The 55970-nt window shown below is 68.0% G+C and carries 54 protein-coding genes (2 of these 54 cut by a window edge); 31 read left to right on the forward strand and 23 right to left on the reverse strand.

The features are described from left to right. The 17 genes from flgK to NC595_RS06830 form a co-directional block, all read left to right on the forward strand. Positions 1 to 771, forward strand: partial view of a flagellar hook-associated protein FlgK gene (flgK, locus tag NC595_RS06750; RefSeq protein WP_253565563.1) — the final stretch only. Its footprint begins 1110 nt before the window's first position; the window shows 771 of its 1881 coding nt (coding positions 1111-1881); its start codon lies beyond the left edge, outside the window; the stop codon is at positions 769 to 771. Positions 772 to 776: 5 nt separating this feature from the next. Beyond that, positions 777 to 2000: a flagellar hook-associated protein FlgL gene (gene flgL, locus NC595_RS06755; protein WP_253565565.1), complete on the forward strand. Its 1224-nt coding sequence runs from the start codon at positions 777 to 779 to the stop codon at positions 1998 to 2000. A 307-nt stretch (positions 2001 to 2307) separates the two neighbouring features. Then, positions 2308 to 3756, forward strand: coding sequence for a flagellin N-terminal helical domain-containing protein (locus tag NC595_RS06760; RefSeq protein ID WP_253565567.1), 1449 nt, complete (start codon positions 2308 to 2310; stop codon positions 3754 to 3756). A 163-nt stretch (positions 3757 to 3919) separates the two neighbouring features. Further along, positions 3920 to 5371: a flagellin N-terminal helical domain-containing protein gene (locus NC595_RS06765; protein ID WP_253565569.1), complete on the forward strand. Its 1452-nt coding sequence runs from the start codon at positions 3920 to 3922 to the stop codon at positions 5369 to 5371. A 350-nt stretch (positions 5372 to 5721) separates the two neighbouring features. Then, positions 5722 to 7161 carry a flagellar filament capping protein FliD gene (gene fliD, locus NC595_RS06770; RefSeq protein WP_253565571.1) on the forward strand — a complete coding sequence of 480 codons (1440 nt, stop codon included), beginning with the start codon at positions 5722 to 5724 and terminating at the stop codon, positions 7159 to 7161. 20 nt (positions 7162 to 7181) lie between these two features. Beyond that, the gene (gene fliS, locus NC595_RS06775; protein WP_253565573.1) at positions 7182 to 7604 is read left to right on the forward strand and encodes a flagellar export chaperone FliS; all 423 of its coding nucleotides are present in this window, start codon (positions 7182 to 7184) and stop codon (positions 7602 to 7604) included. Then, positions 7604 to 7906, forward strand: coding sequence for a flagellar protein FliT (gene fliT / locus NC595_RS06780; RefSeq protein WP_253565574.1), 303 nt, complete (start codon positions 7604 to 7606; stop codon positions 7904 to 7906). The genes fliS and fliT overlap by 1 nt, the downstream gene beginning before the upstream one ends. 56 nt (positions 7907 to 7962) lie before the next feature. Then, on the forward strand, positions 7963 to 8514 hold the full coding sequence (locus NC595_RS06785; RefSeq protein ID WP_253565576.1) for a PilZ domain-containing protein: 552 nt from the start codon (positions 7963 to 7965) through the stop codon (positions 8512 to 8514). Between the two features lie 418 nt (positions 8515 to 8932). Continuing rightward, a complete protein-coding gene (locus NC595_RS06790; protein WP_253565578.1) occupies positions 8933 to 10330 on the forward strand; it encodes a sigma-54 dependent transcriptional regulator in 1398 nt (465 codons plus the stop codon). Positions 10331 to 10404: 74 nt separating this feature from the next. After that, positions 10405 to 10752, forward strand: coding sequence for a flagellar hook-basal body complex protein FliE (fliE, locus tag NC595_RS06795; protein ID WP_253565580.1), 348 nt, complete (start codon positions 10405 to 10407; stop codon positions 10750 to 10752). A gap of 44 nt (positions 10753 to 10796) precedes the next feature. Beyond that, the gene (fliF, locus tag NC595_RS06800; RefSeq protein ID WP_253565581.1) at positions 10797 to 12497 is read left to right on the forward strand and encodes a flagellar basal-body MS-ring/collar protein FliF; all 1701 of its coding nucleotides are present in this window, start codon (positions 10797 to 10799) and stop codon (positions 12495 to 12497) included. Then, a complete protein-coding gene (gene fliG, locus NC595_RS06805) occupies positions 12490 to 13494 on the forward strand; it encodes a flagellar motor switch protein FliG (RefSeq protein ID WP_253565582.1) in 1005 nt (334 codons plus the stop codon). Before fliF ends, fliG begins: the two co-directional genes overlap by 8 nt. After that, positions 13494 to 14135, forward strand: a complete 642-nt coding sequence (locus NC595_RS06810) for a flagellar assembly protein FliH (protein WP_253565583.1) — start codon at positions 13494 to 13496, stop codon at positions 14133 to 14135. The genes fliG and NC595_RS06810 overlap by 1 nt, the downstream gene beginning before the upstream one ends. 427 nt (positions 14136 to 14562) lie before the next feature. Continuing rightward, the gene (fliI, locus tag NC595_RS06815) at positions 14563 to 15927 is read left to right on the forward strand and encodes a flagellar protein export ATPase FliI (RefSeq protein WP_343214893.1); all 1365 of its coding nucleotides are present in this window, start codon (positions 14563 to 14565) and stop codon (positions 15925 to 15927) included. After that, on the forward strand, positions 15924 to 16361 hold the full coding sequence (gene fliJ / locus NC595_RS06820) for a flagellar export protein FliJ (RefSeq protein ID WP_253565584.1): 438 nt from the start codon (positions 15924 to 15926) through the stop codon (positions 16359 to 16361). The genes fliI and fliJ overlap by 4 nt, the downstream gene beginning before the upstream one ends. A gap of 79 nt (positions 16362 to 16440) precedes the next feature. After that, positions 16441 to 17679, forward strand: a complete 1239-nt coding sequence (locus NC595_RS06825; protein WP_253565585.1) for a flagellar hook-length control protein FliK — start codon at positions 16441 to 16443, stop codon at positions 17677 to 17679. 94 nt (positions 17680 to 17773) lie between these two features. After that, positions 17774 to 18382: a flavin reductase family protein gene (locus NC595_RS06830; protein WP_253565586.1), complete on the forward strand. Its 609-nt coding sequence runs from the start codon at positions 17774 to 17776 to the stop codon at positions 18380 to 18382. On the opposite strand, the gene NC595_RS06835 is transcribed toward NC595_RS06830, so the two are convergent. Further along, positions 18379 to 18948 (reverse strand): N-acetylmuramoyl-L-alanine amidase, encoded by a 570-nt coding sequence (locus NC595_RS06835; RefSeq protein ID WP_253565587.1) that lies wholly within the window; start codon positions 18946 to 18948, stop codon positions 18379 to 18381. The two genes, NC595_RS06830 and NC595_RS06835, sit on opposite strands and share 4 nt — an antisense overlap. A gap of 61 nt (positions 18949 to 19009) precedes the next feature. On the opposite strand from NC595_RS06835, the gene NC595_RS06840 reads away from it, so the two are divergent. From NC595_RS06840 to NC595_RS06850, 3 genes are all read left to right on the forward strand, one after another. Next, positions 19010 to 19537 carry an alpha/beta hydrolase gene (locus NC595_RS06840; protein ID WP_253565588.1) on the forward strand — a complete coding sequence of 176 codons (528 nt, stop codon included), beginning with the start codon at positions 19010 to 19012 and terminating at the stop codon, positions 19535 to 19537. Further along, positions 19534 to 21720 carry a bifunctional 23S rRNA (guanine(2069)-N(7))-methyltransferase RlmK/23S rRNA (guanine(2445)-N(2))-methyltransferase RlmL gene (gene rlmKL / locus NC595_RS06845; protein WP_253565589.1) on the forward strand — a complete coding sequence of 729 codons (2187 nt, stop codon included), beginning with the start codon at positions 19534 to 19536 and terminating at the stop codon, positions 21718 to 21720. The genes NC595_RS06840 and rlmKL overlap by 4 nt, the downstream gene beginning before the upstream one ends. A 65-nt stretch (positions 21721 to 21785) precedes the next feature. Further along, a complete protein-coding gene (locus tag NC595_RS06850; RefSeq protein ID WP_253565590.1) occupies positions 21786 to 22220 on the forward strand; it encodes a hypothetical protein in 435 nt (144 codons plus the stop codon). Between the two features lie 71 nt (positions 22221 to 22291). Here NC595_RS06850 and NC595_RS06855 read toward each other — a convergent pair whose 3' ends face one another. Continuing rightward, a complete protein-coding gene (locus NC595_RS06855) occupies positions 22292 to 22729 on the reverse strand; it encodes a DUF6491 family protein (RefSeq protein ID WP_253565591.1) in 438 nt (145 codons plus the stop codon). Between the two features lie 204 nt (positions 22730 to 22933). Here NC595_RS06855 and egtB point away from each other — a divergent pair, with 204 nt between their 5' ends. The 3 genes from egtB (at position 22934) to NC595_RS06870 (ending at position 26280) form a co-directional block, all read left to right on the forward strand. Next, positions 22934 to 24184, forward strand: coding sequence for an ergothioneine biosynthesis protein EgtB (egtB, locus tag NC595_RS06860; protein WP_253565592.1), 1251 nt, complete (start codon positions 22934 to 22936; stop codon positions 24182 to 24184). After that, positions 24181 to 25158 carry an L-histidine N(alpha)-methyltransferase gene (gene egtD / locus NC595_RS06865; RefSeq protein WP_253565593.1) on the forward strand — a complete coding sequence of 326 codons (978 nt, stop codon included), beginning with the start codon at positions 24181 to 24183 and terminating at the stop codon, positions 25156 to 25158. The genes egtB and egtD overlap by 4 nt, the downstream gene beginning before the upstream one ends. Before the next feature lie 132 nt (positions 25159 to 25290). Continuing rightward, positions 25291 to 26280, forward strand: a complete 990-nt coding sequence (locus tag NC595_RS06870; protein ID WP_253565594.1) for an NAD(P)/FAD-dependent oxidoreductase — start codon at positions 25291 to 25293, stop codon at positions 26278 to 26280. 4 nt (positions 26281 to 26284) lie between these two features. On the opposite strand, the gene mfd is transcribed toward NC595_RS06870, so the two are convergent. Continuing rightward, positions 26285 to 29911, reverse strand: coding sequence for a transcription-repair coupling factor (gene mfd, locus NC595_RS06875; protein WP_253565595.1), 3627 nt, complete (start codon positions 29909 to 29911; stop codon positions 26285 to 26287). A gap of 192 nt (positions 29912 to 30103) precedes the next feature. Beyond that, a complete protein-coding gene (locus NC595_RS06880; RefSeq protein WP_253565596.1) occupies positions 30104 to 30721 on the reverse strand; it encodes a GNAT family N-acetyltransferase in 618 nt (205 codons plus the stop codon). 172 nt (positions 30722 to 30893) lie between these two features. Here NC595_RS06880 and NC595_RS06885 point away from each other — a divergent pair, with 172 nt between their 5' ends. Beyond that, entirely contained in the window at positions 30894 to 31286 is a 393-nt protein-coding gene (locus NC595_RS06885) for a VOC family protein (RefSeq protein ID WP_253565597.1), read from the forward strand. Between the two features lie 9 nt (positions 31287 to 31295). Here the strand turns inward: NC595_RS06885 and NC595_RS06890 are convergent, their stop codons facing one another. The 6 genes from NC595_RS06890 to NC595_RS06915 form a co-directional block, all read right to left on the reverse strand. Next, positions 31296 to 32204: a cation diffusion facilitator family transporter gene (locus NC595_RS06890; RefSeq protein ID WP_253565598.1), complete on the reverse strand. Its 909-nt coding sequence runs from the start codon at positions 32202 to 32204 to the stop codon at positions 31296 to 31298. Between the two features lie 64 nt (positions 32205 to 32268). Continuing rightward, positions 32269 to 32781, reverse strand: coding sequence for a Slp family lipoprotein (locus tag NC595_RS06895; protein WP_253565599.1), 513 nt, complete (start codon positions 32779 to 32781; stop codon positions 32269 to 32271). 74 nt (positions 32782 to 32855) lie between these two features. Next, complete coding sequence (locus NC595_RS06900) at positions 32856 to 33785, reverse strand: 23S rRNA (adenine(2030)-N(6))-methyltransferase RlmJ (RefSeq protein ID WP_253565600.1); 930 nt, start codon at positions 33783 to 33785, stop codon at positions 32856 to 32858. An 85-nt stretch (positions 33786 to 33870) separates the two neighbouring features. Then, on the reverse strand, positions 33871 to 34728 hold the full coding sequence (locus NC595_RS06905; protein WP_253565601.1) for an alpha/beta fold hydrolase: 858 nt from the start codon (positions 34726 to 34728) through the stop codon (positions 33871 to 33873). A 42-nt stretch (positions 34729 to 34770) separates the two neighbouring features. Then, positions 34771 to 35379: a TMEM175 family protein gene (locus tag NC595_RS06910; RefSeq protein ID WP_253565602.1), complete on the reverse strand. Its 609-nt coding sequence runs from the start codon at positions 35377 to 35379 to the stop codon at positions 34771 to 34773. Between the two features lie 36 nt (positions 35380 to 35415). Then, positions 35416 to 36108, reverse strand: a complete 693-nt coding sequence (locus NC595_RS06915; protein WP_253565603.1) for an alpha/beta fold hydrolase — start codon at positions 36106 to 36108, stop codon at positions 35416 to 35418. A gap of 158 nt (positions 36109 to 36266) precedes the next feature. Between NC595_RS06915 and NC595_RS06920 the strand changes: the two genes are divergently transcribed. Then, positions 36267 to 36887 (forward strand): CGNR zinc finger domain-containing protein, encoded by a 621-nt coding sequence (locus NC595_RS06920; RefSeq protein WP_253565604.1) that lies wholly within the window; start codon positions 36267 to 36269, stop codon positions 36885 to 36887. Between the two features lie 7 nt (positions 36888 to 36894). Here the strand turns inward: NC595_RS06920 and NC595_RS06925 are convergent, their stop codons facing one another. Next, entirely contained in the window at positions 36895 to 37536 is a 642-nt protein-coding gene (locus tag NC595_RS06925) for an NAD(P)-dependent oxidoreductase (protein ID WP_253565605.1), read from the reverse strand. Positions 37537 to 37648: 112 nt separating this feature from the next. Between NC595_RS06925 and NC595_RS06930 the strand changes: the two genes are divergently transcribed. Next, positions 37649 to 38551, forward strand: a complete 903-nt coding sequence (locus tag NC595_RS06930; RefSeq protein WP_253565606.1) for a LysR family transcriptional regulator — start codon at positions 37649 to 37651, stop codon at positions 38549 to 38551. 3 nt (positions 38552 to 38554) lie between these two features. Here NC595_RS06930 and NC595_RS06935 read toward each other — a convergent pair whose 3' ends face one another. The 4 genes from NC595_RS06935 to NC595_RS06950 all read right to left on the reverse strand — a co-directional run bounded on the left by NC595_RS06935 (position 38555) and on the right by NC595_RS06950 (position 43313). Continuing rightward, positions 38555 to 39484 (reverse strand): DMT family transporter, encoded by a 930-nt coding sequence (locus NC595_RS06935; RefSeq protein ID WP_253565607.1) that lies wholly within the window; start codon positions 39482 to 39484, stop codon positions 38555 to 38557. A gap of 52 nt (positions 39485 to 39536) precedes the next feature. Continuing rightward, positions 39537 to 41732: an AsmA family protein gene (locus NC595_RS06940; RefSeq protein ID WP_253565608.1), complete on the reverse strand. Its 2196-nt coding sequence runs from the start codon at positions 41730 to 41732 to the stop codon at positions 39537 to 39539. Between the two features lie 110 nt (positions 41733 to 41842). After that, positions 41843 to 42619: a siderophore-interacting protein gene (locus NC595_RS06945; RefSeq protein ID WP_253565609.1), complete on the reverse strand. Its 777-nt coding sequence runs from the start codon at positions 42617 to 42619 to the stop codon at positions 41843 to 41845. A 10-nt stretch (positions 42620 to 42629) separates the two neighbouring features. Then, the gene (locus NC595_RS06950) at positions 42630 to 43313 is read right to left on the reverse strand and encodes a PadR family transcriptional regulator (RefSeq protein WP_253565610.1); all 684 of its coding nucleotides are present in this window, start codon (positions 43311 to 43313) and stop codon (positions 42630 to 42632) included. 134 nt (positions 43314 to 43447) lie between these two features. Here NC595_RS06950 and NC595_RS06955 point away from each other — a divergent pair, with 134 nt between their 5' ends. Together NC595_RS06955 and NC595_RS06960 are read left to right on the forward strand one after the other, a co-directional pair. Continuing rightward, entirely contained in the window at positions 43448 to 45313 is a 1866-nt protein-coding gene (locus NC595_RS06955) for an ABC transporter ATP-binding protein (protein ID WP_253565713.1), read from the forward strand. 165 nt (positions 45314 to 45478) lie between these two features. Next, entirely contained in the window at positions 45479 to 47092 is a 1614-nt protein-coding gene (locus NC595_RS06960) for a methyl-accepting chemotaxis protein (RefSeq protein ID WP_253565611.1), read from the forward strand. Between the two features lie 120 nt (positions 47093 to 47212). Here the strand turns inward: NC595_RS06960 and NC595_RS06965 are convergent, their stop codons facing one another. Then, positions 47213 to 48157 carry a peptidylprolyl isomerase gene (locus tag NC595_RS06965; protein ID WP_253565612.1) on the reverse strand — a complete coding sequence of 315 codons (945 nt, stop codon included), beginning with the start codon at positions 48155 to 48157 and terminating at the stop codon, positions 47213 to 47215. A 109-nt stretch (positions 48158 to 48266) separates the two neighbouring features. Further along, entirely contained in the window at positions 48267 to 48722 is a 456-nt protein-coding gene (locus NC595_RS06970; protein WP_253565613.1) for a WapI family immunity protein, read from the reverse strand. 293 nt (positions 48723 to 49015) lie between these two features. Between NC595_RS06970 and NC595_RS06975 the strand changes: the two genes are divergently transcribed. Both NC595_RS06975 and NC595_RS06980 read left to right on the forward strand, forming a co-directional pair. Then, positions 49016 to 49993 carry an SDR family oxidoreductase gene (locus NC595_RS06975; RefSeq protein WP_253565614.1) on the forward strand — a complete coding sequence of 326 codons (978 nt, stop codon included), beginning with the start codon at positions 49016 to 49018 and terminating at the stop codon, positions 49991 to 49993. 291 nt (positions 49994 to 50284) lie between these two features. Further along, entirely contained in the window at positions 50285 to 51229 is a 945-nt protein-coding gene (locus tag NC595_RS06980) for an AraC family transcriptional regulator (protein ID WP_253565615.1), read from the forward strand. Between the two features lie 90 nt (positions 51230 to 51319). Here NC595_RS06980 and NC595_RS06985 read toward each other — a convergent pair whose 3' ends face one another. Continuing rightward, the gene (locus tag NC595_RS06985) at positions 51320 to 52030 is read right to left on the reverse strand and encodes a hypothetical protein (protein ID WP_253565616.1); all 711 of its coding nucleotides are present in this window, start codon (positions 52028 to 52030) and stop codon (positions 51320 to 51322) included. Between the two features lie 124 nt (positions 52031 to 52154). Here NC595_RS06985 and NC595_RS06990 point away from each other — a divergent pair, with 124 nt between their 5' ends. Further along, entirely contained in the window at positions 52155 to 52580 is a 426-nt protein-coding gene (locus tag NC595_RS06990; RefSeq protein ID WP_253565617.1) for a hypothetical protein, read from the forward strand. A 74-nt stretch (positions 52581 to 52654) separates the two neighbouring features. Here NC595_RS06990 and NC595_RS06995 read toward each other — a convergent pair whose 3' ends face one another. From NC595_RS06995 to NC595_RS07015, 5 genes are all read right to left on the reverse strand, one after another. Next, positions 52655 to 53083, reverse strand: coding sequence for a hypothetical protein (locus NC595_RS06995; RefSeq protein WP_253565618.1), 429 nt, complete (start codon positions 53081 to 53083; stop codon positions 52655 to 52657). Beyond that, on the reverse strand, positions 53080 to 53550 hold the full coding sequence (locus tag NC595_RS07000) for a GNAT family N-acetyltransferase (protein ID WP_253565619.1): 471 nt from the start codon (positions 53548 to 53550) through the stop codon (positions 53080 to 53082). Before NC595_RS07000 ends, NC595_RS06995 begins: the two co-directional genes overlap by 4 nt. Positions 53551 to 53615: 65 nt before the next feature. After that, on the reverse strand, positions 53616 to 55094 hold the full coding sequence (locus tag NC595_RS07005) for an AAA family ATPase (RefSeq protein ID WP_253565620.1): 1479 nt from the start codon (positions 55092 to 55094) through the stop codon (positions 53616 to 53618). Between the two features lie 161 nt (positions 55095 to 55255). Beyond that, complete coding sequence (locus NC595_RS07010) at positions 55256 to 55795, reverse strand: ankyrin repeat domain-containing protein (RefSeq protein ID WP_253565621.1); 540 nt, start codon at positions 55793 to 55795, stop codon at positions 55256 to 55258. Positions 55796 to 55846: 51 nt separating this feature from the next. Next, a protein-coding gene (locus NC595_RS07015) for a hypothetical protein (protein ID WP_253565622.1) crosses the window boundary here: on the reverse strand, positions 55847 to 55970 show its end. It continues 362 nt past the right edge of the window; the window shows 124 of its 486 coding nt (coding positions 363-486); the start codon falls outside the window, past its right edge; the stop codon is at positions 55847 to 55849.

Here is a 55970-nt window from a genome sequence, read left to right on the forward strand (position 1 = left end):
CCGGTGGCGCTTACCACCAACCCAGACGGCACCCTGAGCGGTGCCGGGCTCACCCTGAGCGTGTCCGGCTCGGCGCAGGCGGGAGACAGTTTCCGCATCGAGCCGACCCGCAACGCTTCCACCGGGCTGGCGGTGGCCATGACCGATCCGTCCGGGATCGCTGCCGCCGCGGCGGTGCAGGCGCAGCCGGCCAGCGGGAATACCGGCAGCTCGGCGGTGGCGTCGCTGCAGGTAACCGATGCCAGCAATGCGGCGCTCTCCAGCAACGTGACCGTGAGCTTCCCGACGGCCGGCACCTATGCCATCACCGATACCGCCAGCGGCACTGTGCTCGGCAGCGGTGCCTACACCCCGGGGCAGGCGCTCGCGGCCAATGGCTGGAGCCTGACCCTCTCCGGCGCACCGGCCGCCGGCGACAGCTACGCGGTGAGCGCCAACAGCAACGGCCTGAACGACAACTCGAACGCGCTTGCCCTCTCCTCGCTGGCCGACAGCAAGGTCCTCGCCGGCGGCAGCCGCTCGGTGATCGGCAACTACACGCTGCTGACCACCGAGATCGGCAACGCCGGTGCGCAAGCGGCCAGCAACGTCACCACCCAGACCAGCCTGCACAGCCAGGCGATGTCGTCGCAGCAGGCCGTCTCCGGCGTCAACCTCGATGAGGAGGCCGCCAACATGGTGAAGTACCAGCAGGCCTACCAGGCCTCCGCGCAGGTCATTTCCACCGCCCAGACCATCTTCAACAGCCTGCTCTCGGCCGTTCACGGGTAATCGCCATGCGCCTCTCGACCAACTGGATGTTCCAGCAATCGCTCGGCACGATGCTCAACCAGCAGAGCGCGCTGGCGGCTGCGCAGAACCAGGTGAGTTCCGGCAAGCGCATCAACGTGGCCTCCGACGACCCGGCCGGCGCCGGCCGCATGGTCAGCCTCGACCACATCATCGCGGCCAATACCCAGTACACCGCCAACATCGATGCGGCCAACACGCGCCTGAATACGTCGCAGTCCACGCTCAACTCGGTCAACGACCTGTACAACAGTGCGCGCGACCTCACGCTGCAGGCGCTCAACGGTTCGTTGTCGGACAGCGACCGCCAGGCGATCGCCGTCCAGCTGGGCCAGATGCGCGACCAGTTGCTGCAGATGGCCAACACCACCGACGCCACCGGCCAGGCGCTGTTTGCCGGCACCAGCAACACCAGTGCGCCATTCGTGAAGAACGCGGACGGCAGCGTGAGCTACACCGGCAACGAGAGTCAGCCGCACGCATCGATCGGCAGCGGCCTGACCGTGCCGGTCGGCGAGTCGGGCAGCAGCCTGTTCATGGGACTTCCCCCCGGCAACGGCCAGTTCGTCGCCTCGGCCGGCGCCGCCAACACGGGTACCCTGGTCGTCGGCTCGAACGAGGTCAGCGATCCGGCGGCCTATGCCGCGGGTATCGCCACCAATGGCGGCTACACGCTCACCTTCGATGGCGCCGGCAACTGGACCGCGACCGATGCTTCGGGCAACCCGGCCGTGGATGCCGGCGGCAATCCGCTCACCGGCACCTATGCGCCGGGCGGCAGCATCAGCTTCAACGGGCTGACCGTGAATCTCTCCGGCACGCCGCAGGCGGGCGACACGGTGGGCATCCAGTCGGGTGGATCGCAGGACGTGTTCACCACGTTCAACAATATGATCTCGGCGCTGCAGTCCGGCGGCAGCAGCCCGCAGATGGTCAACGTGCTGAATCGCCAGCTCGAATCGCTCGACCAGGCGCAGGCGGGCGTCAGCCGCGCGGAGGTGGATATCGGCGGTCGTACCAATGCCCTGACTGCACAGCGCGCCGCTTACCAGGACCTCAACGTCACCTACAAATCCACGCTGTCCGATACGCGCGATGTGGATGTCTATTCGGCGATCAGCCAGTTGTCGATCCAGTCCGCCGCATTGCAGGCATCCCAGCAGGTATTTGCGCAGGTGAAATCCATGAGCCTGTTCAACTACATCAAGTAGCCCTGCTTCGCCGCACTGCCATCGACCGAAAAACGCCGCGCCTTTGCGCGGCGTTTTCCGTTTCAGCAGGATCGGCCGGAAACCCTCAAGTGGCGCGGCTTCCGGCCGATGCAGGCCAAGGTTTCTGTCGCGGTCCGCGTCGTGCGAAACACGTCGCGAAAAAAAAGCAAGTGCAGGTGCTCAAGTAATTTTCACCCGTGACGAAACAGTCCCTGAGGCGGATGGCATCCCATACGGAACCCCGCCGGGAAAACAACCCAAAGCCCATCCGATCCGGCACTAAACGGTTTCCGACAGGAGAGTTCCCATGTCATTCGTGATCAACACCAACGTTTCCTCGCTGAACGCCCAGAACAATCTGGACAAGTCGCGCAATGCGCTCGCCCAGGCCACGCAGCGCCTGTCCTCGGGCCTGAAGATCAACAGCGCCGCGGACAACGCTGCCGGCTTCGCGATCTCGCAGCGCTACACCACGCAGATCGGCGGTCTGGCCCAGGCCAGCGCCAACGCCTCGGACGCGATCAACCTGGCGCAGACCACCGGTTCGGCGCTCGATCAGGTGACCGCCAACCTGCAGGCGATCCGCGACCTGGCCGCGCAGTCGGCCAACGGCACCTACAGCAACGCCGACCGCGCCACGATCGACAACGAAGTGCAGCAGCGTCTGCAGGAAATCACCCGCATCGCGAACCAGACCACGTTCAACGGCAAGAAGGTGCTGGACGGCTCGCTGCAGTCGCAGAGCTTCCAGATCGGCGCCAACGTGGGCCAGACGGTTTCCGTGGCGCTGGGCCAGAGCGTGAAGGCGTCCGACCTGGGCCAGGTGGCCGAGGTCAAGTCCGGCGACATCAGCTCGGTCTTCACCGGCTCCGCCGGCCTGACCCTGAAGGCCGGTGACCTGAGCGTCAACGGCACGGCCGTCACCGGCAACTTCACCACCGCGAGCAGCCTGGCGACCGCCTTGAACGCGGCCTACACCGCCAGCGGCACCGGCTCGGGTGCGACCTTCACGGTCAACGGCAGCAACGAGATCGTCATCAACAATAGCGCCGACAGCACCAACGCTGTCACCATCGCCGGCAGCAACACCCTCGGCCTGGCAACGGTTGCCGCCAGCGGCACCGGTAGCGCATCGACCGGCGTCAGCGCGGCAGTGTCTGCAGCCGCCACCCCGACCAACCTGTCCAGCGAAGGCCTGAAGATCAACGGCACCTCGGTGGACCTGAGCGGCGTGAAGAGCCTGCAGGACCTGTCCGACGCGATCAACGCGGCTGGCGTGGACGGTGTCAGTGCCGCGGTGAGCGCTGACGGCAAGGGCGTGAACTTCTACTCCAACAGCGCGCTGACCATCGCCGACACCGGCGGCAACATCATCGGTACCAACGCAACCGACGCTAATGCCGGTGCAGGCTATACGGCCGGTACGGCGGCAGCGACCGGTGGCTCGCTGGCCAGCGGTTCGGTGGGCACGGTGGACGGTGCCAACGACGTGATCTCCCGCGTCGACGTGGCGCTGAAGTCGGTCAGCGACTTCGCCGCCCAGCTGGGCGCGGTGCAGAACCGCTTCCAGTCGACGATCTCCACGCTGGCGGCGCAGTCGACCAACCTGAAGGCCTCGCAGTCGACCATCCAGGACGCGGACTTCGCGGCCGAGACGGCGAACCTGAGCAAGGCCCAGGTGCTGCAGCAGGCAGGTATCTCGGTGCTGGCCCAGGCCAACTCGCAGCCGCAGCAGGTGCTCAAGCTCCTGCAGTAACCGAGCAAGGCGTGAGGGTGGCCGATAGCGACCCTCACGCCACTCTCGGCAACACACCAAGGCGGTGCCGGCTAACGGCCCGCCTTTTTTAAATGCATCGATGAGGACCCGGTCGGCACGCGGTTGCTGACCGGTACATTTTGACCGGGGCGAGGGAATAGGTATGTCGTTCGTCATCAACACTAACGTTTCGTCGCTGAACGCCCAGAACAATCTGGACAAGTCGCGCAATGCGCTCGCCCAGGCCACGCAGCGCCTGTCCTCGGGCTTGAAGATCAACAGCGCCGCGGACAACGCTGCCGGCTTCGCGATCTCGCAGCGCTACACCACGCAGATCGGCGGTCTGGCCCAGGCCAGCGCCAACGCCTCGGACGCGATCAACCTGGCGCAGACCACCGGTTCGGCGCTCGATCAGGTGACCGCCAACCTGCAGGCGATCCGCGACCTGGCCGCGCAGTCGGCCAACGGCACCTACAGCAACGCCGACCGCGCCACGATCGACAACGAGGTGCAGCAGCGTCTGCAGGAAATCACCCGTATCGCGAACCAGACCACGTTCAACGGCAAGAAGGTGCTGGACGGCTCGCTGCAGTCGCAGAGCTTCCAGATCGGCGCCAACGTGGGCCAGACGGTTTCCGTGGCGCTGGGCCAGAGCGTGAAGGCGTCCGACCTGGGCCAGGTGGCCGAGGTCAAGTCCGGCGACATCGCTGCGGCTTTCACCGGCACCACGGGCCTTACCCTCAAGACGGGCGATCTGACGATCAATGGCCAGAGCGTGGTCGGCAATTTCACCTCGGAGAGCGGTTTCGCTTCCGCGGTGTCCGCGGCATATGCGGCCAGCGGCGCCACGGGAGCGACGTTCGGCTTTGACGCCAGCAACTTCAATATCAACAATTCGGGCGGGTCTGCCGCCATTACCCTCGGCGGCACGCAGGCCGCCAGTTTGGTGGCCAGCGGTACCGTCAATACCGGCACGACATTGATGGTTGGCAAGAGCACGCTCGATACGGCTTTTTCTGCCCCAGCCACGCCGCCCGACCTGTCGACCGAAGGCCTGAAGATCAACGGCACCTCGGTGGACCTGAGCGGCGTGAAGAGCCTGCAGGACCTGTCCGACGCGATCAACGCGGCCGGCGTGGACGGTGTCAGTGCCGCGGTGAGCGCTGACGGCAAGGGCGTGAACTTCTACTCCAACAGCGCGCTGACCATCGCCGACACCGGCGGCAACATCATCGGTACCAACGCAACCGACGCTAATGCCGGTGCGGGCTATACGGCCGGTACGGCAGCAGCGACCGGTGGCTCGCTGGCAAGCGGTTCGGTGGGCACGGTGGACGGTGCCAACGACGTGATCTCCCGCGTCGACGTGGCGCTGAAGTCGGTCAGCGACTTCGCCGCCCAGCTGGGCGCGGTGCAGAACCGCTTCCAGTCGACGATCTCCACGCTGGCGGCGCAGTCGACCAACCTGAAGGCCTCGCAGTCGACCATCCAGGACGCGGACTTCGCGGCCGAGACGGCGAACCTGAGCAAGGCCCAGGTGCTGCAGCAGGCAGGTATCTCGGTGCTGGCCCAGGCCAACTCGCAGCCGCAGCAGGTGCTCAAGCTCCTGCAGTAACCGGCTGAGGGCAGGGGGCCGCCCCGGCGGCTCCGGGTTCCGGTGAAATCCACGGCGGCATCGGCTGGTTCGATGCCGCCGTCGTCTTTTCGTCGCCGGCGTGGCGGTCGATATCCGTACCGGAGCCCCGTAGCGGCCGCGACGCCGCCTCGAAAGGGCTGCGGAAGGGGACGGACCGCTTCAGTATCCGGCGGCCCGGCCGATACCCGAAGCAAGGGACGGTGGCATGTCCGCAGGCGATTTCGGGCCGCATCGGAGATACGTTCCGCGTGGCTGGCGAGGTTCTTGCAGAAAGGCCCCGGTGGACGTGAATTCGTCCGCCAACCGTCAAAATTTCCACGGGTACCGGCATGACCACCATCAGCGGCCTCACGTCCACCAGCACCACGTCGACGAGCTCATCGAGCAGCACGACGCCGACCAGTGGCACCGGAAGCGCCGTGCTGTCATCGGCGGGCATCGGTTCGGGCCTGGACGTCAACAGCATCGTGACCGCGCTGGTCAATGCAAAGAAGGCGGGACCGCAGGCGCAGATCACCGACCGCCAGACCCAGACCAATGCGACCCTGGCCGGCTTGGCTTCGCTGCAGAGTGGGCTGACTTCGCTGCAGTCGGCGCTGTCCAAGCTCACCCTCACCAGCACATTCCAGAGTTTCGGCGCCACCCTTGCCGATACCACGGTCGGCAGCGCCACCACCCTGAGCAGCGCCCAGCCCGGAACCTACTCGCTGGTGGTCAACAACCTGGCGGCGGCGCAGAAGCGCGCGAGCAGCGCCTACGGGTCCACTACCGCGGTGGGCGACGGCACGCTGACCCTGGCGGTGGGCAGCAACAGCGTGAATGTGGCGGTATCGGCCACCGACACGATTTCGGACATCGCCGCGAAGATCAATGGCGCGTCCGGCAATCCCGGCGTCGAGGCGACCGTGGTCAACGGCGCCAGCGGCGCCCAGCTGCTGCTCAGCTCGGCCAAGACCGGCGTGGCCAACGGCTTCACCGTGACCGCCGGTTCGGGCAGCAGCAGCGGCCTGTCCACGTTGGCCACCCAGCTGAACACGGCCGGCTCCAGCGAAGCCAAGGACGCCAGCCTGAGCCTGGACGGCATTGCCATCACCAGCGCCAGCAACAGCGTCAGCGGCGCGATCGACGGCGTCACCCTGAATCTGTCGGCGGCCGGCAGTACCACGTTGACCGTCACCCGCGACAACAGTGCGGCGACCGATGCCATCCAGGGCTTCGTCGATGCGTACAACAGCTACCAGCAGACGGTCGGGACGCTTTCCAGCTACGACAGCACCACCGGCCAGGCCGGCATCCTGCTGGGCGACACCACGCTTAACTCGGTGCAGCGGCAGATTTCCGGCGTGCTCAGCAGCAAGGTCGCCGGCAACAGCATCGGCTCGCTGGCGGTCCTGGGCATCACGCGCCAGGCCGATGGCACGCTGGCGCTGGACAGCAGCAAGCTGAGCGCGGCGCTCGACAGCAATCCGTCGGCGGTGCAGGACCTGTTCTCCGGCACCAACGGCTATGCGACCAAGCTCAACTCTTCCCTGGACGGCTTCACCAGTTCGAGTGGCGTGATCGCCACGCGGCAGCAGAGCCTCAACGACAGCCTGACCAAGCTCGGCACCCAGCAGACCCAGCTCGACCAGCGCATGAGCGTGTACCAGCAGCAGCTGCTGCAGCAGTACAACGCGCTGGACACGCTGATGTCGCAGCTGAACAACACCAGCAGCTACCTCACCAGCCAGCTGGCCGCGCTGGAAGCGACCTACACCAAGACCAAGTAAGTGATTTCACGGAGCACCCCATGACCTACGGACCGATGCGCCACGCCAGCGCCCTCTACCAGCAGAACAGCGTGTCCGGCGGCGTCGAAAGCGCCGACCCGCACCAGCTCGTCGGCATGCTGCTCGACGGCGCGCTGGACCGGATCGCGCAGGCCCGCGGGCACGTCCAGCACGGCAACGTGGCGGCCAAGGGCACCTGTATCTCCAAGGCGGTGGCGATCGTCGGGGAACTGCGCGACAGCCTCGACCACAAGGTGGATCCGTCCTTCAGCCAGCGGCTGGAGTCGCTGTACGAGTACGTCATCCGCCGGCTGCTGTACGCCCAGCTGCACGATGACCTGGCTGCCCTGGACGAAGCTTCGCGCCTGCTCGCACCGGTGCGTGAGGGCTGGCAGGGCATCCGCGGCGCCTATCTGGCGCAGGCGGAGGCGCAGAAGGGCTGATGGAATCCGTCGCTCACCCGGATCTGCAGCGCGCGCTGGAACTCAGCGCCCGGATGCTGTCCAGCGCCCGCGAGGGCGACTGGGCCGCGGCCACGGCACATCAGGCAGAGTGCGACCGGCTGTTGCGGCAGGCTCCGGTCAATGCCGCGGGCTTGATGGCTTTGCGCCGGCTCTACCAGGATCAGCAGGAACTGCTGGGTCTGGCGGCAGCCGCCCGCGAGGCGGTGGAGCAGAAGCGGGCGCACGCCCGCACGGGCCACCGTGCCGTGAGCGCCTACATCACCGCTGCCGGTTCGTCCTGAGCGCGGCGCGCCGTTCATTGCCGCCGGATGCATCGGCGGTTCCGCGGGAGATCGACATGTCCCATGCCCTGTGGCCCGAATTCTCTGAACGCGTCAGCGTGGCCGACGAGCTGCGCGTGGCGGTGACGGCGCGTGACGTGGATGCGGACGCCGCTTCGCTGGCGCGGCTGGCCGAGCGCAACGTGGCCGCGATGGCCAGCATCGCGGCGCTCGAGGAACGACGGCCGGAGCCCGAGGACGACGGCCCGGTCATGCAGGAGCTGGCCCGTCTGGATGCCAAGCTGAACGCGCTGGTCGAACTGGTCGGCCGGGCGCTGCAGCCGGCCGGCAGCCTTCCGCTGCGGCGGGCCGTGCGCTTCAACGTGCTGGGCATCGTGGTGCCGTCCGACCTGCTGCCCGTCGGGCAGGATCTCTGCGTGCGGTGGCATCCTGATATATGTCCCAGCCTGGTGCTGGAGTTGCCCGCCTCGCTCGAATGCTCGTTCGATGACGGTCGCGCGTTTCTCGCCTTCCGCCCCCTCGGCGAGGCCCACGCCGACGCACTGGAACGCCTCGTGTTCCGCACGCATAGGCGCAAAATTGCCGAGACGCGTCAGTCCCTGACCTGAGCTGGATGGACCGAAAGGGTCATCACGATACGGAAAGCCTGCAACCGATTGCAGGTGACGGCCGGCGAGTGTGATCCGATTCACGCTCCGGGGTGTCGGCGCGAAATTTTTTTGGCGGCGCCGGCAACCCGTCGTGCCACATTTGGTCACTGTCCCCGCCATGAAAACGCGTGAATGCCAGAGTTACATGAGCGTTTCGTGATCGACTTCACACGATGCTCCGGCCTCTTCACGCGAGGTGACCAAACGCGTCGCTTCAGGTGACGTTTATCTACTGCGAAACGCCGCATGCGTGGCCTTCTTCTTGCTCCCTGTTCCGGGCAAGGGGCGACGGGAAACCGTCATCCCTGAAAACTGAAAGCGGCTCCCCCACCCCACGCCGCTCCCACCCGAAGCACGAGCAAGAGGCGTTACCACGATGGACAACACGGACTTCCTGGTCTTCGAGTCGAATCCCTCCCGGTCCGACTCTGTCATGGCGGCCTTGCAGTTCCTTGGGTTTCATCCGCGGCGCATCGACGACCAGCCGGTCGCCGGCACCGGTCGCGGCATCTATGTCGGCGAGGTGACGGATGCATGCCTGCTGGATCGGCAGCTCGACCAGCTCGGCGGCGACAGCCAGGCCGTCGTGCTGGTGGCCGACGACGCGCCGCTCGCCTCGCGCCTGCTTTCGCCCGGCGCCGCATTCGCCGGCCGGGTGGTGGCGATCCGCTTTCCGCTGCGCTACGAGCAGTTTGCCGAGGCGGTGCGCCAGGCCTGCAAACCGTTGCAGGGGCTGCGTCGTACCGAGCAGCGCTTCGTCGGCGAGTCCCGCGCGATGGCTCGCGTCAATTCGCTGATCCGCCAGGTCGCCCCGTTCGATTCCAGCGTGCTGGTGCTGGGCGAGTCCGGCACCGGCAAGGAAATGGTTGCCCGCACCATCCACGACTGCTCGTCGCGCAAGGACAAGCCGTTCATCGCGATCAACTGCGGCGCGATCCCGGCCGAGCTGCTGGAGAGCGAGCTGTTCGGCCACGAGAAGGGTGCCTTCACCGGCGCGATCAGCGCCCGCAAGGGTCGCTTCGAGCTGGCCGAGGGCGGCACGCTGTTCCTGGACGAGATCGGCGACATGAGCCTGCCGATGCAGGTGAAGCTGCTGCGCGTGCTGCAGGAGCGCGTGTTCGAGCGCGTCGGCGGCAACAAGACCCAGCGCTGCGACGTGCGCATCATCGCCGCCACCCACCGTAATCTGGAGCAGGCGATCGTCGACGGCAAGTTCCGCGAAGACCTGTTCTACCGCCTGAGCGTGTTCCCGCTGGAGCTGCCGGCGCTGCGCGAGCGGCTGGAAGACCTGCCGGTGCTGATCGAAGAGTTCAACCAGCGCCTGGAAAGCCGCGGGGTCGGCTCGGTGAAGTTCTCTACCGGTGCGCTGCAGACCCTGCGTGGCTACGGCTGGCCGGGCAACGTGCGCGAGCTGTGCAACCTGGTCGAGCGGCTGGCCATCCTCTATCCGCATGCCGAAGTCCGCGCCGGCGAGCTGCCGGAGCGCTACCGCGGCAACGTCGCGGTGGAAGAGCCGAGCGGCCATCGGCTGCTCGAGGTGATGGACACGCCGGTAGTCGAGGCCGCCCGTGCGGTCAACGATGCGGCCCTGCTGCCCGAGGGCGGCATCGACCTGAAGGATTACCTGGCCGACATCGAGGTCGGGCTGATCCGCCAGGCGCTGGATGCCACCGGCGGCGTGGTGGCGCATGCCGCCAAGCTGCTGCGCATGCAGCGCACAACCCTGGTCGAGAAGCTGCGCAAGTACGGCCTGCAGAACGGCCTGGCGGCCTGACGCAGGCACCACGCCTGGATGGCACGCATCGTGCAGCAACGGCACTGGAACCCGTCACGCGTTGGAAATCCGTCATGAGCACGATCGACGTCAACAACCTGCTTTCCCAGATGCGCCAGATGTCCACGCAGGTGCGTTCGCCGGAGGTGGCGTTTTCCTCCACCGCGATGCCGGCGACGTCGCCGGCGGCGACTCCCGCTGGCGGCTTTGGTGCGGTGCTGCGGCAGTCGATCGCCGCAGTCGGCGACAGCCAGGCCGAGGCCGGCCGCATGGCGGCGGCGTTCGAGCGTGGCGACAAGGGCGCCGACCTCGCCCGCACGATGGTGGCGATCCAGAAGGCCGACCTCTCGCTCAACGCGATGACCCAGGTCCGCAACAAACTGGTCGACGCCTACAAAGACATCATGAACATGCCGGTCTGAGCGCGGCTCTCCCCACCCCGCACCCCCGATAGCGAGCACCCCCCATGGCAGACGGCGGCATGACCCCCACGGAACCGAAGGTCGACGGCGATCGCCCCGCCGCGCGCCTGGACCTGCGCGACATCGCGCGCAGTCCGGCGTCGCGCCAACTGATGCTGCTGGTCGGCGTGGCGCTGGCCGTGGCGATGGGCGTGGCCGTGGTGCTGTGGTCGCGCTCGCCCAACTACGGCCTGCTGTACGCCGGGCTGGACCAGAAGGACGCCGCCGCGATCACCCAGGCGCTGCAGTCCACCAACACGCCGTACACGCTGAGCGCCGACGGGGCTTCGATCATGGCTCCGCAGTCGCAGTTGGCGTCGATCCGCCTGCGTCTGGCCGGGCAGGGCCTGCCACAGGGCAGCACCAATGCCACCACCGTCCCGGGGGCCGATTCGCCGTTCGGCATGAGCGACCTGGCCGAGCGCACGCGCTACCAGCAGATGCTCGAGACAGACCTGGGCAACACCATCGCCGGCCTGCAGTCAGTCCGCTCTGCGCGCGTGCACCTGGCGCTGCCCAAGCCGTCGGCGTTCATCCGCGACAACCACCAGGCCAGCGCCTCGGTGCTGGTGTCGCTGTTCCCTGGCCGCCAGCTCGACGCCAGCCAGGTGGCGGCGATCGTGCACCTGGTCTCTTCCAGCGTGCCGGACCTCGATCCCAAGCAGGTCTCCGTGGTCGACCAGCAGGGACAGCTGCTGACCGGCGATGCGCCGGACAGCGCCGCATCGGTGGGCGACACCCGGCTGCGCCTGGCCACCCGCATCGAGAACACCTATGCCGAGCGCATCGAAGAACTGCTGACGCCGCTGGTCGGCCCGGGCAAGGTGCGCGCGCAGGTCTACGTCGACCTCGACTTCAGCCAGACCGAGAAGGCGTCGGAAACCTACAACCCCGATCACTCCGCGCTGCGCAGCGAGCAGACCAGCAGCGAGCAGCGCACCGATACCGCTGCGGGCAGCGGCGTGCCGGGCGCGCTCAGCAACCAGCCGCCGAATACCCCGGCCCAGCCCACCGCGGCCAACCCGCAGGCCGGTGCGGCCGCGGCCACCGCGGCCACGGCGAAGACCGCCACGAGCACGCCCACCGAGAGTTCCTCCAGTGCGACCCGCAACTTCGAACTGGATCGCACCATCAGCCACGTCACCGACCCGGCCGGCCGCCTGGCCCGACTGAGCGTCGCGGTGGTGGTCGACAACAAGACCGTCGGTACCGGCAAGGACGCCAAGAGCGAGCCGTTCAGTCCGCAGGAGTTGGCCCACCTGACCGACCTGGCCAAGAACGCGGTCGGCTTCAACGCCGCGCGCGGCGACACGGTGAGCGTAGTCAACCAGGCGTTCCATCGCGATCCCAGCTCCGACGATACCGGCGAGCCGACGATGTCGTTCTGGCAGCGCCCCGGCATGCTCGATCTGATCAAGCAGGGCGGCGGCATCCTGGTTGCGCTGCTGGTGGCTTTCGGCCTGCTGCGGCCGCTGCTCAAGAGCCTGAGCCGCGGTCCGGCCCGTCCGGCCGAAGCGGCGAATGCCTTGCCCTCGCCGATGCCGAAAGTTTCCGTGCAGGTCGCCGATATTCCGGAGGATGAGCCGGCCCGCATCGGGCAGGCAATTGCCTACGAGCAGAAGATCAACATGGCCAAGCGCATGGTGAGCGAGAACCCCAAGCAGGTCGCGCAGGTCGTTCGCAACTGGGTGGGCGACAATGGCTGAGCAGGTTTCCGACGGCGCCCGCCAGGCCGCGATCCTGCTGCTCACGCTGGGTGAGCAGGATGCCGCGGAGGTGCTCAAGCACCTGTCCGCGCGCGACGTGCAAGCGGTCGGTTCGGCGATGGCCGGGCTCACCAGCGTCACCCGCAACGAAGTCGAGGGCGTGCTCAACCGGCTCAACGAGGACGTCGGGCACCAGACCGCGCTGGGCGTCGGCACCGAGGACTACATCCGCAAGATCCTCACCAATGCCCTGGGCGAGAGCAAGGCGGGTGGCCTGATCGATCGTATCCTGCTAGGTCGCTCCAGCAAGGGGCTGGAGTCGCTCAAGTGGATGGAAAGCCGCGCGATCGCCGAGCTGATCAACCTGGAGCATCCGCAGATCATCGCCCTGGTGCTGGCCCACCTCGAACCGGACCAGGCGGCCGAGGTGCTCGGCTACCTGCCGCCGCGCACGCGCTCGGACGCGATCATGCGCATCGCCACGCTCGACGGCGTGCAGCCGCATGCGCTGAACGAGCTGGACGAGATCATGGAGCGCCAGTTCTCCGGCAGCTCCAACAAGCTCAAGTCGGCCAGTGTCGGTGGCCTGAAGGCAGCCGCGGACATCCTCAATTCGATGGAGTCCAGTCGCGAGGCCGAACTGATGTCGGCGATCCGCACGCAGGACGCCGGCCTGGGCGGCAAGATCGAGGAGCTGATGTTCGTCTTCGACGACCTGGCCGAACTGGACGACCGCAGCATGCAGACGCTGCTGCGCGAAGTGCCGTCGGCGCGCCTGACGGTGGCGTTGAAGGGGGCCGAGTCGGCCATCCGCGAGAAGATCTTCGCGAACATGTCCAAGCGTGCCGCCGACATGCTGCGCGACGACCTGGAAGTGTCCGGTCCGGTGCGCGTGAGCGAAGTCGACGCGGCGCAGAAGGAAGTCCTGATGATCGCCCGCCGCCTTGCCGATGCCGGTCAGCTGACGCTCTCTGCCGGCGGGGATGACTTCGTCTGATGGCCGCGCAGATCATCCGCGACGCGTTCAGCGGGTTCCAGCGCTGGGAACTGCCGTCGGTCGTGGATCGCCTGGCCGTCGAGTCGACGCCGGAAGAGGGTGGCCCGCCGACCGTCGCCGAACTGGAAGCGCTCGAGCGCCAGGCGCGCGAAGAAGGCTATGCCGCCGGTCGCGCCGAGGGCCTGGCCGACGCGAAGCGCGAGCGGGAAGCCATGGTGCGGCAGTTCGAGACGCTGCTGGATGCCGCTGCGCGCCCGCTGGAAGCGCTCGACGAGGCAACCGAGCAGGAGCTGGCGCGACTGGCCACGGTGATCGCCCGCCGGGTGATCGCGCACGAACTGGCCACTTCGCCGGCACTGATCGTGCAGGCCGTGCAGCAGGCCGCGCGGGCGCTGCCGTCCGCGGCCCGTGAGGTGCGCGTGCGCTTGCATCCCGATGACCTGGCGGTGCTGCGCGAGCACCAGGTGGCCGAAGAACACTGGCAGCTGCTGCCCGATCCGGCGCTGTCGCGGGGCGACTGCGCGCTGGAGAGCGAGCGTTCGCGACTGGATGCCCGCGTCGATACGCGTCTGGCGGCCATCGTCGACGCGGTGCTGGGTATCGGCTCGGACGACGACGGCGGCGACGAGGTGACGGCATGACCCGTCCCGCACGCGCCGGCAAGGTCGTCTCGATGGCCGTCCATCCGGCGACTCTGAGACACCGCGCGATGTATGGCGCCGCGCAGCCGCAGGCCGGCTGGGTGGCACTGGCCGACTTGCCGGGCGATCCCCGCCTGGCCGCGCGCATCGCCCGTCGCGATGTCCGCTCCGGCCACCCGCAGGTGGCCGGCCGCGTGACGGTGTTCCTGCGTCTTGTCCTGCTTCGCAGGCTGTGGCGGCGTTGCTGCCGCAGCCTCTCCGTTTCGCGCCGCTGGTGGGCCCCCGCGAAGCCGACCGCCCCGTCTACCTCCCCCGACGGCATGGCAGGTTGGCCCAAGCGATCCCCCCGTCCCACGGGTGCCCACCTGCGGCGCGATTTCCCTTCGGTCCAGGCCCGTCGTCGACCACTTCGCAACGGGAGTTCGCGGTGAGCGGTGATCTGCTGGCACGGCGCAGCGAATACTGGCGCGAACGGCTCGCCCGTCGCGGCCGGCGCGCCGAGCTGGCGCATACCCTTACCGTGGAAGGCCGGTTGCGCCGCGTGGTCGGCCTGACGCTCGAGGCGGAGGGCTGCGAAGCGGCGCTCGGTTCGCGCTGTCTGGTGGACTCCGCCGATGGCGACCAGCTCGATACCGAGGTGGTGGGCTTCGCCGATGAGCGCCTGCTGCTGATGCCGGTGGGCGAGATGCACGGCGTGCTGCCGAATGCGCGGGTCCGTCCCTGCGCCCACGCCGGCGGCCTGCCGGTGGGGCAGGGCCTGCTCGGGCGCGTGGTCGGTGCCGACGGCCTGCCGCTGGACGGCATGGGGCCGCTGGATACCGACGAGCAGGCCTCGCTGAAGGCCGAGCCGATCAACCCGATGGAGCGCAAGCCGATCGACACCCGCCTGGACACCGGCGTGCGTGCGATCAACGCGCTGCTCACCGTCGGCCGCGGCCAGCGACTGGGCCTGTTCGCCGGCTCCGGCGTCGGCAAATCGACGCTGCTGGGCATGATGACCAAGTACACCGACGCCGACGTGGTGGTCGTCGGGCTGATCGGCGAACGCGGCCGCGAGGTGAAGGAGTTCGTCGAGCACACGCTGGGCGTGGAAGGGCGCCGCCGCGCGGTGATCGTCGCCGCGCCGGCCGACGCGCCTCCGCTCAAGCGCCTGCGCGGCGCCCAGTACGCCACCGCGATCGCCGAATGGTTCCGCGACCGTGGGCTGCGCGTGCTGCTGCTGATGGATTCGCTCACCCGCTATGCCCAGGCGCAGCGCGAGATCGCCCTGGCGATTGGCGAGCCCCCGGCGACCAAGGGTTATCCGCCGTCGGTGTTCGCGATGCTGCCGGCGCTCGTCGAACGCGCCGGCAACGATGCCGAAGGTCGCGGTTCGATCACCGCCTTCTACACGGTGCTGACCGAAGGCGACGACTACCGCCACGATCCGATCGCCGACGCGGCGCGCGCGATCCTCGACGGCCACATCGTGCTCTCGCGCGATCTGGCCGAGGCCGGCCACTACCCGGCGATCGACATCGAGGCTTCGATCAGCCGCGTGATGCCGGCGGTGGTCCGCCGCGAGCACCTGCGCTCGGCGCAGCGCTTTCGCCAGATCTATTCGGCTTACCGCCAGCAGCGCGACCTGATCGCGGTGGGTGCCTACCAGAAGGGTTCCGATCCGCAGGTCGACCACGCCATCACGATGTGGCCGCGGCTGCGCGCGTTCCTGCAACAGGAGGTCGATGAGCCGGTGACCCTGGTCCAGGGCATCGAGGCGCTTTGCGCGCTGACCGGCGAGGGCGAGGCATGAGCTCGCGCGCCGATCGGCTGCAGCCGGCCGTGGACCAGGCACACGACCGCCGTGACCAGGCCATGCAGCGTCTGGCCGAGCAGCAGCAGAAGCTGGCCCGTGCCGAACACCAGCTGGAGGAACTCAAGCGCTACCGGCACGACTACGCCTCGGCCCAGGCCGGCGGTACCAGCGTGCAGGCGTTGCTCAACCTGCAGCAGTTCATCGACCGCATCGACCAGGCGATCGCCCAGCAGGTGGCCGAAGTGCAGCGCCAGCAGCGTCACCTAGAGCATGCGCGGGGCCACTGGCGCGAGGCGCACGCGCGGGAGAAGGCGCTGGACAGCGTGGTGAGCCGCTACCGCGAGGCCGAGCGCAAGGCCGAGGACCGGCGCGAACAGTCCGATGTGGACGAGCGCATGCAGCACCGTCGCCCCCCGGGGCTCTCGCGCTGACCGCCATGCGCCCGTTGGCGCGAACCTTGCTGCCCAGCCTGTAACACGTCGCCCGCGACGAATTTCCGACGAGGTCACCATGCCCGCCACCGCACCGCTCCCCAAGATTTCCGTTGCCATGCCCAGCGCCGCCGCTCCGGCCAGCGAGTCCCGCGCCGGTTCCGGTGACGCGGCCCGCGTTTTCGACAGCCACCTGGACGCCGCGCGCCAGCAGCAGTCCGGCAAGGACGCGGCGCGGTCCATCCCCGACACCGCCAGCCGCGCCGATACCGGCGCCAGCAAGCCGACGCCGAAGAGCGCGGACAGCCAGCCGAAGGCCGACGATCCCAAGGACACCGCGAAAGCGGCGGCGGATCAGGGCAGCGCCGCGACCACCACGTCGCTGGTCGCCGGCGTCAAGACCCAGGCTACGACCGACGACACTGCCGACGGCTCCGACGGCCCGACCGACAAGCCCGCGGCGCACGACGACGATGCGTCGGCCAGTGGCGCCGCATCGGTCGCCGGCGCGATGCTCGCGTTGCTGGGACAGGCCATGCCGGCCAATGCCTCGGTCGTCACCGGCGGTGCAGCCAAGGTGATGGCGGCGAGCATTCTCAAGGCGTCGCTGGGTGGTCCGGCCGCGGTCGATGCCACTGTGTCCGGCAGCACCGATCCGGCCGCTGTCGCTGCTACGGCCAGCGACAGCACGACCGCTACCGACGCCGGCCCAACAGCGATCGGCACGGGGCAGACCCTGCAGGGTCTGGCCTCCTTCAACGATCTGTTCGCCTCCGGCCTGCCGAAGGCCGCCATGCGGCAGGACGACAAGAGCAGCATCGATGCGCTGGCCGGACTGATGCAGGCTGGTTCACCGGCCGCTTCCGCGCCGCTGACGGCGGCGCCGCACGCGCTCACCATCACCAGCCAGGTCGGCAGCGCCGACTTCACCCAGCAGCTCGGCCAGCAGGTGGCCTGGCTCGGTGGGCAGGACATCAAGCAGGCGCGGATCAAGCTGCATCCGGAGGAGCTCGGCTCGCTCGACGTGAAGGTGAGCGTGCAGCACAACGGGCAGGTCGACGTGACCTTCGCGGCCCAGCACCCGGCGACCGTGCATGCGTTGCAGCAGACCCTGCCGCAGCTCGACACGCTGCTGGCCCAGCAGGGGTTGTCGCTGGGGCAGGCGCAGGTCGGCCAGCAGTCGGCCGGGGGCGGCGATGGCAGCCGCTCGTCCTCGTCGTCCGGCGGTGCCGGCGATGCGACGGATGCGGCGATCGGCGAAGTGGCCGCAGCCCCAGCGACGATCAGCGCGGTGGGCCTGCTCGACGCGTTCGCCTGACGCAGTTCGATGCCGGGAGGGCGCCATCCGCCCGACCGGAACGGTCGGCGGAGGCTAGACTGCGCGCCTGCTTTCCGCGAAGGACACCCCGACGATGCAACTGGATCTGGCCAGCCTCAGCGCCGAGGAGGCCTACCGCTGGCTGACCGCCACCGTGACGCCGCGGCCGATCGCCTGGGTTTCGTCGGTTTCCGCCGCGGGCGTGACCAACCTGGCACCCTTCAGTTTCTTCCAGGTGATCTGCGACCAGCCGCCGACGTTGATGGTCAATGTCGGACTCAATCCGGGTGGGCGGCTGAAGGACACCCTGGTCAATGCGCGGGAGACCGGGCAGCTGGTGATCCATCTGGTCAACGCCGCGATGGCGCCGGCGATGAACGAGTCGGCCGCCACGCTGCCGCCGGAGGTCAGTGAGATCGAGGTGTGCGGCCTGGAGACGGCGCCCGGCATCCGCGTCGCCGTGCCGCGGCTGCTGCGGGCACCGGTCGCGTTCGAATGCGAAGTGGCGGAGATCATCCCGTACCCGGACGAAAGCCCGCGCCATTTCCTGATCTTCGCCCGCGTACTGCTGGCCCACATCGACGACGCGGTGATGGCCGACGGGCGTCATGTCGATCCGGGCAAGCTCGACCTGGTCGGCCGCATGGGCGGCGTGTGGTACGCGACCACGCGCGACCGCTTTGCGATGAAACGCCCGCCCTAGCGCGGGTATCCGCCGAAGATGCGCTCCAACCTTGCGCCGGCCAGCACTTCTTCCCACGGGAACCGCGGGCCAGGATCCCGCTTGCGCGGCACCTGCAGCGACGGATCGTCGCTGGCCGGCACGCGGGCGGTGTCCAGGTCCTCGTGGCCGGCGATCTGCCGCAGCGCCGGAAACTCCTCGCGCAGCCGCGCCAGCAGCGCCCTCAGGGCTGCGATCTGCGCGGGCGGATAGGGTTCGTCCATCGCCTGGTGACGCGAGTCGAACCAGTCCGGATAGCGCCCGGTGTTGACCAGCTCGATGCCGATCGACGCCGGGTTGTACCCGCGCACGTGGTGCGCCACGCGGGTGCCCGGCACGTAGCGTTCGATGCAGCCGTCGCGGTCGACGTAGTAGTGGCCGCTGTTGCCGGTGCCGCTGTCGTGCAGCACGCGCTCGCCGTATGTGCGGGCCATCGCCAGGTCGGGCAGCTCGGTGCAATGGATCACCACCAGGGTGACGGTGTCGGCCGGGCGCGCCTGAAGGCGGTCGACGTAGGGCAGGAAATGGTCGTGGACGGTGACGGGCATGCGCGGGAGTCTCGCACGGTGCCGCGGTATCATGAACGACCCGCCACGCCGAGCCGCCGCCATGCGCCCCCCGATCATCCTCTCGCACGGTGCCGAATCCGGCCCCGACGCCACCAAGGTCAGCGTACTGGCCCGGCTGGCCGAATCGCTGGGCTGGTCGACGCTGCGTCCGGACTATCGCGAGGACGACGCGCTCGGCCTGGCCGGCTCGGTCGCACCCCGCCTGGCGCGGCTGGAGGCAGCGATCCAGGCCCAGCCGGTGCCGCCGGTGCTGGTTGGTTCCAGCATGGGCGCGTTCGTTTCCGGGCTGGCCTCGCTCGAGCGACCGGTGGCGGGGTTGTTCCTGATGGCCACGCCGGAGTCCATCCCCGGCTGCGAGGTGGATTTCGACGTCTCGCCCGACGTGCCCACCGTGCTGATCCACGGCTGGCGAGACGAACTCTGCCCATTGGATGACATGGTCGCCTTTGCCGAGCGGCGGCAGCTGCCGTTGCTGATCCTCGACGACGACCATCGCCTGTCGGCCAGCGTGGACGCGATCGCCGGCCAGTTCCGGTTGTTCCTCGAGCACGTGGCGGGCCGCCCATGATCGCGTTCTTCGCCAGTTGCCCGAAAGGCCTGGAATACCTGCTGAAAGACGAACTGGCGGCGCTCGGCGCCGAAGACGTGCACGAGGCGCTCTCGGGCGTGCGCTTCACCGGCACGCTGGAGACCGCCTACCGCGCCTGCCTGTGGTCGCGCCTGGCCAGTCGCGTGCTGCTGCCGCTGGCGGAGTTCGACGCGGCCACCGACGAGGCGCTGTACGCCGGCGTGCAGTTGGTCGACTGGTCGGTGCACCTGTCCGAGCGGGCCACCCTGGCGGTCGACGCGCACACCACCCAGAGCAAGCTCAACCACAGCCAGTTCCTCGCCCAGCGGGTGAAGGACGCGGTGGTCGACCAGTTCCGCCAGCGTACCGGGCAGCGTCCCGACGTGGTCACCGACGAGCCTGATGTGCGCATCAACGTGCGCCTGCGCCGCGACCGCGCCACGCTGTCGCTGGATCTCTCCGGCAGCCCGCTGCATCGCCGCGGCTGGCGCGAGATGCAGGGCGAGGCGCCGCTGAAGGAAAACCTGGCGGCGGCGATGCTGCTGCGGGGCGGCTGGCCGCAGGTCTATGCCGAGGGCGGCGCGCTGCTGGACCCGATGTGCGGCTCGGGCACGCTGCTGATCGAAGGCGCGTGGATGGCCGCCGACGTGGCGCCGGGCCTGCATCGCGAATACTTTGGTTTCCTCGGTTGGGCACAGCATGACATCGCGCTGTGGAAGCGCCTGCACGAGGAGGCCCGCGCGCGTGCCGAGACCGGCCTGCGCGCGCTGCGCGCCTGCTTCTTCGGCGCCGATGCCGATCCGCGCATGGTGCAGACCGCCAAGCGCAACGCGCAGGCCGCGGGCGTCGCCGGCTTCTTCACGCTGGACCGGCATGACGCTACCCATGCGGCGCCGCCGCCGGGCGTGACGCGCGGCCTGGTGATCACCAATCCGCCGTACGGCGAACGGCTGGGCGAGCGCGAGCAGATGCCGCATCTGTATCGCGCACTGGGCGAAACCCTGCGCGCGCATTTCGCCGGCTGGCGTGCCGCCGTGCTGGCCGGTGACGCCGAGCTGGGACGCGCCATGCCGCTGCGCGCGGACAAGAAGTACACGCTCTACAACGGTGCGCTGGAGACGGTGCTGCTGACCTTCGAGCTGAACGCCCGCGAGACCGTGGCGCGCGAGCCGAGGCCGCTGTCGCCCGGCGCGCAGATGGTGAAGAACCGGCTGGAGAAGAACGTCCGCCACCTGCGCAAGCGGCTGGAGCGCGAAGGCATCCACTGCTGGCGCGCCTACGACCAGGATCTGCCCGAATACGCCGCGGCCGTCGACGTCTACGGCAACGCGGCCGGCGAGCGCTGGCTGCACGTGCAGGAATACCGCGCGCCGGCCGAGGTGCCCGCGGCGGTGGCGCAGACCCGCCTGCGCGAGCTGGTGCGCGTGGCCGGCGAGGTGTTCGAGGTGCCGCGCGACCACGTTGCGGTGAAGACCCGCGAACGCGGCAAGGGTGGCTCCAAGTACGGTCACTTCGACCAGCAGGGCCAGTTCGTCGAGGTGGCCGAGGGCGGCCTGCGCTTCCTGGTGAACCTCACCGACTACCTGGACACCGGCCTGTTCCTCGACCACCGGCTGGTGCGGGCGAAGCTGCGCGAACTGGCGAAGGGGCGGCGTGTCCTCAACCTGTTCGCCTACACCGCCACGGCCAGCGTCTATGCCGCGGCCGGCGGCGCGCAGGACACCACCAGCGTGGACCTGTCGGCCACCTACCTGGACTGGGCGTCGCGCAACCTCGCGCTGAACGGCTTCAGCGGCACGCGGCACCGGCTGATGCAGGCCGATGCGATGACCTTCCTGCGCGCCGACCGCGAACGCTACGGGTTGATCTACGTCGATCCGCCGACCTTCTCCAACTCCAAGCGCGCCGAGGATTTCGACGTGCAGCGCGACCACGTCGGCCTGTTGAACGCCTGCGGCGACCGGCTGGCGCACGGTGGCGTGATCGTGTTCTCGAACAATTTCCGCCGCTTCGCGCTCGATCGCGCGGCGCTGGAGGAGCGGTTCAGCATCGAGGATTGGAGCGGGCCGAGCATCCCGTTCGATTTCGCCCGCCGGGCGGACATCCACGGCTGCTGGCTGCTGCGCCTGCACGGTCCGTCGCACGAAAATCCGTGGGACAGCGCAAGAATCAAGCGTCGATGAATTTTCAGTGGCGATTAAGTGGCGCGAGCCGAGCATGGCTCTCAGATTCGAAGGAGGTAGCTCGCATGACTGGCATCCTTGGCAAACAGAAACTCGCAGCCGCCGGCGTCATGATCGCCGCGGCGCTGGCCATGCCGTTCGCCGCCAGCGCGCATGGCTGGGGTCACGACGGCTGGGGCCACGGCTACCGCGGTGGTTATCACGGCTACCACGGTGGCTATTACCACGGCGGCTATCACCGCGGTGGTCATTGGGAAGGCGGGCGCTGGATTGCCGGTGCACTGGTCGCCGGTGCAATGGTCGGGCTGATCGACGCAGCGGTGAACCCGCGCCCGGTCTACTACGACGCCCCGGTGGTCTATACCCGCCCGCGCACCACGGTGATCTACGAGGATCGCCCGGTGGTCGAGCGGCGCGTGGTCACCCGGACCGTGGTCTACAGCGATCCTTACGACACCCGCTACGTGCGTGACGACGGCTACGACGACGACGGCGATTGATCCACTCTCCGACGGGACGAGGTACGACCCAAAAAACGCCCGGCCATGGCCGGGCGTTTTTCGTTCACGCCCTACGGCTTGCTGGTGGGCTGGTCGGCGGCACTGCCGCTGCGTCGCGCTTTTGCCGAAAGCTGGTCGAACTCTGCCTTGTCGACGATCCGCACCGACTGGATCGCGCATCGAGACTGGTGATACGAGCTGACCGTCTCGCCTGCTTCGCCGCAGATCCGGTACACGCCCAGCGCGAGATTCGATCGGTTGGGGTGGAAGATCAGTCCGGCCGGTGGCTGCCCCAGTCGCGGGCACCGGGCCTGTAGCCCGACCACATAGCGCTTGGGACCAGTGCGTACGGTGGCCGTGCGGTCGTCGACGATGTGCCATTCGTTGATCTGGTCGACACGGATGCATTCGCTGATCGGCCGCAACGGTGTGCGAACCGGTGCGCTCTGCGCGGTGGCGCCGGTGCTCGTTGCCAACGCCAGGACAGGAAGGATGGTGGCCGTTCTCACGATGGGACCTCGCGATCGGCAGGGAGACAGTGAAACATGCAACACGGAATGCATGTGCGTGTCCACTATCGGCCATCCGCGGATCACAGGATCTGAACGTCCCGTGCAGGACAATCCGCCCTCGGTTCCCTGCACGGCATCCTGCATGCTCCCGCGCTTCGGCCGTCATCCCCGTCCATATGCTCTCGGCCTCCGGTGTGTGCCATGAAGGTGCCGGGCCTGTCTGCCGACACGTCCCTTCGCACGCGCTTCGACCGCATCCGTCAGGTCACGGTCGCGCTGGCCTCGCCGCTGTCGCCCGAGGACATGATGGTGCAGTCGATGCCCGATGCCAGTCCGGGCAAGTGGCACCTCGCGCATACCACCTGGTTCTTCGAGCAGTTCGTGTTGTCCCGGCGTCCCGGCTACGTGACGCGTCATCCCGGCTGGATGGTGCTGTTCAATTCCTACTACCAGTCGGTCGGGCCGATGCACGCTCGGCCGCGCCGTGGCCTGCTGTCACGACCATCGCTGGCCGACGTGCTGGATTACCGGCGTTACGTCGACGATGCGGTCGGCGAATGGCTGGAGGCCGGCGACGATCCGGACCTCGCCACGTTGGTGGAGCTCGGCTTGAATCACGAACAGCAGCACCAGGAACTCCTGCTCACCGACATCAAGCACGCGTTGTGGTGCAATCCGCTGCGACCGGCCTACCGGGTGGAGGGGTGGGCCGCAGGGTCGTCGCGACCCGTGCCCCTGCGTTTCCTCGCCGGAGACGAGGGTATCGTCGACCTCGGCCATGAGGGGGCGGGCTTCACCTTCGACAACGAGACACCCCGCCATCGCACGCTGTTGCAGCCCCACGCGCTGGCCAACCGGTTGGTCACCAACGCCGAGTACCTCGCCTTCGTCCACGACGGAGGCTACCGCGAGCCGGGACTCTGGCTGTCTGACGGCTGGGCCACGGTGCAGGCCGAGGGCTGGCAGCGCCCGCTGTATTGGCAGGACGACCTGGCCAGCGAATTCACCCTCGGCGGTGTGCAGCCGCTGGACCCCGAAGCCCCGGTGTGCCACCTGAGCTACTTCGAGGCCGACGCGTTCGCGCGCTGGGCCGAGATGCGCCTGCCGACCGAGGCCGAATGGGAGGCTGCGGCCGCTGGGCTGCCGGTGCGGGGCAATCTGCAGGAGCAGGCGCGCCTCCATCCGCAGGCAGCCACGCCGGGCGAAGGGCTGCGCCAGATGTTCGGTGACGTGTGGGAGTGGACCGCCTCGCCCTATGTCAGCTATCCCGGGTTCCGGCCGTTGCCGGGGTCGCTGGGCGAATACAACGGCAAGTTCATGAACGGGCAGTGGGTGTTGCGCGGGGGGAGCTGTGTCACGCCGTGCGACCACGTGCGCGCAAGCTACCGCAACTTCTTCCCTCCCCATGCCCGCTGGCAGTTCGCAGGGATCCGACTCGGAAAGGACTTATGAGCAGCACACTCCAGGCCACCTGGCTGCGCGACGACGATCGTCGCCCCCCCGACAATTTCATCCTCGAAGTGGTGCAGCGCGGCCTGGCCGCCAGGCCGAAGCGCCTGCCTTCCTGGCTGTTCTACGACGAACGCGGCTCGGAGCTGTTCGTGGCGATCTGCGAGCAGCCGGAGTACTACCTCACCCGCTGCGAGATCGCGCTGATGCGTGCGCACGGCGCAGAGATCGCTGCCGCGCTCGGGCCGGACGTGAGGCTGGTGGAATACGGCAGCGGCCACGCGATCAAGACCGACCTGCTGCTGGAGCATCTGGCCTCGCCGGTTGCCTACGTGCCGGTGGAGATTTCCCCGGAACCGCTGCGACAGAGCGTGCAGCGCCTGGGCGAACGCTTTCCCGATGTCGCCATGCAGCCGCTGTGCGCGGACTTCACCCGCGCGCTGCGCCTGCCGATCGCCCCCCGCGCCACGCGCCGGACGGTGATCTATTTTCCCGGATCCACCATCGGCAATTTCGAGGCGGCCGATGCCGCCGTGCTGCTGCGCAAGATGCGAGCGGAAATGGGCGAGAGTGGCGGCATCTTGATCGGCGTCGACCTGAAGAAGGACACCGCGCTGCTGGAGGCCGCCTACAACGATGCGGCGGGCGTCACCGCCGAGTTCACCCTGAACATGCTCGCCCATGTCAATCGCGCCATCGGCAGCGACTTCGACCTGCGCCGTTTCCGGCATCGCGCGCGCTACAACCCGATGGCCGGTCGCATCGAGACGCACATCCTCAGCAGCGAGGACCAGGTCGTGCGCGTGGGGCGGCAGCAGGTGCGCTTCCGCGAGAACGAGGCGATGCAGGTCGAGTACAGCTGCAAGTACTCGCTGGAGGATTTCGCCGCGCTCGCCCATCGTGCCGGGCTGGCGGTGCGCGAGACGTGGCTGGACCCCGAACGGATGTTCAGCGTGCAGTACCTGGTGCGCGCCTGAGCTCCCGTCGCCCGCATCACCTGCGGGACGTCGTGCGTATGCGATGAGCCGTGGGCAGAGGCGGATCCCGACCGGAATCGCCTGACCCGCCCCGGCGCCGTGCCGTTCCGTTCCCCGCTGGAGCTCCGCTGCATGACCGTTTCCCCGTCCCCGCGCATCGCCATCGTCGGTGCCGGCATGACCGGCCTGGCCTGCGCGCGCGAACTGCACCGGCGCGGCCTCGCCCCGCGGGTGCTGGAGAAGAGCCGTGGGCTGGGCGGGCGGATGGCGACGCGACGCACCGAGCGCGGCGATCGCTTCGATCACGGCGCGCAGTTCGTGACCGCCCGCGATCCGCATTTCGCCGCCGAACTCGAGGCATGGGTACGGGCCGATGCCGCGCGGCGCTGGTCGCCGCGGCTTCCCTCCCGGGCCGACGCGCCGGCCCATCCCCGGTGGATCGGCGGGGACGGCATGAAGCGACTGGTCGAGCCGCTGGCGGCGGGCGTGGATATCCGGCTGCAGGCGACGGTCGCCAGGCTGTCGCGCCAGGACGACGGGTGCTGGCGGCTTGCGCTGGAGGAGGGCGACTGTGTCGATGGATTCGATGCCGTGGCGATCACTGCTCCGGCGCCGCAGACCCGGGGATTGCTGGAGCGGGCCGGGTCGCCGCTGGCCGGTGCGCTGGACGTGGTGGCGGTCGCGCCGTGCTGGGCGCTGATGCTGGCCTTCGGGACGCCGTGGGAGCTGCCGTTCGACGCCGCGCGGCTGGACGACGGTCCGGTGGCGTGGCTCGCGCGGCAGGCCAGCCGGTTCAGCGGCGAAGGCCTTGTGGACGGCTGGGTGGTGCACGCCTCGCCCGCGTGGAGCCAGGAGCATCTGGAATGCACGCCCGACGAAGTGGTGCCAAGTCTGCTGGCCGCGCTCGCCGCACAGCTCCCCGCACCACCGCCGCCCGTGTTCACCCGGGCTCACCGCTGGCGCTACGCGATGACCATGCGGCCGCTGGGCCGGCCCTTCCTCGCCGATTCCGCGAACGGCTTGTGGGCGGGCGGCGACTGGTGCCTCGGCGCCCGCGTCGAGAACGCGTTCCAGAGCGGCGTCGCCATGGCCGGATCGATCGCCGACGCGCTCGGCGCCTGAGTCCTCAGGCCGGCCGCCGCGCACCGAGCATGATCAGCACTTCCTGCGCGCTGCGGATGCGCTCGGTCGCGCCGGGCAGGTCCAGCGTGACCTTGAGCTTGTCCTGGCCTTCGAGCTTGTAGACCCGCGGCAGGCTCTGGATCAGCTTGATGATCAGCAGCGGGTCCACCTCAGGCTTCTCACGGAACAGGATGCGCCCGCCGGTCGGGCCGAAGTCCAGCTTGCGGATGCCCAGCGGCGTGGCCATCAGCTTCAGCGTGGCCAGCGCGAACAGGTGCTTGGTGGGTTCGGGCAGCAGGCCGAAGCGGTCGATCATCTCCACCTGCAGGTCGCGCAGATGCTCGTCGCTCTTCGCGCTGGCGATGCGCTTGTACAGCGTCAGGCGTGCGTGCACGTCGGGCAGGTAGTCGTCCGGAATCAGCGCCGGCAGGTGCAGCTCCACTTCGGTCTCGTGTTCGGAGCTTAAGTCGAAGTCCGGCACCTTGCCGCTCTTCAGCGCGCGCACGGCGCGGTCGAGCAGCTCGGTGTACAGGCCGAAGCCGATCTCCTGGATCTGGCCGGACTGCTCGTCGCCCAGCAGCTCGCCGGCGCCGCGGATTTCCAGGTCGTGCGTGGCCAGGGTGAAGCCGGCGCCCAGTTCCTCCAGCGAGGCCAGCGCTTCGAGACGCTTTTCCGCATCCGGTGTCATCGACTTGCGATCCGGCACCACCAGGTACGCATACGCGCGATGGTGCGAGCGACCGACGCGCCCGCGCAGCTGGTGCAACTGGGCGAGGCCGAAGCGGTCGGCGCGGTTGATGATGATGGTGTTGGCGGTCGGGATGTCGATGCCGGTTTCGATGATCGTGGTGCACACCAGCACGTTGAAGCGCTGGCGGTGGAAGTCCGCCATCACCTGCTCCAGCTCACGCTCGGGCATCTGGCCGTGGGCGATGCCGATGCGCGCCTCGGGGATCAGCTCCTGCAGCTCGCGCGCGGTGCGCTCGATCGACTCGACCTCGTTGTGCAGGAAGTACACCTGGCCGCCGCGCGACAGCTCGCGCTGGAACGCCTCGCGGATCGTCGCCGGATCCCACGCCGCCACGAAGGTACGCACCGCCATGCGATGCGCCGGCGGTGTGGTGATCAGCGACAGGTCGCGCAGGCCGCTCATCGCCATGTTCAGCGTGCGCGGGATCGGCGTGGCGGTCATGGTCAGCAGATCGACCTCGGCGCGCAGCTTCTTCAGCTGCTCCTTCTGCCGCACGCCGAAGCGCTGCTCCTCGTCGACGATCACGAGGCCCAGATTCTTGAACTTGATGTCCGGCTGCAGCAGCTTGTGGGTGCCCACGATCACGTCGATCTGGCCGTCGGCGAGGCGCTTGAGCGCCTCGTTCACTTCCTTGCTCGAGCGGAAGCGCGAGAGCACGTCCACCTTCACCGGCCAGTCGGCGAAGCGGTCGGCGAAATTGCGGTAGTGCTGCTGGGCGAGCAGGGTGGTCGGCACCAGCACCGCAACCTGCTTGCCCGCCGTGGCCGCGGCGAAGGCGGCGCGCAGCGCGACCTCGGTCTTGCCGAAGCCCACGTCGCCGCAGATCACCCGGTCCATCGCGCGCGGCGCGGCGAGATCGCCGAGCACCGCGTCGATCGCCTGCTCCTGGTCCGGCGTCTCCTCAAACGGGAAGCTGGCGCCGAACTCCTCCACCAGCTGGCGATCCACCGCCATCGACTCGCCGCCGCGCGCCTCGCGCTGGGCATAGATCGCCAGCAGTTCGGCAGCGACGTCGCGCACCTTCTCGGCCGCCTTCTTGCGCGCGCGCTCCCACGCATCGCCGCCCAGCGAATGCAGTGGCGCCAGTTCCGGCGCCGTGCCGGAGTAACGGCTGACCAAGCCGAGCTGCGCCACCGGCACGTAGAGCTTGTCGCCCTTGGCGTACTCGATGATCAGGAACTCGCCTTCCATGCCGCCGAGCTCCATCGACTCCAGGCCCTGGTAGCGGCCCACGCCGTGGTCGACGTGCACGATCGGCGAGCCGATCGAGAGCTCGGTGAGATCGCGGATGATGGTGTCCGGATCGCGCGCCTGACCGCGCCGACGCTTGCGCTCGCTGCGCACGCGCTCGCCGAACAGTTCGCGCTCGGTGAGCACGGTGATCGCGGGTTTGATCAGCGCGAAGCCCTGCTCCAGCGGGGCGATGGTGATGGCGAAGCGCGCACCCGCTCCCTCTCCCCCGGCTTTGCGCGATGCGGCTCCCTCTCCCCCGGCTTGGCCGGGGGAGAGGGTTGGGGTGAGGGGGGCGCTCTTGTTTTCGGACGAGGAGCCAGAAGCCCCCCTCTCCCCAGCCCTCTCCCCCGACTGCGTCAGGGGAGAGGGGGCAGTCCCGGCCAGCCCGAGGAATGCGTTCCAGCTCTCCACGTTCGCCGGCTTCATCCCCGCCGCCGCCAGTTGCTCGATCAGCGATTCGCGCCGCCCCGCCGAATCGGCAGCCACCAGCACACGCCCCTTGTAGCTGGCCAGAAAGTGCTTGAGCGACGTACCGGGCTCCTCGCCCTTGCGGTTCAGCGCCACCTCGGGGGCCGGCTGCGTGCCGGCATCCACGCTGTGCTCGTGGCCGGAGGGCACGATCTCCACGCGCAGGCGCTTGTTCCACTGCTCGCGCAGCTGTTCGGGCGAGAGGTACAGCTCGGCCGGCGGCAGCACCGGGCGCTCGATGTCGTGCGCGCGCTGGTCGTAGCGCTCGGCGGTCTGCGTCCAGAACTGCTCGGCCGCCTCGCCGGCGCCTTCGCCCAGCACGAACAGCGCATCGCTGGCGAGGTAGTCGAACAGCGTGGCGGTCTGCTCGAAGAACAGCGGCAGGTAGTACTCGATGCCGCCGGGCGTCACGCCCTCTTTCATGTCCTGGTAGAGCGGACAGCGGCGGATATCGATCGGGAAGCGCTCGCGCAGGCGCGTGCGGAAATCCTTGGCGGCATTATCGGTGAGCGGGAACTCACGACCGGGCAGCAACTCCACCTTCTCCACCGGCTGCTGCGAGCGCTGGGTCTCCGGGTCGAAGCTGCGGATCGACTCCACTTCGTCGTCGAACAGCTCGATGCGGTACGGCTCGGCCGCACCCATCGGGAAGATGTCGATCAGCGCGCCGCGCACGGCGAAGTCGCCGGCCTCGGCCACCTGCGGCACGTAGCGGTAGCCGGCCGCCTCGAGCCGGCGCTGTTCGGCGAGCAGGTCCAGTTTCTGGCCCTTGGCCAGCATCAGCCCGGCGCCGGTGATGTGGCTGCGCGGGGCGATGCGCTGCATCAGCGTGGCTACCGGTACCACCAGCACGCCGCGCGTCACCGACGGCAGCCGGTACAGCGTGGCGATGCGCTGGGAGACGATCTCCGAGTGCGGGCTGAAGATGTCGTAGGGCAGGGTTTCCCAGTCCGGGAAGTGCAGCACCGGCAGGTTGCCGGCAAACAGCTTCAGCTCATCCTCCAGCGCCGAGGCGCGCTGGGTGTCGCGGGTCACCGCAACCAGCAACCCAGGGTGCGAGCGCGCGGCCTCGGCGATCAGCAGCGCCCGCGCCGACCCGTGTGGCGGGGTCCAGAAGCGGCGCTGGCGCGGCGTGGTGGGAAGCGGCGGGTGGAAGATCGTGGGGCTGGAATCGGGCATGGACTGGCGCGTGGCTCGTCGACGCGCGGGGGCGCGGATAAAGCGCGCTAGTGTAGCGCGCCATTGCCGGCGAGCCGGCGGCAACCGTCCTCAGGAGCCCGCGCGCGGGCGATGCTACTGCTCCTGATTCCGATCGAAGCAAAAGCCAAGAGCATCGCCCGCGAGCGGGCTCCTTACCGGCGAAGGCTGTGGCTAGAGCCTGAGCGAGATCTGCGTAGTGCCGGGCTCGTCCAGGGCGGGGCGGCGCTGGAAGCCGAGCTCGCGGCACAGCTCCAGCATGGGGCGGTTCTCCAGCAGCACGTAGCCCCAGATCTCGTGCAGGCCGCGGTGACGGCAATCGTCGACCAGCCGCTGCATCAGCAGGGCGCCCAGGCCACGCCGGGCCCAGTCGTGCTCCACCAGCACTGAGAACTCGGCGCTGTTGGCCGACTCGTCCACGTAGATGCGGCCCACGCCGCGCATCTCGGCCGGTTCCACCGCCTCGTCCATCAGCACGAAGGCGGTTTCCTTCGCCGGGTCGATGTTGCACAGGCGCTGCGCCATCGGCTCGGGCAGCTCGGACATCGCGTGCAGGAAGCGGCGGCGGATGTCCTCAGGCGAGAGCCGGGTAAAGCAGCGCTTGAGGGCGGCGACGTCGTCGGGCCGGATGCCTCGGAGGAACAGGCTGCGACCGTCGCGGGTGCGCACCGGCTCGCCCAGGCTGGCCGTGGGCACGGCCTCCAGGCGGGGTGCGAAGCGCTCACGGCTGCGCGGCGGGACGATCATCTGCTGGGCGGGACGCATGCGGGGAAAGGCAAGCTGCATGTTCATGGCCATACTGTAGCGTATTTAGTGCGGTGCAGCATGAACGCGGGCGGCACTGGTATGGCCGGACGACTGGAGTGGGAGGCCACGTTGCGTCTTGGATTCCCGGGGTTCGTGCCATGATGGTCTGCTCCGGTTATGTCGCGCTGCGGCAACCCGCCACACATGGAGTCTGACGATGTCCCAGAGCCTGGCCCAACTGTCGTTGCTGGTGAACGACTACGACGAGGCGATCGCCTGGTTCACCACGCGATTGGGTTTCACCTTGCGCGAGGATACGCCGCTCGGTGGCGGCAAGCGTTGGGTGGTGATGGCGCCGCCGGGCTCCGATGGCACCGGTCTGCTGCTGGCGCAGGCGGCAACCGACGAGCAGCGGGCGGCCGTCGGTCGCCAGGCAGGCGGGCGCGTGTTCCTGTTCCTGCGCACCGACGATTTCTGGGGCGATTACCGGCGCATGCTCGCCGTCGGCGTCACGTTTCGCGAGACGCCGCGCGAAGAGCCATACGCCACGGTGGCGGTGTTCGAGGACCTGTACGGCAACCCCTGGGACCTGCTGCAGCCGAAAGGCTGAGTGCCGCGCTCAGTCGGTCACGTCAGGCTCGAAGAAGCTCCAGCGGATCTCGCCGAACTCGGACTTCATCGCCGCTTCCACCGCATTGATGGCATCGATCAGGCCGCGGTCGGAGCTGGCCGGCGCCATCTTCGCCTTCACCGCCACCATCACGTCCGGGCCCATCTGCAGGGTGATCAGGTTGAGCACCTCGGCCACTTCGGACCGGCTATTGAGGAAGGTGAGCAGCTCGGCGCGGCGGCGCGGCTCCACGCCCTGGCCGATCAGCAGCGCCTTCACCTCCACCGCCAGCAGCACCGCCACCACCAGCAGCAGCACGCCGATCGCCAGCGTGCCCAGCGCGTCGAACATCAGATTGCCGGTGAGCATGGTCGCACCCACCGCCAGCGCGGCCAGGCACAGGCCGAGCAGGGCGGCCAGGTCCTCGCCGAAGATCACCAGCAGTTCGCTCGAGCGCGTCTCGCGGAACCAGGTCCACAGCGGCTGGTTGCCGCGCGCCTTGTTCACTTCCTGCAGACAGCCGCGCATCGAGATGCCTTCGGCGACGATGCCGAACACCAGCACGCCCAGCGCCAGCCACGGCCAGCGCAGTGGCTCGGGGTGGCCGAGCTTGTGCACGCCCTCGTAGACCGAAAACATGCCACCCACGCTGAACAGCAGGATCGCCACCAGGAACGACCAGAAGTACATGGCCTTGCCCCAGCCGAGCGGGAATTCGTCCGACGGCGGCCGCCTGGCCTGACGCATGCCGAGCAACAGCAGGCCCTGGTTGCCGCAGTCGGCCAGCGAGTGCACCGCCTCGGCCAGCATCGCGCCAGAGCCGGTGACCAGGGCGGCCACCAGCTTGGACACGAAGATCGCGAAATTCGCGCCGAGCGCGAGGAGGATCGCCTTGAGTGAATTGGCGTGGCCGGACATGCGGGTGTTCCATCACGGGTCGGGCCGCACAGTGTAGCGGCGCCACTCGACGCCGCGGCGCGGCTCAGTGGATGCCTACGCCCACGCCGATGCCGAAGTGCACATTGCTGCGGCCGGATTCCAGTTCCTGCCGGGTCCAGCGATGCGCCTGGTCGACCTTCACCAGCGGAAACACGTAGTCCGCCTCGCCGACCTTGCCGGCGCGGCTGCCGGCCAGCGTGCCGGTGAGGGTCATCAGCGCGCCTTCCGGGTAGTCCATCGGTTCGACGAAGCCGTGCATGACCGCGATGAAGCGGCCGTTGCCGCTGTCGCCGACCTGTGGGCGCTGCGAGCGGTCCAGCGGGAACGCCAGCACCTCGATCTCGCTGCGGTCGGCCAGGTTGTGCACGGCCACGATGCGACCGCCCCAGATCACTTGCCCGTTGGCGTAGCGCTCTGGCGTGCTGGCGACCTGGAACGGCACCGCGGACACCAGGTTCGGCGAGGTCTTGTAGATCGGCGCGGGCGCGCACGCGGCCAGGGCCAGCAGGGTCAGCGGGGCGAGCAGTCGTGACAGGGGGCGGACGAGGCGACGCATGGCGAGCTCCGGAGCATGGGCACGAAAGGAGGGCCGTCGTGGGCCGGAACGAGCGCCGCGACGGCACCGCGAGCTTAGCGCGGACGGGGCGACCGCGGCGCCGGGGATCGGGGCGCAGGCGTTGCCTCGCTGCTGTCGTTCACCAGCCAGTCCAGGTTCCAGCGTGCCGGCTGGCCCTGGCCAAGCAGGCGGGCCATCGCGCCCAGCGGCTCGCGCAGCAGCTCGTCCAGATTCCACGGGGCGTTGAGTACCACCATGCCCGAGCCGTTGAGGCGCAGCGGGGAGTCGTCGGCATGCACCAGCAGTTCGGCGCGCAGCACGCGCCGGGCCATGCCGTGCTGCAACCCGCGCAGGAACGGCTGCACCTGGCTGCGCAGCTTGATCGGGTACCACACGGCGTAGACGCCGGTCGGCCAGCGCGCCAGCGCCGCCTTCAGCGCCCGCTCGATCACGCGGTACTCGGCGTCCTGCGCCTCGTAGGGCGGATCGATCAGCACCAGTCCGCGCTTCTCCTGCGGCGGCACCAGCGCCTTCAGCGCCTCGTAGCCGTCGCGATGGTGCACATGCACCCGGGCGTCGTGCGCGAACAGCTCGCGCAGGCGGGCCGCCTCGTCCGGGTGCAGCTCGCACAGGTGCGCGCTATCGCCCTCGCGCATCGCGCGGGTCGCCTGCAGCGGCGAGCCGGGGTAAAGCTTCAGGCCGTCCTCGTTGCCGGGCAGCGCGAGGATGCCGTCCAGCCAGCGGCGCAGCAGCGGCGGCAGCGTGGCGGCCTGGCCATTGTCCGCGCCGAGGTCGGGGAACAGCAGGCGGCGGATGCCGTCGCGGTACTCGCCGGTCTTGCCGGCCTCCTTGCCTTCCAGTGCATAGCAGCCGCTGCCGGCGTGCGTGTCGATGTAGGCGAACGGCGTGGGCTTGGCTTCCAGCGCTTCCACCAGCGCCAGCAGCACGACGTGCTTGAGGACATCGGCGAAGTTGCCGGCGTGATAGGCGTGGCGATAATTCATGGGCGGCGACCGGCAGGGAAGGCCGCCAGTATAGGTGGCGGGCTCCACACCTTGCGGAGGGAGCCCGCGCGCCTGCATCGTCGCCTCAGCGGCCGAAGACGTGCCCGATCGCCGCGGCGATCTCGCCCGCGTGCGTTTCCAGAGCGAAGTGCCCGGTGTCGAGGAAGCGCACGTCGGCATCGGGCAGGTCGCGCTTGAACGCCTCGGCACCCGGCGGCAGGAAGAACGGATCGTGCTTGCCCCAGATCGCCAGGAAGCGCGGTCGATGGGCGCGGAAGTACGCCTGGAACGCGGGGTACAGCGCCACGTTGCTCTGGTAGTCGCCGAAGAGGTCCAGCTGTATTTCGTCCGACCCCGGCCGGGCGAGGTAGTGGTTGTCCAGTGCGATGCCGTCCGGCGACACCAGCGATTCGTCGGGCACGCCGTGCACGTACTGCCAGCGGGTGGCTTCCGGTGCCAGGAAGGCGCGCAGCGCATCGCGGTGCTTCTGTGAGGGGTCGCTCCAGTACGCCTGGATCGGGTTCCAGCCTTCGCTGAGTCCCTCGACGTAGGCGTTGCCATTCTGCGACACGATGCCAGCAATGCGCTCCGGATGCTTCATCGCGATGCGCAAGCCGACCGGGGCGCCGTAGTCGAAGACGTAGACCACGAAGCGATCGAAGCCGACCACCTCGGTGAACCGGTCGATCACCTGCGCCAGATGGTCGAAGGTGTAGGTGAACGCATCGCGTGGCGGCATCGCCGACTGGCCAAAGCCCGGCAGGTCCGGCGCGACGATGTGGAAGCGGTCGGCCAGCAACGGAATCAAGTCGCGGAACATGTGGCTGGAGCTCGGGAAGCCGTGCAACAGCAGCAGCTTCGGTGCACCCGGCCGGCCGGCTTCGCGATAGAACACGTTGAAGCCGTCGACGTCGGTAGAGCGGTAATGGATGGTGGTGGACATGGCGGTTCTCCTGGTGGATGGGTGGGTTGCGCCGAAGGCGCATCAATCGGTGCTGGTCGTGCGCAAGACGCTGCCGGGGGCTTCCGGCCGCAGGTAGAGGACCAGCGCGGTACAGACGAGCAGGAAGCCGGCAATCGGCGACCACAGCGCGACCGCCGCGGCGGTTGCGACGATCAGCAAGGTGCCGGCGGAGCGACGCCGGGCCATGCGCCGGGCACGTGCACAGACCTGCCGTCCGTCGGCCTGCGCGAACACGTCGCGCTCGAACAGCCGGTAGGCGAGGTTCACGCAGACGAAGACGCCGGCATAGAACGCCACCGGCATCGCCGCCAGTTCGGTACGTGCGATCCACGCGGTGGAAAACGGCACCAGCGACACCGCGAACAGGTGCGCGAAGTTCACCCAGATCAGTCGCGGCGTGGTGCGGCGAACGAGCCGCAGCAGGTGATGGTGGTTGACCCACACGATGGCGATGAACAGGTAGCTCACCGCATAGCTCACCGCCGTCGGCCACAGCGGCGCGAGTGCGGCCAGCGACGCGCTCTCAGGTGCCTTCAGCTCCAGCACCATCAAGGTGATGATCACGGCGACGACGGCGTCCGAGAACGCGCCGACGCGTTCGGTGCCAGAAGGTTCATATGGCTCGCGCATGGCGGCGTTCCCCGTGCGATGACTGCGATGGACGGTTCAGTGGGCGACGGCGTCGATCGCCTGCCGGATCAGCGCGGCAACCAGGGCCGGTGCGGTCACGCTCGGGGTGTGATCGAGCGGATGGCTATGCCGCGTGGCGCCCATCCGCTCGGCCATGAAGGCCTGGGTCTCACGCGGGATCATCCGGTCCCGTTCGGCCAGCAGGTACCAGCTCGGCAGGTCGTGCCAGCGCGGGCGATCCATCGGCACCGAGATGCAGGCCGGGGAGAGCGGTCGCTGCAGCGAGGCGAGCACCGCCTGTTCCTCCGCCGAAGCGTGCTGCGCGAAGGCTTCGGCGAACGCCCGCTCCGGCAGCCAGAGCAGCCCATGTGCATCCGGCGCCAGCGTCGGGGCCTGTGGGTGCGGCGTGTCGCGACCGAACACCTCGGCGACGGTCTCGCCCTGGTCCGGCGCCAACGCGGCGACATAGACCAGGCCCTTCACCTTGTCGCTGCGCGAGCCGCCGATGACGGCGCCGGCGTAGGCATGGCCGACCACCACGGTCGGGCCGTCCACCCGCTCCAATGCGCGATCCAACGCGGCGACATCGTCGGCGTAGGTGGTGAGCGGAATCGATGGAGTAACCGTCTTTATGCCTTCTTGATGGAGCTTTCGGATGACCTGGGTCCAGCTCGATCCGTCGGCCCAGGCACCGTGCACCAGTACTGCGGTGATCTCGTTTGTGCGCATGGCATAGACTCCATCTGGCTCTTTTCGATGTCGGCACGCGACGAGTGCGGTCGTCGCATGCGTAACTTGATAAGGCGTGCTTTGGAGGTTATGCCGGGCTAGAATAACTTGTCAACAACTATTTTGATGGTTACTGTTCCGCGCCATGGAGGTGACCCGTGAACCTGTCGATACCTGCGCTCTTCGTGGCCGATGCCCCCGGCCTGGATTTCCTCAACACCGTCGCCACGCCGGTTGACACGCCGCTGGACTGGATCGACGACGGTGCCGGCCTGCTCGACTGGCTCGGGCAGGCCGAGCTGGTGCCGCGCGAGGTGCTGGAGCGTTTCCGCAGCGAAGCGATGCCAGGCGAGCTGGACCGCGTCGCCGCCCAGGCGCGCGATCTGCGCGAGTGGTTTCGCGACTTCGTGCAGGCGAACAAGGGACGTTCGCTGACGCCGGCGGCGCTGGAGGAACTGGCGCCGTTGAACCGGTTGCTGGAGCGCGACGAGCTCCATGAGGTTGTCGCTGCCGTGACGGCACCAGCGCACGGCCTGCAGCTGCAGACCGTACGCCGATGGAAGTCGCCCGAATCGTTGTTGCTGCCGATCGGCGGCACGCTGGCGCGCTTGCTGACCGGCGAAGACTTCGCCTCCGTCAAGGCCTGCGAAGGTCCCAGCTGCACGCTGCTGTTCGCCGATCACACCCGGGCGCGCAATCGCCGCTGGTGCAGCATGGAGCTGTGCGGCAATCGCGCGAAGCAGGCCGCGCACCGGCAGCGGGTGCGCGAGCGGCAATGATGTCCGGTCAGTAGGCGACGGTGATGCGGCGGTTGGCGGCGTCGCGGCGTTCCACCCGGTCCAGCAGGGCGACGGCGTAGTCGGCGATCGAGATGCGACTGCGGCCTTGCGCGTCCACCAACAGCTGCTCGCCACCGACGCGGTAGGCGCCAGTGCGTTCGCCGGGCTCGATCAGCGCCGCCGGGCTCACGTAGGTCCATTCCACCGGCCCGCGGTAGGCGCGGAACGCGGCCAGGGCTTCGCCCTGGGCCTCGGCCTCGGGCTTCCATGCGGCAGGGAAGTCCGGGTCGTCGAACACCCGGCGACCGGGCGCCACCTCCAGCGAACCGGCGCCGCCGACCCAGACCAGCCGCCTGATACCGGCGTCGGGCAGGTGGTCCAGCAGGGTGCGGGTATAACCAGGCACGCGGCTGGCGTCCTGATCGCGTCGGGCCGAGAGGCTGGCGATGGCGGCCTCGCTCCCGCGGACCGCGTCGGTCCAGCTTGCGGGCTGCGCCACATCGGCGGTGACGACGGTCAGGCGATCGTGTCGCTGCGGCAGGCGGGATGCATCGCGAACCACCGCGATCACCTCATGGCCGCGGGCCAGTGCCTCATCGAGGATGCCCTGGCCAAGGTGGCCGGTGGCGCCGAAAAGTACGAGTTTCATGGGTTTTCTCCGTAGCGGGACGGTGTGCAGCTTGCGCTTCGGATTGGTTGCGATAAACGGCCTATGATGCAAATAACTGTAAAGTTCTGATTGACAGTGGAAGGGGCGTGCGATGCGCGGCGAGCGGACGGACCAGGTCAATCTCAACCGGCTGGCGGTGTTCGTGGCGCTGGTACGCGCGGGCTCGTTCACGGCGGCGGCGGAGCAACTCGGCATGACCAAGGCGATGGTCAGCCAGCACCTGGCGAAGCTGGAGCAGGAGCTGGGTGTGACGTTGCTGGTGCGCAGCACGCGACGCATGTCACTGACCGAGGCCGGCGCCACCTTCCATGCCGACTGCGTGCGGCTGCTCGCCGAGGCCGAGGCGGCGATCGAGCGGGTCGGTACCGCGCGCGACCGGCCCAGCGGCACCCTGCGCCTGACCGCGTCGCTGGACTACGGCAATGCGGTGATCGTGCCGCATCTGGCCAGCTTCATGCGGCAGCATCCTGCGGTGCAGGTGGACCTGGTGCTCAGCGACCATGTGAGCGACGTCATCGCCGAGCGTTTCGACCTGGCGATCCGCGGCGGCTGGTTGCGCGATTCCAGCCTGCGCGCCACCCGCCTCGGCAGCTTCCGGCAGTTGCTGGTGGCGGCTCCGGCCTATCTTGCCGAGCGCGGCACGCCGCGGCGCGTGGACGAGCTGCCTTCGCACAGCGTCGTGGCCATGTCGGCATTGCCGAATCCGCTGCGCTGGACCTTCACCGCCCACGGCGGCAAGCGCAGCACGGTGCGGCCGCGACCGCTCGCGCAGGCGAACAGTGCCGCGGCGGTCCGCGGTCTGGTGCTGGCGGGGGTGGGTATCGCGGTGTTGCCGGACTACCTGGTGGACGAGGACATCCGTGCCGGTCGGCTGGTCGCGCTGCTGACCCATCTGCACCTGCCCGATGGCGGCATCCATGCCGTATACCCGGGGCCACGCGCACCGGCCAAGGTGCGGGCGTTCATCGAGCACCTGCAGGCCAGCGAAGTCTGAGCCTCACTCCACCACGTTGTGGCTCTCGGCCGTGCCCAGCAGCTCCGGCTGGGCCGGTTCGCGCACGTCCCGGTGCAGCAGCGGGTGGATGAACACCGCGCCGATGATCACCACCACGCCGACATAGAACCACGCGTGCAGTTCGCGCTGCTCGCCGAGCAGCAGGATCGCCAGCACGATTGAATAGACCGGCTCCAGGTTGGTCACCATCTGCACGCCGAACGCGCTCAGGTGGCGCAGCGCCACCAGCGCCAGCGCGAAGGGCAGCAGGGTGCAGCCGAAGCTCAGCGCGAGCAGCAGCAGGGTGTCGTGCAGTCCTGGCACCTCGAACGCGCTGCCGGCGTGGGGCAGCAGTGGGGCGAGCAGGGTGAGGAACGCCGTGCCGGTGCCCAGCTCAAGGCAGGTCACCGTGAGCGGGTCGCCGTGCTCGACCAGGCGCTTGTTGAACGCGCCGAACAGCGCCACGAACAGCGCCGACAGGGCGCCGACCGCGATGCCCATGCGCATGCCGTGCGGCACGCCGCCGACCACCATCGCCACGCCCGGCACCACCGCCACGGCGATGAGCAGCTCGCGCGGATCGAACTTCCGGCGCGCGATCCACGGCTCGATGAAGGACAGGAACACCGGCCCCAGCGCGATGCAGGTGGCGCCCACCGAGGCGTTGGACAGCTTGATCGCGGCGTAGAAGGTGAGCCAGTGCAGCGACACCAGCACACCGATGCCGGCATAGGCCCAGCGCAGTCGCGACGGCATCGCGCGCAGTCCGCGCCACACCCGCGGCACCAGCAGCAGGCTGCCGGCCACCAGCAGCATGCGCCACCACACCAGCGGCAACGCCGGCAGTGAGATCAGCTTGCCGAGGATGGCGGTGAAGCCCCACAGCAGGACGCAGAAGTGGATCTGCAGGCGGGCCAGGTTGACGGGCTGCATGGGGCGGCGTGGGCGCGGGGGAGGTGCGCCATTCTAGCCGTCCGCCGCGCGGTTATTTCGACGATCGCCGCTTGGGCTCGCCGACCCGCAGGTCGCCGGTTCCGCGCAGCTGCTGCAGTACCCGCTGACAGGTGTTCGGAGGTTGGTCGTGGTCCGGCGAGATCAGTGCCAGCAGCGCGGCGGCTGGTGCTGCAACGGCGCCGAGTGCGACCGCGCCGCCGGCGCGCAGGGCGAGCGGCCCGGCCTGCACGCCGACATCGGGGTGCTTGAGCGTGCCGCGCACGTACAGCGGCGAGCGCAGTGACAGGATGCGCAGGCCTTTGGTCTGCGGCCTCACGTCGAGGTCGAGCTTTTCGCTGGCCATGTCCACCGTTCCGTCCACGTCGATCTCGGCGTCCTTGGTATCGAAGACGAACAGACGGGTACGGAACAGGCCGTGGTGCGCCGAGAGGTCGGTGGCGGCGCAGTCGATCTGCACGGTGCGGTCGCCGAACAGCTTGCCGAGGATGATGTTGCCCACGTTGAGACCGGCGGCTTCCAGCAGGTTGCGACTGATCGCGCCATCGTTCATCAGCAGCTTCACCTCGCCGTTGGCGCTGCCCAGCAGTGCGGCGACCGAGTTGCCCGCGGCGTCGAGGTCGGTGCGGCCGTTGATCTCGCCCAGGCTGGTGCGCATGGCATCGAACTCCGGGAACAGCGCCTTGAGCCGGATGTGCCGGGCGTCGAGTTCGGCGTGGCCGCGCATCGGCGACTGGCCACCATCCAGCGTGAGCTGGCCGTGGACCTTGCCGCCGGCCAGCCCGAAGGCGAGCGGATCGAGCGTGAGCCTGCCGCCGTCCATCACCAGGTGGGTGGCGAGCGAGTCGATCGGCAGCGCCTTCATGTGCGAGACGTGGGCGGCGGCGAAGGTCACGTCCGCGTCCATCGCCCGCCAGCGGTCGGTGCGGAATGGCTCCACCGGCAGCGCCTTGTCCGCCGGCTGGGCAGTGCCGTCGCCGCGCTGCCTTTTCTCCGCGTTGCTGTCCGCGCCGATCAGCGGCGCGAGGTCGCCGAACTCCAGCTCCTGCGAATGCAGGTCGCCGCTCAGCTTCGGCCGCGGGTCGCCGGTGACGAAGCGCAGGTTGCCGGACAGGTCGCTGTCGCCCACCCGGCCGTGGAAATGGCGATAGTCGAAGCGGCTGCCGTGGTCGCCGAGGCGGGCGCTGAGGTCGCCCCGAGTCGCGTAGGGGTGGGTGTCGGGCAGGGTGACGCCAAGCAGCGGATACAGTCTGGCCATGCTGGTGCCGGCGAACCACAGGTGCAGGTCCAGCGCGCCCAGGTGCAGCGGATCGGTGAGCGTGCCGGCCAGGCCGATGTGGGTGTCGCCCACCTGCAGCTGCGCCTGCACCGGGAACGGACGGTCCTTGCGCTGCAGGGCAAGCACCGCGCCGATGCGTCCGCTGCCCTTGGCAGGCGCGCCCTGGTAATGGCCTTCGGCGGTCCAGCGGAACTGGTAGCGCGTGTCGCGGGCAGCGCCGTCGGCCTTGCCGACATCGTCGCCCTTCGTGCCGTGCCCGTCCTTGCCCGGGGTTTTGTCGGTCGCGGCGTCGCCGGCGACCGCCTTGGCCGCGCTGGCACCGGCTACGTCGCGTGCCTGCGTCTGCGCCGCCTGTTCGCTCTGAGCGACGACCTGGTCGTAGGGCATCGCTTTCTGCAGCGGCTCGATCTGCACGGTCAGGTCGGTCTTGTGTGTCGCGTCGTCCAGCGTCACGCGACCTCTGTCGAAACCTACATTGCCGAGCTGCAGCGACCAGCGCGGCGCCCTGTCGCCGTGCGGCAGGGTGAAGGTCCAGTTGTTGCGGCCCTGGCCGTCGCGCTCCAGTTCCACGCCCGGCTGCACCAGTTGCAGCGACGGCACGTCGATGCGGTGCGCCAGCAGCGCCAGTGGCGAGAGCCGGAAGCGCAGTGCATCCAGATGGGCGAAGTGCGGCTGCTTCGTCCAGCCGGGATTGGCGATCGTGATGTCGCGCGCGGTGAACTCCGGCCACGGCAGCCAGCTGCGCCAGCCGGGTTGGTCCTGCGGCCGGCGCCAGTTCACCGTGAGATCGCCGTGGATCGCGAACGGGCGGCCGATGGCCTGGCTCACCTTGTCGTCGATGAACGGTTTGAGACGGTTCCAGTCGAACAGCGCCACGACGAGCACCAGCAGCCCCGTCAGCGCGACCAGGGCGGCGACGATCCAGGCAACGATCCTGCGGCGGCGTGTCATCGCGCGCTACTCCCGGGCGTGTTTCCGAGCGACCGGGATAGCCGTCGGCGCGGCAAGATTTCGTGCGCGTACCGTGCAGTCGGCGGCGACGATTCAGCGAAGGGTTGCGTTCAGTCCGCGGCTTTCCAGTAACCGGTGGCCTTCAGGCAGTCCTTCGCCACGCCGCGCCCTTCCAGGGACTGGCGCAGGCGACGCGCGCGCCCCGACTCGGCGGCGATCCAGCAGAAGGTTTCTCCGGCGGGCAGGGCCCAGTCGGCCAGCGCCTGCTCCAGGCGCTTGCTGGTGGCGGCATCGGCACCGTCGCGCGACAGCCACTGGATCGTCGTGTCGGCATATGAGGTCAGCGTCTGCCGGTCGGCGTCGCCGGGAATCTCGACGAAGGCCACCGCGCGCTTGCCGGGCGGCAGCTCCTCCAGCCAGCGGCCGATCGCCGGCAGCGCGGTCTCGTCGCCGAACATCGCATAGGTGTCGAAGTCGTCGGCAACGAGCATCGAGCCGCGCGGGCCGCCGGCACCGATCGTCTGCCCCGGCGCGGCCTGTGCCGCCCAGCTGGCGGCCGGGCCGTCGCCGTGAAGCACGAAGTCGATGGTCAGCTCGTTCGCCTCGGCATCGTGGCGGCGGGGTGTGTAGTCGCGCATCGGCGAGTAGTCCACGCCGGCCTCATGGATCGGCCCGTCCGGGCCGATCTCCGGTCGCACGATCGCGCCGCGGGCGTTGGGGAAGAACAGCTTCACATGGTCGTCCGGCGCGGCGCTGACGAAGCCGCGCAGCGCCTCGCCGCCGAATACGACGCGGCGCATGTGCGGGGTCAGCGTCTCGACGCGACGCACTTCCAGTGTGCGGAACACCAGCGGATGGCGCAGGGAGGTGTGGACATGGGCAGTCATCGACGCGTGCTCACTCCCCGCCACCGCTGGCGATCTCGCTGGCGGCCCGCTCGAGGATCTTCGCCACGCGCTGAGCCTCGGCCTTGTTCCAGTCGGTGCCGCGCATCAGCAGGGCATGCTTGAGCGCATGCATCGCCTTGTGCACGGCTTCCGGCATGGCGGCCCGGGCAGCCATGCGGGCGGTGTGGCGGGTCTGTTCCAGCACCGCCTCCACCGCTTCGCGGTTCTCGTCGAGGAAAACGCGGCCCTCGTCGGTGATCGCGTAGCGCTTGCGACCGCCGGCCTCCGGCTGCACCTCGGCGTGGCCGATCTCCTCCAGCATGGTCAGCGTCGGATAGATCGCGCCGGGGCTCGGGCTGTACTGGCCGTTGAACATCTCCTCGATGGTGCGGATCAGCTCGTAGCCGTGGCGCGGCTGCTGCTCGATCAGGGCAAGCAGCAGCAGGCGCAGGTCGCCGTGGCCGAACATGCGGCCGCCGCCGCGACGGTGGCCGCCGCGCAGGCCGGCGCCCAGCTCGGCGAAGGCATCGCCGCGGTCGCCGCCGAACGGGCCGCCGCGCCAGCCGTGGCGGCCGGCTTCGCGCAGGTGCTCGCGGGCATGGTCGAAGAAGGCGCGCCAGTCGCCGCGATGGAAGGGGCGGTGGTCGTGATGGTCATGGCGATCGCCGTGGAAGCCGTGGTGATGGCAGCGCATGATGTATCTCCGATATATCGTTGTTGACCCGTAAAAGATATATCGTAAGAATATCGAAAGACAAGTCCCGCCCGTCGGCGGTATTCCTTACCCGATCTTCCCAAGGAGCATCGATGCCTCCTCCCGGTCATGGCATGGGGCGCGGCCGCCACCAGCCGCCGCCCGCACCAAAGAGCCTGCGCGAGCGCTTCGCGGCCCTGCGCAATGTGCCCGCCTTCCTCCACAGCATCTGGACCACCAGCCGCTGGATGACTCTCACCAGCGTGCTGCTGCGGCTGGTGCGCGCGCTGCTGCCGGTGGTCACGCTGTACGTCGGCAAGCTGATCGTCGACGAGGTGGTGCACCAGGTCCGGCTTGGCGGTTTTCGTGGCGATCTCACCGCGGCGCTGCATGACGGCCGCTTCGATCACCTCGCCACGCTGCTGGCGCTGGAATTCGCGCTGGCGGTGCTGGCCGACCTGCTCGGCCGCGTGGTGGCCATGGTCGACTCGCTGCTCGGCGAGCGCTATGCCGACCTCACCTCGATCCGGCTGATGGAGCATGCCGCCTCGCTCGACCTGGAGGACTTCGAGGACGCCGACCTGCAGGACCAGCTCGACCGTGCGCGGCGGCAGATCGCCGGACGCAGTTCGCTGCTCTCGCAACTGCTGCAGCAGGCGCAGGATGCGATCACCCTGGTCAGCTTCGCCGTCGGCCTGGCGGTCTACGCGCCGTGGCTGATCGTGCTGCTGGCGGTGGCGCTGGTGCCGGCCTTCCTGGGCGAGTTCCACTTCAACGCGCAGAGCTACGCGGTGAACTACCAGTGGACGCCGGAGCGGCGCGAGCTGGACTACCTGCGCATGGTCGGCGCCAGCGCTTCCAACGCGAAGGAGGTGAAGAGCTTCGGCCTCAACCGCTTCCTGATCGACCGCTACCGCGTGCTGTCGCAGTCGATCTACCAGGCCAATCGCCGCATCGCGCTGCGTCGAGCCGGCTGGGGCGGACTGTTCACCACGCTGGGCACGCTGGGCTATTACGCGGCCTATGCGTTCATCGCCTGGCGCACGGTCACCGGTGCGTTCTCGATCGGCGACCTGACCTTCCTCTCCACCTCGTTCCGCCGCCTGCGTACGTTGCTGGAAACCCTGTTCACCGGCTTTTCGCAGGTGGCCGGGCAGGCGCTGTACCTGGACGACTTGTTCTCGTTCTTCCGGATCCAGCCGGAGATCCTCTCGCCGCCCAACCCGCGGCAGTTCCCGCGGCCGCTGCGCGAGGGCTTCGTGTTCGAGGACGTGGGCTTCCGTTATCCGGATGCCGAGCGCTGGGCGGTGCGCCATCTCAGCTTCACCCTGCGCGCCGGCGAGGTGCTGGCGCTGGTGGGCGAGAACGGCGCCGGCAAGACCACCCTGGTCAAGCTGCTGTCGCGCCTGTACGACCCGGACGAGGGCCGCATCCTGCTCGATGGTCACCCGCTGGCCGAGTACGACCTGGAGGACCTGCGGCTGAACATCGGGGTGATCTTCCAGGACTTCGTGCGCTACTACTTCAACGCCTCGGACAACATCGCGGTGGGCCGCATCGAGGCACGCGAGGACGAGCCGCGCATCAGCGATGCCGCCCAGCGCAGCCTCGCCGACCAGGTGATCGGCAAGCTGCCGAAGGGCTACGCGCAGATGCTCGGCAAGCTGTTCAAGGGCGGCGTGGACCTGTCCGGCGGCGAGTGGCAGAAGGTCGCCATCGCACGCGCCTACATGCGCGACGCGCCGCTGCTGATCCTCGACGAGCCCACCGCCGCGCTCGATGCGCGCTCGGAATACGAGGTGTTCCAGCGCTTCAAGGAGCTGTCGCGCGGCAAGACCGCGGTGATCATCTCGCACCGCTTCTCCACCGTGCGCATGGCCGACCGGATCATCGTGCTGGAGGGCGGGCGGGTGGCCGAGTCCGGTTCGCACGAGGAGCTGATCGCGGCCGGCGGCCACTACGCGGAGCTGTTCGAGCTGCAGGCGGCCGGCTACCGCTGAGCGCCTCGCCAGGACCGGCGATGCTGCATTGCGTCGGTACCTGCGGCGTCGAAAGTGCTACCAAGGTCCGCGCGGCAAAACGGCGGGATTCGTAAAGTTTTGCCGTTCACGACCGACATGCGGAGACCACCCGCGATTCCGGCAGAGGCCGGAGGCCGGTGGATGATGTCCCGCCGTTCGGCCGGTACATCCTCGCGACAGGACAAGGGCCGTCTCATGCGCATGTGGTGGGTACCGCTGAAAACCCGAATCGAATCGCTGGCGGCGGAGTTCGCCAGCCGCTTTCCCGGCGACTTCGCGCTAGACCGCGGCAAGACCATCGCCGTCGGCGGACGCGATACACCGGTATTGCGCAGCGGCGGCAAGCCGATGAACCTGGACTTTTCGTTGCCGGACGGCTTCACCGCCGATCGCGGCGCCACCGCCACGGTGTTCGTGCGCAACGGCGACGACTTCGTGCGCATTGCCACCTCGGTGAAGAAGAAGGATGGCACCCGCGCGGTCGGCACGCTGCTCGACCGCTCGCATCCGGCCTGGGCGAAGCTGCTGGCCAGAACGCCGTTCACCGGCTACGCCACGATCTTCGGCACCCAGTTCATGACCCGCTACGACCCGGTGCTGGACGCCGGCGGAGAGGTGATCGGTGCACGCTACGTGGGGCTGGACGTCAGCCACATGCGCAGCCTGGGCATGCCCTGGCGGGTGGCGTTGGCCATCGCGGCCTGCAACCTGGCGATCTGGCTGGCGCTGTGGTGGCTGGTGCCGAACGGGCACACGCCCAGAGTAGCGGGGCTGGCGCTGCTCTCATGCGTACTGGTGCCAGCGCTGGCCTGGTGGCTGGTCCACCGCAACGTCAGCCGGCCGATGGTCGAGTGCCGGGAAGCGGCGGGCAAGATCGCCGCCGGCGATCTCAGTGCCCAGGTCGCGGTGGACCGGCGCGACGACGTCGGCCAGCTGCTGCAGGCGATCAACGGCATCAGCGTCGGCCTGGCCGATGTGGTGACCCAGGTGCGCCAGGCCAGCGACAGCATCCACACCGCCACCGGCCAGATCGCCGCGGGCACCGCCGACCTCTCGCACCGGACCCAGGACCAGGCCGCTTCGCTGGAAGAGACCGCCGCGGCGATGGAAGAGCTCACCGCCACCGTGCGGCAGAACGCCGACCACGCCCGCGAGGCCGACACCCTGGTGGCCAGCGCGGCGCAGCAGGCGAAGGAGGGCGGAGCGCTGGTCGAGCAGGCGGTCGCCAGCATGGGCGACATCAAGACCAGTTCCGAACGCATCGGCGACATCGCCGGCCTGATCGACGGCATCGCATTCCAGACCAACATCCTCGCGCTCAACGCCGCGGTGGAGGCCGCCCGCGCCGGCGAGCACGGCAAGGGCTTCGCCGTGGTGGCAGCCGAGGTGCGCGAGCTGGCCCAGCGCGCCGCGGCGGCGGCGCGCGAAATCAAGGAGCTGATCCAGAGCGCGGTGGCCACCGTCGATACCGGCGCCGACCTGGTCGACCGCGCCGGCGAGTCCACCCGTCGCATCGCCCAGGCCATCCAGAAGTCCGCCGGGCTGATGAGCGAGATCGCCGCGGCCAGCGAGGAGCAGAGCAAGGGCATCGCCGAGGTCGGCTCGGCGGTCACCCAGATGGACGAGGCGACGCAGAGCAACGCCGCGCTGGTGGAAGAGTCCGAAGCCGCCTCGCACAGCCTGCAGGAGCAGGCCGAACGCCTGCGTCAGGCGGTGTCGGTGTTCCGCACCGCCGACCAGGTGTCGCGCGCGCCCTAGCCGTTGCCTTGACCCCTCTTCCCGTCGGGTAGAGGTTGGGGGGGAGGTGAGGGCGCTCGCCGCACGCCCACCCGCTGGCCTCAAGTGCAGCCCCGGGCCGGCGTCGCGAGGGATGGCGTGCTACTTCGCCTCTGCCGGGTCGCGCGTCGGCACGCTGATGCTGCACAGGTCGATCTTCCCCGCCGGGCGCGTGTAGAACGCATCGACGCGGTTGCGCTTGGCTTCGATCAGCCTGGCGAAGCTGGCGCTGTCGGTGCGCAGCACCTGCACCTTCGGGCGCTCGGCCGGCGGCAGGTCCGCGGCCAGCCGCACCGAGACGATCGGCGTGCGCTGTTCGGCCTTCTCGTAGAAGCCCAGCGGGCCGGTGCCACGCGGCAGCGCGGAGAGGTATTGCATGCCCTCGATCACCCGGCCGGCCACCGCCAGGTTGCGGTCCAGCCCGCGTGGCGCCTGGCCGATGATCGCGTACAGCGAGTTGCCGTTGCCGGTGGTCGGGCCGACGTCGCGCGCCACGCCCACGGTGCCGTAGCAGTGGGTGATCCACTCCTCCTTGCTGGCCGGGTCGCGCGCCACCGGGAAACCCTCGGAGAAACCCACTTCCGGCGCGTACACGTCGCCGTCCGGCAGCCGGGTGAAGGCCAGCTTCGGGTCCAGCGGACGGGTGAATTCCGGCGGCAGCGTCTTCTTCGCCGTGCCCAGCGGCTTCATCTTCGAGCGGTCCGCGTTGTCGTCGTCGTAGGGGTCGCCCCACTGCGTGACGAAGTTGTCCTGCATGCGGATGATCGCCAGTCCGTCGTAGTAGTGCTCGCGCGCCATGGTGCGGATGTTCGCCGCGTGCAGCGGCGTGAAATCCGGCGCCAGCTCGATCAGCACCCGATGCCCGCCGGCCAGCGTCATTACCAGCAGGTTGTCCGGATCCGGCGTACGCCACTCGGCCGGCTTCGATGCGGCGAGGATCTCCTTGGGCGTCAGCGAGGGCTTCGGCTTGGCCTGATCCGCCAGCGCAGGCAGCGAGGCGAGCAGGCAGGCGGCGAGGGCAAAAACGGTCGGGCGAAGGCTAGGCATGACGTCCCCTGGGTGGCGGTAGCGCAGGGGAGGGACGGTAGCAGACGCCCAAGGCGTGGCGTCACTTGGAGTGACGGATGTTCCCCGGCGAGGCCCAGATCGGCAGCGTCTATCTCTTCGGGTTCTTCGGCGGGAACTTCCCAAGAATCGCTTTGCACTCCGCGATGATGCCCGGCAGGAAAGTCTGGTCCAAACCTTCCGTGTAGGTATGGGACTCCGCCAGCTGATTGGGTGTCAGAGAGATCCTTACCTCGATATGCCCACCCGTCAGCGCCCGCAGCGAAACGTCCAGATTGGGCTCCATGCATTCCAGTCGAGCCTGCCCGTGCAGGCTCCGGTAAAGAACTTCGAGCTGCTCGATCAGCATCTGGATTTCGCCGAGATGGACGATCGGTCCATCCACGCGGACGGAGGTGCCCGGGGACCGGCACTCCGCGGTGACATTGAGCCAGTTGCCGTCCCAGTAGTCCTCGGATTCGGGAAACTGGCGGTTGTGGACCCATAGTCGGAGTCCGGCGATCCGGAGGTCCGGATCGCCGAGGGTGTGCGTGCTGCGAGCGTCCATGCGTCGTGTCCGGGCTCCAGTGAGGGCTTGGCGACCTTCATGCGCCGCGACTTGGGGACGGGGCGGACGCATGTGCAGTCGAGAGGGCAGAATCACCTATTTCGTGTCCGGAAGGTAACCGGGTCACGTTGGGTGTTGTATCGCCACGCTGGACGATCGCGAAAGAACTTCGGCGTCCCGCGGATAGTGCGTCCCGGTGCGGCTGCGTAGATTGCTGCCCGGACCGGCTGCACCACCGCGCTCGCAAGGCGCACTGGGCCGGTGAACCGCAACGCTCCCCGAGGAACCTCCCCATGCGCGTATTCGTCACCGGTGCGACCGGCTTCATTGGCACGGCCGTCGTACGCGAGTTGAAGCAGGCTGGCCACACCGTGGTCGGGCTGGCCCGCAATGGCGCGGCGGCCGCGGCGCTGCGACGGCTGGGCGCGGAGCCGCATCCGGGCAGCCTGGACGATCCAGAAAGCCTGCGTACCGCGGCCGCCCGGGCCGACGGGGTGATCCATCTTGCCTTCATGCACGGGCTGTCCAAGGCCTCGTGGCGCTGCCGGCTGTACATCGTCGCCGGCGGCGCGCCGCGTGGCATCGTGCAGCGCTTTCTCGAGGTGACCACCGGCGCCGACCGCCGCGCCATCGATGCCATGGGAACCGCCCTGCAAGGTTCCGGCCGACCGCTGGTGGCCGCGTTCGGCACGCTGGGGCTGGCTGCGGCCGGCATGATGCGCGACGCGCCCGCGGTGGAGACGGACGGGCCGGATCCGGCCTCGCCCGGCCACGGCCGCGCGATCACCGAGTCGGCGCTGGACACGTGGGCGGACCGCGGCGTGCGCACGGCGATCATGCGGCTGCCGCCGACCGTGCACGGCGCGGGCGACGGCGGGCTGGTGCCGCAGATGATCCGGGCCGCGCGCAGGAAGCGGGTCTCCGCGTTCGTCGGCGAGGGGTGCAACCGCTGGCCCGCGGTGCACCGCGACGACGCGGCACGGCTGTTCCGGCTGGCGCTGGAACGCGGTTCGGCTGGCGCGCGCTATCACGGCGTGGCGGAAGAGGGCATCGCCATGCGCGACATCGCCGGAGCGATCGGGCGCCGACTGGACCTGCCCGTGTCGACGATGACGCCGGCGGGCGCAGCGAAACACTTCGCCTGGCTGGGCCCGTTCGTCGCGCTGGACAATCCCAGCTCCAGCCGCTGGACGCGCGAGCGGCTGGGCTGGCAGCCGAGCGGGCCGTCGCTGTTCGACGATCTCGACGCGGGCGATTACTTCCGCGACTGATCGCTACTGCGACGGCTCACTCGTGTACGCGTGTCGTACGCTTCCAACGGACGCATCCGCGCCGCGCCGTCTGTGCGTCCGCGCATCACCGCCCACGCGCCGTCATGCCTGCGAAAGCAGGCATCCAGTGCCTTTCCGGAACGGTAGAAGATAGGGCTGGTCCTGCCGCGATGACCTTGGCGGGGCTTGCCTGTTTCGGCCCACACCCGCACGCGCGGCGTGGTACGCGCCGCTGTGCAGCTCCCGTTCCACCGTCTCCCAGTTTCCGGGCCACGCGCCCCGAGGTTGCCCATGGATCCGCTCTCGGATGTGCTGTCCCTGATCCGACCGCAGAGCTACGCGTTCCGCGGTCTGGACGCAGGTGGCCGCTGGGCGGTGGCTTTCCCGTCCGGTCCGGGCATCAAGTGCTACGCGCTCACTGCCGGCCAGTGCTGGCTGTCGATGGACGGCGTCGACAAGCCGGTGCCGCTGGCGGCCGGCGACTGCGTGCTGCTGCCGCGCGGCCACGCGTTCCGCTTCGGAAGTGATGCGGACGCCCCGGCGCGGGACGCGCTCGATCTGTTCCCCGCGACCCGCATGGGCGCCGTGGTCACGCTCAACGGAGGCGGCGGCTGCACCGGCGTGGGTGGCTATTTCGATTTCGTCGGCCCGCACGCCGACCTGCTGCTTGCCCAGTTGCCGCCGGTGATCCACGTACGGGCGGAGGCGGACCGGATGGCGCTGCGCCAGTCGATCGAGCGGCTAATGCAGGAACTGCTCGACCCACGCCCCGGCAGCGCGCTGCTGGCCGGGCATCTCGCCCAGATGCTGCTGATCCAGGCGCTGCGCCTGCACCTGGCAGATCGCACCGCGCCGGGCGTGGGTTGGCTGTTCGCGCTGGCCGACCGCCGCATCGGCACCGCACTCGCCGCCCTGCACGCCGGGCCCGGCCAGCGCTGGACCCTGCCGGCGCTGGCCCGCCACGCCGGCATGTCCCGCTCCAGCTTCGCCGCCCGCTTCAAGGCCGCCGTCGGCGAAGCGCCGATGGAATACCTCACCCGCTGGCGCATGCACCTCGCCGCCGACCGTCTGGCGCGCGGACACGAACCTGTCTCCACCATTGCCTTTGCGCTGGGCTACGAATCGGAAAGCGCCTTCAGCGTCGCCTTCAAGCGGGTGATGGGGTGTTCGCCGGGGCGATATGGGCGGGAGGACGGCGTGCGCGACATAACCCGTCAGATGACTTCTCGGGACTGAAAACCGGAGCGCACTGGCGCCCGCTCATACGTGGCGAGGATGGCCGCGGCGCCGAAGCTATTCGCCGCTCTCGCCGCGAGCTCGCGACGATCAGGACGATGGCTTGTACCGGCGCCGAATGTAGGCATTGAAGTCATCCTTATATCGCTGCTCGTAGCACTCTTTGGGACTGCCGTAGGTGCGTCGGACCATCACGGATGGCTTGTCGTCGGATCTGGCGGATGCTCCGGTGATCCTGGGGCGGATCGACCTCAACACGGCGGGGTAGTAGGACGGCAGGGTGCCGGCGGCGACCTCCTGGTCCATCTTCCGGGCGACGGACTTCTGGAACTCAAGGTCGCTGTCGGCGTGGGCCACCAGCATCAGCATGGCGCTGGCAGCGGCTTCGCCCACCTGGTGAGGGGTAGGGAATCCATATTTCGAAACAATGGTTTTCAGTCCGGCGAGATTGGCCGCATCCACCTCCCTGACATTTTCCCAGGCCGAGCTTTTCCGGTCGCGCATCGCGACTGCGATCGCCCGGGCATTCTGGTCCAGCCGGATCATCGCCATGATGCTCAGCAGCAGCCGCTGGTCGGGCACCTCTGGAATCGAGGAAAGCTGATCGCTGAAGGTGGTGGGCGAGGCCGGAGACCAGGCGCATTGGTCCTTGGCTTCCTGCGCAGCGTGTCGCTGGGCGGCCAGGCGCAGCAGCCAGATCTGGTGATTCTCGTACTCGGAATAGCCACCGGCGAGCAGTGTTCCTGGGAGAAGCCAGGCCAGGACAAGGGCGGCGCGTCCGATCTTCTGCAGGCAATCCATGGGGTGTATCTCCCTCGGTGCAAACCGGCTGCGTGGAATATAGGCTAGGGCTTGCTTGCTGCACACGCGGCCCCGGGCATGGCTGTTTCCCGGCGGGTTGTGAAGACGGGATCAGGAGGCTGGAATGAGCTATGTGCGATCGAGCAGTAGCCCATCCATGGTGCTTTCGATGGATGTCTCGGCACTCGCGGGCGTGCTTCTCGCGCTGCTGGTGATGATGCTGGTGATCCAACCGGACACCAGCATCGTCCGCCCCGGCATCTCGGATATGGGCGAGTGTTACGGAGGGGACGACGACTACTGCGGCGTCAGCTGGCGCACGGTGATCATCCCGGCCTCTGGGAAGCCGTATCTGGCCGACGAGCCGGATGTCGCCATGGCCCCCTGGGACACCCTGGCGGAGCGGGTTCGGCCCGGCAAGTCGGGGACCGTCGTCGGCTGGCTGGTCAAGCCGGCCGACGGAGCGCGGGTCGAAGCGGTGGTCGATGCGATACACCATCTGCGTGCGCAGCAGTCAGGGCCTGTCGCGCTGACGGGCGAGACGCCCTAGGCGACGGCGGCAGGATCTATCTGCCTCACTTGTCGGAACGGACCTGCTCCTGTTCCGGTCCCGGGCTTGCTGACCTATTCAGGTGCCGACTCCTTCTGGCTCATGCGTTTCGCTGCTCGCCACGCGTCACGGGCGGCGCGGACAGTCTCCAGCCGCGCGGCCTGTGCTTCGCTGAGTGGCGCATGCCGGGCCCTCCTGAGCAGCTTCTCGAACAGGTATCCCGACCGGAAGAAGTACGGGCGGAGCTCGACGAAGCAGATCGCCGCCTCCATCGTCTCCGGGTCGCCCGCGGCCAGTCGTTCGAAGGCCCCGTCGAGCCCGCCTGGGAACGCCAGTCGATCGTAGCGGGCATGAAACTCCTCGCAGGCGCGCTGCCATTGCTGGCGCCTTGCCTCACTCTGGCCGCGCTTGCGAACGGTTTCGTGGATGCGGCCGTGCAGCCTCGCGATCTCGTCCGCATTCCTGCGGATCTGCGCTTTCAGGCGGTCGGTGGTATCGGTCATGGCGGCGCCAGCGGCTTGGTCATGGGGACGCAGGCCAGGGTGACACCCAGTGACGAGCGATAGGTGGATGTGGCTTCGCCTGCGAATCCGAGGCGCCGATAGAACGGCGCCGCATTGAGGGTGGCGTCGAGATAGATGGAGGTCAGTCTGGCGTCCCGCGCGAGACGTTCGAGGTGGTTCATCAGCGCTCGCCCGACGCCGTGTCCCATCCAGTCCTGCCGCACGAAGATCGCATCGATCTTCCCGTAGGCGAGGTCGATCATCCCCGTGCCCACCACGCGGCCGTCGATTTCCGCGACGTGAAATGCATCGGCCACGCGGAGGGCAAACGACTCGGACATCTCGCCTGAGGTCCAGATCGCAATGTCCTGTTCGGCGTAGTGCCCCGCGCACTGGGTAAGGATCGCTTCGCGACGGATAGCGAAGGCGATGGGTGCGTCTGCGGCGGTGGCTTTGCGGATGTGCACGGTTTGTTCCAAAACTAGATTGCCGACTTAGCGGACGCGCTCATTTTCGTCTGGCGTGGACATAGTCACGCTTCGGTCTCTATGGCGCCGACAGCTTGAAGTGCGCCGCTGCCAATAAATTCTCGGATTGAGAATGATTTGGCGCCGACCGAAAAATCCTTCTCGAGTCTGCCTATGGCTTGCCCAACAACAATCTCCCAATCCTTGTGCGCGTCAGCTATGCCAATTATGACGTTGCGCAGGTCCTTTATCTTTCTGTCTCTTCCTCGATCAGTTGATTGGATGATGTCTTCGAGCAAGTTTTTTTGGGGGTGATGGGGGTTTTTGAGTATCCACTTTTTTGCCATCTCTATGAAATTTACCCACGTTAAGTGCATGACTTGTAGGCATTCATCTGTAAGGAGTAGATTCTCCATTTCGTAACACTGGAGCGAATAGCGAATAACGCATCCTTCGGGGTGGATATGTTTCCGCTCACCATCGCCGTCTCGAATCGAAATTGCCTTGGGTTCGTCATAAATTGCTCTCATCAGGTTGTCACATGTTTTTTCTAGTGCGTTCATCTGTGATTTTGAGGTGGCTAGACATGGGAAGACGCGAATTCTTCCACCAGAAGTGCGACACGCATGCCCCCAAATGCGAACGTCATCCGCCCCCTCGACAATCAGTGGAATGTCGTCGCCAATGAACCTAGACAGGGGGTGTCCGAAGAATGGAGCGACGCTCTTGAATGCTTCGGTTACTGGCCTCTGCAGAACTTCTTCACTTTCATGTCTCTTTGTGCCAATGCTGCAGTATTTTGCTAGCGCAAGATCGCATATTAAAGGCGTGCTGTGAGTGGCGATAATTGTGAATGTTCTTTCGCGAAATTTTGGATTCAATTGGTCAATTTGATAAGTCAGGAACCGAGCGAATTTTGCTTGAAGATCGGGATGGAGGTGCACATCAGGCTCATCCAATATAAGGAGGTTTGTCTTCGATCCCCCACACATGGCGAAAAAGTACATTACTTCACTTGCTAAGGCGACCATTTCTGACTCGCCACTGCTTAATTCTGATGGGTCAATTTTATGACCGCTTTGCGTTATAAATTGGAACTCACCTTGTGCATCCACCTCCAACTTTAAATTGGATAGCAGTCGATTGATATGCGCCAAGTATTCTTTTTCGAACGTGCGAGTCGTGTCTAGGCGGAGGTCTTGTTCGCAGTCAACGCGACGCCCCCAGTGGAGGGCAAGTTTTTTGAGGTGCATCCTGGAGGCAGTCTTGAAATTGCTCGACTGGTTTTTGTCGCGATCATTGATTAAGAAATTTGGGTCATGACGAGCATTGTGTTCGGTATTTGGATTGTCTGAGAAGGTGCCCGATCGCTCTGGACTAAGATAGCTCACATAATAGTCATCTTTGTTACGAAGCTTGGATATGCTCCTCAAAAATTTGCTCTTTCCGGATCCATTGCGCCCAATGATGACGTTTAACTCAGTTACGTTTTTCATCATCTCATCCGTTCCGGATGATATGTCCTTTTGTTTTTTTTCCGACATGTGGTGAGTCCTTCGGTCGATAAGATCTTCGAGGTTTTTCAAGTTGCGGACTTAAACGCTGTTATCTTCAACTTACGCCTGATGTTCTTTTTCTTCAATCAGTGCACTTGGCGGATAAAATTGTTTATTTGAGTTAATTGTGGATGGGGGATTCATTGCATTCAGCTCCCTCGTTGGAACAGTGCCAACAGACTGGCGTTGCCGCTCCTAAGAGCATTGTCGCGTGCAGTAAAGGAGAGCCCGTTGGGATCGTCCATCGTGGCGCCAGCTTTCAGCAGGCGCTCGACACACCGGACACGTTCGAACGAAACCGCGTTGTACAGGGGTGTGGTACCGAGATCCCCTCGCGCGTTGACTTCGGCGCCCCCAGCAAGCAGCAGGTCGATCGCTCCGATGTCTCCCCAGACGCAGGCGACGTGCAGAGGGGTGTCGTCGTCAGCCCTGGTCGAACGCGCGGTGACCGGCGGTTCGAACATCATGTTCTCGCCCATGTATTCCAGCAGGGCGTCAAGGCTCGACCAGTGGGAGTCGTGCTCGAACCGGGTGCCCCAGATGTGCTCGTTGAAATAGGCCTGCGGCGTGCTGGACTGTCGCAGGGCGGCAACGGTCTCCGGGGGAACGTCGAATACCTCATAGCGGGGAAACCCGGGTAGCTCGGCCCAAAGCGTGCGGGACTCTTCGTCGTAGGAAAGAATGCGCATGCGTCGTCCTGCGTTGAAGTAACGGTGTCACCCGCGCCGGCTTTGCCGAGGTCATGCCGGGCGGGCATGCTCCGTTTGAAGGGAGGGCCGCATGCTTTGTTGCTCGCAGCGCGCGTCATGGCGGCGGCATAGCCCACCGCGTACGGCGGAAAACGCCTTGCCGCTTGTTCCCACT

Origin of the sequence: Dyella lutea (assembly GCF_024158035.1) — a bacterium.
In the GTDB taxonomy this organism is placed as follows: Bacteria; Pseudomonadota; Gammaproteobacteria; order Xanthomonadales; family Rhodanobacteraceae; genus Dyella_A; species Dyella_A lutea.

What these genes read in the sequence shown, in the direction of transcription:
- flgL (WP_253565565.1), top strand. Translation starts at nt 777, where the DNA reads ATGCGCCTCTCGACCAACTGGATGTTCCAGCAATCGCTCGGCACGATG.
- NC595_RS06760 (WP_253565567.1), top strand. Translation starts at nt 2,308, where the DNA reads ATGTCATTCGTGATCAACACCAACGTTTCCTCGCTGAACGCCCAGAAC.
- NC595_RS06765 (WP_253565569.1), top strand. Translation starts at nt 3,920, where the DNA reads ATGTCGTTCGTCATCAACACTAACGTTTCGTCGCTGAACGCCCAGAAC.
- fliD (WP_253565571.1), top strand. Translation starts at nt 5,722, where the DNA reads ATGACCACCATCAGCGGCCTCACGTCCACCAGCACCACGTCGACGAGC.
- fliS (WP_253565573.1), top strand. Translation starts at nt 7,182, where the DNA reads ATGACCTACGGACCGATGCGCCACGCCAGCGCCCTCTACCAGCAGAAC.
- fliT (WP_253565574.1), top strand. Translation starts at nt 7,604, where the DNA reads ATGGAATCCGTCGCTCACCCGGATCTGCAGCGCGCGCTGGAACTCAGC.
- NC595_RS06785 (WP_253565576.1), top strand. Translation starts at nt 7,963, where the DNA reads ATGTCCCATGCCCTGTGGCCCGAATTCTCTGAACGCGTCAGCGTGGCC.
- NC595_RS06790 (WP_253565578.1), top strand. Translation starts at nt 8,933, where the DNA reads ATGGACAACACGGACTTCCTGGTCTTCGAGTCGAATCCCTCCCGGTCC.
- fliE (WP_253565580.1), top strand. Translation starts at nt 10,405, where the DNA reads ATGAGCACGATCGACGTCAACAACCTGCTTTCCCAGATGCGCCAGATG.
- fliF (WP_253565581.1), top strand. Translation starts at nt 10,797, where the DNA reads ATGGCAGACGGCGGCATGACCCCCACGGAACCGAAGGTCGACGGCGAT.
- fliG (WP_253565582.1), top strand. Translation starts at nt 12,490, where the DNA reads ATGGCTGAGCAGGTTTCCGACGGCGCCCGCCAGGCCGCGATCCTGCTG.
- NC595_RS06810 (WP_253565583.1), top strand. Translation starts at nt 13,494, where the DNA reads ATGGCCGCGCAGATCATCCGCGACGCGTTCAGCGGGTTCCAGCGCTGG.
- fliJ (WP_253565584.1), top strand. Translation starts at nt 15,924, where the DNA reads ATGAGCTCGCGCGCCGATCGGCTGCAGCCGGCCGTGGACCAGGCACAC.
- NC595_RS06825 (WP_253565585.1), top strand. Translation starts at nt 16,441, where the DNA reads ATGCCCGCCACCGCACCGCTCCCCAAGATTTCCGTTGCCATGCCCAGC.
- NC595_RS06830 (WP_253565586.1), top strand. Translation starts at nt 17,774, where the DNA reads ATGCAACTGGATCTGGCCAGCCTCAGCGCCGAGGAGGCCTACCGCTGG.
- NC595_RS06835 (WP_253565587.1), bottom strand. Translation starts at nt 18,948, where the DNA reads ATGCCCGTCACCGTCCACGACCATTTCCTGCCCTACGTCGACCGCCTT.
- NC595_RS06840 (WP_253565588.1), top strand. Translation starts at nt 19,010, where the DNA reads ATGCGCCCCCCGATCATCCTCTCGCACGGTGCCGAATCCGGCCCCGAC.
- rlmKL (WP_253565589.1), top strand. Translation starts at nt 19,534, where the DNA reads ATGATCGCGTTCTTCGCCAGTTGCCCGAAAGGCCTGGAATACCTGCTG.
- NC595_RS06850 (WP_253565590.1), top strand. Translation starts at nt 21,786, where the DNA reads ATGACTGGCATCCTTGGCAAACAGAAACTCGCAGCCGCCGGCGTCATG.
- egtB (WP_253565592.1), top strand. Translation starts at nt 22,934, where the DNA reads ATGAAGGTGCCGGGCCTGTCTGCCGACACGTCCCTTCGCACGCGCTTC.
- egtD (WP_253565593.1), top strand. Translation starts at nt 24,181, where the DNA reads ATGAGCAGCACACTCCAGGCCACCTGGCTGCGCGACGACGATCGTCGC.
- NC595_RS06870 (WP_253565594.1), top strand. Translation starts at nt 25,291, where the DNA reads ATGACCGTTTCCCCGTCCCCGCGCATCGCCATCGTCGGTGCCGGCATG.
- mfd (WP_253565595.1), bottom strand. Translation starts at nt 29,911, where the DNA reads ATGCCCGATTCCAGCCCCACGATCTTCCACCCGCCGCTTCCCACCACG.
- NC595_RS06880 (WP_253565596.1), bottom strand. Translation starts at nt 30,721, where the DNA reads ATGAACATGCAGCTTGCCTTTCCCCGCATGCGTCCCGCCCAGCAGATG.
- NC595_RS06885 (WP_253565597.1), top strand. Translation starts at nt 30,894, where the DNA reads ATGTCCCAGAGCCTGGCCCAACTGTCGTTGCTGGTGAACGACTACGAC.
- NC595_RS06890 (WP_253565598.1), bottom strand. Translation starts at nt 32,204, where the DNA reads ATGTCCGGCCACGCCAATTCACTCAAGGCGATCCTCCTCGCGCTCGGC.
- NC595_RS06895 (WP_253565599.1), bottom strand. Translation starts at nt 32,781, where the DNA reads ATGCGTCGCCTCGTCCGCCCCCTGTCACGACTGCTCGCCCCGCTGACC.
- NC595_RS06900 (WP_253565600.1), bottom strand. Translation starts at nt 33,785, where the DNA reads ATGAATTATCGCCACGCCTATCACGCCGGCAACTTCGCCGATGTCCTC.
- NC595_RS06905 (WP_253565601.1), bottom strand. Translation starts at nt 34,728, where the DNA reads ATGTCCACCACCATCCATTACCGCTCTACCGACGTCGACGGCTTCAAC.
- NC595_RS06910 (WP_253565602.1), bottom strand. Translation starts at nt 35,379, where the DNA reads ATGCGCGAGCCATATGAACCTTCTGGCACCGAACGCGTCGGCGCGTTC.
- NC595_RS06915 (WP_253565603.1), bottom strand. Translation starts at nt 36,108, where the DNA reads ATGCGCACAAACGAGATCACCGCAGTACTGGTGCACGGTGCCTGGGCC.
- NC595_RS06925 (WP_253565605.1), bottom strand. Translation starts at nt 37,536, where the DNA reads ATGAAACTCGTACTTTTCGGCGCCACCGGCCACCTTGGCCAGGGCATC.
- NC595_RS06930 (WP_253565606.1), top strand. Translation starts at nt 37,649, where the DNA reads ATGCGCGGCGAGCGGACGGACCAGGTCAATCTCAACCGGCTGGCGGTG.
- NC595_RS06935 (WP_253565607.1), bottom strand. Translation starts at nt 39,484, where the DNA reads ATGCAGCCCGTCAACCTGGCCCGCCTGCAGATCCACTTCTGCGTCCTG.
- NC595_RS06940 (WP_253565608.1), bottom strand. Translation starts at nt 41,732, where the DNA reads ATGACACGCCGCCGCAGGATCGTTGCCTGGATCGTCGCCGCCCTGGTC.
- NC595_RS06945 (WP_253565609.1), bottom strand. Translation starts at nt 42,619, where the DNA reads ATGACTGCCCATGTCCACACCTCCCTGCGCCATCCGCTGGTGTTCCGC.
- NC595_RS06950 (WP_253565610.1), bottom strand. Translation starts at nt 43,313, where the DNA reads ATGCGCTGCCATCACCACGGCTTCCACGGCGATCGCCATGACCATCAC.
- NC595_RS06955 (WP_253565713.1), top strand. Translation starts at nt 43,448, where the DNA reads ATGGGGCGCGGCCGCCACCAGCCGCCGCCCGCACCAAAGAGCCTGCGC.
- NC595_RS06960 (WP_253565611.1), top strand. Translation starts at nt 45,479, where the DNA reads ATGTCCCGCCGTTCGGCCGGTACATCCTCGCGACAGGACAAGGGCCGT.
- NC595_RS06965 (WP_253565612.1), bottom strand. Translation starts at nt 48,157, where the DNA reads ATGCCTAGCCTTCGCCCGACCGTTTTTGCCCTCGCCGCCTGCCTGCTC.
- NC595_RS06970 (WP_253565613.1), bottom strand. Translation starts at nt 48,722, where the DNA reads ATGGACGCTCGCAGCACGCACACCCTCGGCGATCCGGACCTCCGGATC.
- NC595_RS06975 (WP_253565614.1), top strand. Translation starts at nt 49,016, where the DNA reads ATGCGCGTATTCGTCACCGGTGCGACCGGCTTCATTGGCACGGCCGTC.
- NC595_RS06980 (WP_253565615.1), top strand. Translation starts at nt 50,285, where the DNA reads ATGGATCCGCTCTCGGATGTGCTGTCCCTGATCCGACCGCAGAGCTAC.
- NC595_RS06985 (WP_253565616.1), bottom strand. Translation starts at nt 52,030, where the DNA reads ATGGATTGCCTGCAGAAGATCGGACGCGCCGCCCTTGTCCTGGCCTGG.
- NC595_RS06990 (WP_253565617.1), top strand. Translation starts at nt 52,155, where the DNA reads ATGAGCTATGTGCGATCGAGCAGTAGCCCATCCATGGTGCTTTCGATG.
- NC595_RS06995 (WP_253565618.1), bottom strand. Translation starts at nt 53,083, where the DNA reads ATGACCGATACCACCGACCGCCTGAAAGCGCAGATCCGCAGGAATGCG.
- NC595_RS07005 (WP_253565620.1), bottom strand. Translation starts at nt 55,094, where the DNA reads ATGTCGGAAAAAAAACAAAAGGACATATCATCCGGAACGGATGAGATG.
- NC595_RS07010 (WP_253565621.1), bottom strand. Translation starts at nt 55,795, where the DNA reads ATGCGCATTCTTTCCTACGACGAAGAGTCCCGCACGCTTTGGGCCGAG.